The organism is Sphingobacterium sp. HSC-15S19 (genome assembly GCF_050433745.1).
GTDB lineage: Bacteria > Bacteroidota > Bacteroidia > Sphingobacteriales > Sphingobacteriaceae > Sphingobacterium > Sphingobacterium siyangense.
Window position 1 is genome coordinate 1 of the sequence record NZ_JBNPWQ010000031.1, and the last position, 57671, is coordinate 57671.

Annotated in this window: 48 protein-coding genes (1 of these 48 running past the window's edge); 22 read left to right on the plus strand and 26 right to left on the minus strand. The window is 39.9% G+C overall.

The features are described 5' to 3' along the window. The first annotated feature begins 257 nt into the window (after positions 1 to 257). Both L1283_RS21315 and L1283_RS21320 read left to right on the plus strand, forming a co-directional pair. The gene (locus tag L1283_RS21315) at positions 258 to 1640 is read left to right on the plus strand and encodes a TonB-dependent receptor (RefSeq protein ID WP_429626448.1); all 1383 of its coding nucleotides are present in this window, start codon (positions 258 to 260) and stop codon (positions 1638 to 1640) included. 1 nt (position 1641) lies between these two features. Then, a complete protein-coding gene (locus L1283_RS21320) occupies positions 1642 to 2823 on the plus strand; it encodes a PepSY-associated TM helix domain-containing protein (RefSeq protein WP_286852137.1) in 1182 nt (393 codons plus the stop codon). Positions 2824 to 3163: 340 nt separating this feature from the next. Here the strand turns inward: L1283_RS21320 and L1283_RS21325 are convergent, their stop codons facing one another. The 7 genes from L1283_RS21325 to L1283_RS21355 form a co-directional block, all read right to left on the minus strand. Further along, a complete protein-coding gene (locus L1283_RS21325) occupies positions 3164 to 4648 on the minus strand; it encodes a RagB/SusD family nutrient uptake outer membrane protein (RefSeq protein ID WP_286852139.1) in 1485 nt (494 codons plus the stop codon). 36 nt (positions 4649 to 4684) lie between these two features. Further along, positions 4685 to 7795: a SusC/RagA family TonB-linked outer membrane protein gene (locus L1283_RS21330; protein WP_286852141.1), complete on the minus strand. Its 3111-nt coding sequence runs from the start codon at positions 7793 to 7795 to the stop codon at positions 4685 to 4687. A 230-nt stretch (positions 7796 to 8025) separates the two neighbouring features. Then, the gene (locus tag L1283_RS21335; protein WP_312352594.1) at positions 8026 to 8751 is read right to left on the minus strand and encodes a LytR/AlgR family response regulator transcription factor; all 726 of its coding nucleotides are present in this window, start codon (positions 8749 to 8751) and stop codon (positions 8026 to 8028) included. 73 nt (positions 8752 to 8824) lie between these two features. After that, on the minus strand, positions 8825 to 10144 hold the full coding sequence (locus tag L1283_RS21340; protein WP_429626438.1) for a RagB/SusD family nutrient uptake outer membrane protein: 1320 nt from the start codon (positions 10142 to 10144) through the stop codon (positions 8825 to 8827). A 20-nt stretch (positions 10145 to 10164) separates the two neighbouring features. Next, positions 10165 to 13503, minus strand: coding sequence for a SusC/RagA family TonB-linked outer membrane protein (locus L1283_RS21345; protein ID WP_429626439.1), 3339 nt, complete (start codon positions 13501 to 13503; stop codon positions 10165 to 10167). Positions 13504 to 13522: 19 nt separating this feature from the next. Beyond that, positions 13523 to 16126: a zinc-dependent metalloprotease gene (locus tag L1283_RS21350; RefSeq protein ID WP_429626440.1), complete on the minus strand. Its 2604-nt coding sequence runs from the start codon at positions 16124 to 16126 to the stop codon at positions 13523 to 13525. A 382-nt stretch (positions 16127 to 16508) separates the two neighbouring features. Continuing rightward, positions 16509 to 17870: a sensor histidine kinase gene (locus tag L1283_RS21355; protein WP_429626450.1), complete on the minus strand. Its 1362-nt coding sequence runs from the start codon at positions 17868 to 17870 to the stop codon at positions 16509 to 16511. Positions 17871 to 17969: 99 nt separating this feature from the next. Here L1283_RS21355 and L1283_RS21360 point away from each other — a divergent pair, with 99 nt between their 5' ends. After that, positions 17970 to 21206, plus strand: coding sequence for an AsmA-like C-terminal region-containing protein (locus L1283_RS21360; protein WP_429626441.1), 3237 nt, complete (start codon positions 17970 to 17972; stop codon positions 21204 to 21206). A 112-nt stretch (positions 21207 to 21318) separates the two neighbouring features. Further along, positions 21319 to 21846: a hypothetical protein gene (locus L1283_RS21365; RefSeq protein ID WP_075991233.1), complete on the plus strand. Its 528-nt coding sequence runs from the start codon at positions 21319 to 21321 to the stop codon at positions 21844 to 21846. Positions 21847 to 21860: 14 nt separating this feature from the next. On the opposite strand, the gene L1283_RS21370 is transcribed toward L1283_RS21365, so the two are convergent. Together L1283_RS21370 and L1283_RS21375 are read right to left on the minus strand one after the other, a co-directional pair. Next, positions 21861 to 22274, minus strand: coding sequence for an NUDIX hydrolase (locus tag L1283_RS21370; protein ID WP_088160369.1), 414 nt, complete (start codon positions 22272 to 22274; stop codon positions 21861 to 21863). Between the two features lie 135 nt (positions 22275 to 22409). After that, positions 22410 to 23567: an aspartate aminotransferase family protein gene (locus L1283_RS21375; RefSeq protein ID WP_088160368.1), complete on the minus strand. Its 1158-nt coding sequence runs from the start codon at positions 23565 to 23567 to the stop codon at positions 22410 to 22412. A gap of 219 nt (positions 23568 to 23786) precedes the next feature. Between L1283_RS21375 and L1283_RS21380 the strand changes: the two genes are divergently transcribed. Then, the gene (locus L1283_RS21380) at positions 23787 to 25220 is read left to right on the plus strand and encodes a PLP-dependent aminotransferase family protein (RefSeq protein ID WP_088160367.1); all 1434 of its coding nucleotides are present in this window, start codon (positions 23787 to 23789) and stop codon (positions 25218 to 25220) included. 306 nt (positions 25221 to 25526) lie between these two features. Then, complete coding sequence (locus L1283_RS21385; protein ID WP_046673918.1) at positions 25527 to 26525, plus strand: beta-ketoacyl-ACP synthase III; 999 nt, start codon at positions 25527 to 25529, stop codon at positions 26523 to 26525. Positions 26526 to 26904: 379 nt separating this feature from the next. Here the strand turns inward: L1283_RS21385 and L1283_RS21390 are convergent, their stop codons facing one another. The 7 genes from L1283_RS21390 to L1283_RS21420 form a co-directional block, all read right to left on the minus strand. After that, positions 26905 to 29181: a multicopper oxidase family protein gene (locus tag L1283_RS21390; RefSeq protein ID WP_088163453.1), complete on the minus strand. Its 2277-nt coding sequence runs from the start codon at positions 29179 to 29181 to the stop codon at positions 26905 to 26907. A 10-nt stretch (positions 29182 to 29191) separates the two neighbouring features. Continuing rightward, positions 29192 to 29656, minus strand: coding sequence for a DUF2231 domain-containing protein (locus tag L1283_RS21395; RefSeq protein WP_075991226.1), 465 nt, complete (start codon positions 29654 to 29656; stop codon positions 29192 to 29194). Between the two features lie 4 nt (positions 29657 to 29660). Beyond that, positions 29661 to 30326, minus strand: a complete 666-nt coding sequence (locus L1283_RS21400; protein WP_088160366.1) for a DUF3347 domain-containing protein — start codon at positions 30324 to 30326, stop codon at positions 29661 to 29663. 12 nt (positions 30327 to 30338) lie between these two features. Further along, positions 30339 to 30770: a hypothetical protein gene (locus L1283_RS21405; RefSeq protein ID WP_429626442.1), complete on the minus strand. Its 432-nt coding sequence runs from the start codon at positions 30768 to 30770 to the stop codon at positions 30339 to 30341. 11 nt (positions 30771 to 30781) lie between these two features. Beyond that, positions 30782 to 31663: a DUF3347 domain-containing protein gene (locus L1283_RS21410; RefSeq protein WP_075991223.1), complete on the minus strand. Its 882-nt coding sequence runs from the start codon at positions 31661 to 31663 to the stop codon at positions 30782 to 30784. Between the two features lie 173 nt (positions 31664 to 31836). Beyond that, positions 31837 to 32241 carry a hypothetical protein gene (locus tag L1283_RS21415; RefSeq protein WP_112373693.1) on the minus strand — a complete coding sequence of 135 codons (405 nt, stop codon included), beginning with the start codon at positions 32239 to 32241 and terminating at the stop codon, positions 31837 to 31839. Between the two features lie 146 nt (positions 32242 to 32387). Further along, on the minus strand, positions 32388 to 33194 hold the full coding sequence (locus L1283_RS21420) for an alpha/beta hydrolase (RefSeq protein ID WP_088160362.1): 807 nt from the start codon (positions 33192 to 33194) through the stop codon (positions 32388 to 32390). 178 nt (positions 33195 to 33372) lie between these two features. Here L1283_RS21420 and L1283_RS21425 point away from each other — a divergent pair, with 178 nt between their 5' ends. The 3 genes from L1283_RS21425 (at position 33373) to L1283_RS21435 (ending at position 34937) form a co-directional block, all read left to right on the plus strand. After that, positions 33373 to 33804, plus strand: coding sequence for an SRPBCC domain-containing protein (locus L1283_RS21425; RefSeq protein ID WP_075991220.1), 432 nt, complete (start codon positions 33373 to 33375; stop codon positions 33802 to 33804). Between the two features lie 169 nt (positions 33805 to 33973). Next, positions 33974 to 34432, plus strand: a complete 459-nt coding sequence (locus L1283_RS21430; protein WP_046673910.1) for a MaoC family dehydratase — start codon at positions 33974 to 33976, stop codon at positions 34430 to 34432. Positions 34433 to 34472: 40 nt separating this feature from the next. Then, complete coding sequence (locus tag L1283_RS21435) at positions 34473 to 34937, plus strand: GNAT family N-acetyltransferase (RefSeq protein WP_088160361.1); 465 nt, start codon at positions 34473 to 34475, stop codon at positions 34935 to 34937. On the opposite strand, the gene L1283_RS21440 is transcribed toward L1283_RS21435, so the two are convergent. After that, positions 34934 to 35908, minus strand: a complete 975-nt coding sequence (locus L1283_RS21440; protein WP_313239449.1) for a YeiH family protein — start codon at positions 35906 to 35908, stop codon at positions 34934 to 34936. The two genes, L1283_RS21435 and L1283_RS21440, sit on opposite strands and share 4 nt — an antisense overlap. 245 nt (positions 35909 to 36153) lie before the next feature. Here L1283_RS21440 and L1283_RS21445 point away from each other — a divergent pair, with 245 nt between their 5' ends. Continuing rightward, on the plus strand, positions 36154 to 36513 hold the full coding sequence (locus tag L1283_RS21445; protein ID WP_088160359.1) for a bleomycin resistance protein: 360 nt from the start codon (positions 36154 to 36156) through the stop codon (positions 36511 to 36513). A 76-nt stretch (positions 36514 to 36589) separates the two neighbouring features. On the opposite strand, the gene cysM is transcribed toward L1283_RS21445, so the two are convergent. The 4 genes from cysM to L1283_RS21465 all read right to left on the minus strand — a co-directional run bounded on the left by cysM (position 36590) and on the right by L1283_RS21465 (position 39557). Then, positions 36590 to 37462 (minus strand): cysteine synthase CysM, encoded by an 873-nt coding sequence (gene cysM / locus L1283_RS21450; protein WP_088160358.1) that lies wholly within the window; start codon positions 37460 to 37462, stop codon positions 36590 to 36592. Positions 37463 to 37467: 5 nt separating this feature from the next. After that, positions 37468 to 38277: a serine O-acetyltransferase gene (locus L1283_RS21455; RefSeq protein WP_075991214.1), complete on the minus strand. Its 810-nt coding sequence runs from the start codon at positions 38275 to 38277 to the stop codon at positions 37468 to 37470. Between the two features lie 121 nt (positions 38278 to 38398). Continuing rightward, on the minus strand, positions 38399 to 38782 hold the full coding sequence (locus tag L1283_RS21460; protein ID WP_075991213.1) for a DUF3037 domain-containing protein: 384 nt from the start codon (positions 38780 to 38782) through the stop codon (positions 38399 to 38401). Continuing rightward, the gene (locus L1283_RS21465; protein ID WP_075991212.1) at positions 38760 to 39557 is read right to left on the minus strand and encodes a HipA family kinase; all 798 of its coding nucleotides are present in this window, start codon (positions 39555 to 39557) and stop codon (positions 38760 to 38762) included. The genes L1283_RS21460 and L1283_RS21465 overlap by 23 nt, the downstream gene beginning before the upstream one ends. 305 nt (positions 39558 to 39862) lie before the next feature. On the opposite strand from L1283_RS21465, the gene L1283_RS21470 reads away from it, so the two are divergent. From L1283_RS21470 to L1283_RS21485, 4 genes are read left to right on the plus strand one after another with little or no spacing between them, the layout of a single operon-like run. After that, positions 39863 to 40405 (plus strand): DUF1599 domain-containing protein, encoded by a 543-nt coding sequence (locus tag L1283_RS21470; protein ID WP_088163452.1) that lies wholly within the window; start codon positions 39863 to 39865, stop codon positions 40403 to 40405. A 7-nt stretch (positions 40406 to 40412) separates the two neighbouring features. Further along, positions 40413 to 41597 (plus strand): BT_3928 family protein, encoded by a 1185-nt coding sequence (locus L1283_RS21475; protein ID WP_075991211.1) that lies wholly within the window; start codon positions 40413 to 40415, stop codon positions 41595 to 41597. A 5-nt stretch (positions 41598 to 41602) separates the two neighbouring features. Then, positions 41603 to 42118 (plus strand): shikimate kinase, encoded by a 516-nt coding sequence (locus tag L1283_RS21480; protein ID WP_075991210.1) that lies wholly within the window; start codon positions 41603 to 41605, stop codon positions 42116 to 42118. 3 nt (positions 42119 to 42121) lie between these two features. Then, positions 42122 to 43060 (plus strand): glycerophosphodiester phosphodiesterase family protein, encoded by a 939-nt coding sequence (locus tag L1283_RS21485; protein ID WP_075991209.1) that lies wholly within the window; start codon positions 42122 to 42124, stop codon positions 43058 to 43060. A 61-nt stretch (positions 43061 to 43121) separates the two neighbouring features. On the opposite strand, the gene L1283_RS21490 is transcribed toward L1283_RS21485, so the two are convergent. Continuing rightward, positions 43122 to 45635 carry a cation-translocating P-type ATPase gene (locus tag L1283_RS21490; protein ID WP_145328169.1) on the minus strand — a complete coding sequence of 838 codons (2514 nt, stop codon included), beginning with the start codon at positions 45633 to 45635 and terminating at the stop codon, positions 43122 to 43124. Between the two features lie 485 nt (positions 45636 to 46120). Between L1283_RS21490 and L1283_RS21495 the strand changes: the two genes are divergently transcribed. After that, positions 46121 to 46486, plus strand: a complete 366-nt coding sequence (locus L1283_RS21495) for a response regulator transcription factor (RefSeq protein WP_145328168.1) — start codon at positions 46121 to 46123, stop codon at positions 46484 to 46486. Between the two features lie 36 nt (positions 46487 to 46522). On the opposite strand, the gene L1283_RS21500 is transcribed toward L1283_RS21495, so the two are convergent. Continuing rightward, the gene (locus tag L1283_RS21500; protein WP_145328167.1) at positions 46523 to 46819 is read right to left on the minus strand and encodes a hypothetical protein; all 297 of its coding nucleotides are present in this window, start codon (positions 46817 to 46819) and stop codon (positions 46523 to 46525) included. Further along, complete coding sequence (locus L1283_RS21505) at positions 46797 to 47036, minus strand: hypothetical protein (protein WP_070564711.1); 240 nt, start codon at positions 47034 to 47036, stop codon at positions 46797 to 46799. The genes L1283_RS21500 and L1283_RS21505 overlap by 23 nt, the downstream gene beginning before the upstream one ends. A 324-nt stretch (positions 47037 to 47360) precedes the next feature. Here L1283_RS21505 and L1283_RS21510 point away from each other — a divergent pair, with 324 nt between their 5' ends. Continuing rightward, entirely contained in the window at positions 47361 to 47885 is a 525-nt protein-coding gene (locus L1283_RS21510; protein ID WP_070564708.1) for a hypothetical protein, read from the plus strand. A 67-nt stretch (positions 47886 to 47952) separates the two neighbouring features. On the opposite strand, the gene L1283_RS21515 is transcribed toward L1283_RS21510, so the two are convergent. Continuing rightward, positions 47953 to 50268, minus strand: coding sequence for a TonB-dependent receptor (locus L1283_RS21515; protein WP_429626443.1), 2316 nt, complete (start codon positions 50266 to 50268; stop codon positions 47953 to 47955). Positions 50269 to 50384: 116 nt separating this feature from the next. Between L1283_RS21515 and L1283_RS21520 the strand changes: the two genes are divergently transcribed. Further along, positions 50385 to 51044 (plus strand): metal-dependent transcriptional regulator, encoded by a 660-nt coding sequence (locus L1283_RS21520; protein WP_075991207.1) that lies wholly within the window; start codon positions 50385 to 50387, stop codon positions 51042 to 51044. Between the two features lie 196 nt (positions 51045 to 51240). Here the strand turns inward: L1283_RS21520 and L1283_RS21525 are convergent, their stop codons facing one another. Further along, positions 51241 to 51816 carry a 2,3-bisphosphoglycerate-dependent phosphoglycerate mutase gene (locus tag L1283_RS21525; RefSeq protein ID WP_070564703.1) on the minus strand — a complete coding sequence of 192 codons (576 nt, stop codon included), beginning with the start codon at positions 51814 to 51816 and terminating at the stop codon, positions 51241 to 51243. A 370-nt stretch (positions 51817 to 52186) separates the two neighbouring features. Between L1283_RS21525 and L1283_RS21530 the strand changes: the two genes are divergently transcribed. The 5 genes from L1283_RS21530 to L1283_RS21550 form a co-directional block, all read left to right on the plus strand. After that, positions 52187 to 52561 carry a BlaI/MecI/CopY family transcriptional regulator gene (locus tag L1283_RS21530; protein WP_070564700.1) on the plus strand — a complete coding sequence of 125 codons (375 nt, stop codon included), beginning with the start codon at positions 52187 to 52189 and terminating at the stop codon, positions 52559 to 52561. Continuing rightward, positions 52558 to 53961: a M56 family metallopeptidase gene (locus L1283_RS21535; RefSeq protein ID WP_429626444.1), complete on the plus strand. Its 1404-nt coding sequence runs from the start codon at positions 52558 to 52560 to the stop codon at positions 53959 to 53961. Before L1283_RS21530 ends, L1283_RS21535 begins: the two co-directional genes overlap by 4 nt. A gap of 462 nt (positions 53962 to 54423) precedes the next feature. Then, positions 54424 to 55026: an RNA polymerase sigma factor gene (locus L1283_RS21540; RefSeq protein WP_075991205.1), complete on the plus strand. Its 603-nt coding sequence runs from the start codon at positions 54424 to 54426 to the stop codon at positions 55024 to 55026. A 147-nt stretch (positions 55027 to 55173) separates the two neighbouring features. Next, complete coding sequence (locus L1283_RS21545) at positions 55174 to 56319, plus strand: FecR family protein (protein ID WP_070564691.1); 1146 nt, start codon at positions 55174 to 55176, stop codon at positions 56317 to 56319. Positions 56320 to 56536: 217 nt separating this feature from the next. Further along, positions 56537 to 57671, plus strand: the 5' end (the start) of a protein-coding gene (locus L1283_RS21550) for a TonB-dependent receptor (RefSeq protein WP_429626445.1). 2240 nt of this gene lie beyond the right edge of the window; only the first 1135 of its 3375 coding nucleotides appear in the window; its start codon is at positions 56537 to 56539; the stop codon falls past the right edge of the window.

A 57671-nucleotide genomic window follows, 5' to 3' on the forward strand; every position in this document is an offset into this window, starting at 1 on the left:
TAGTAATTTACGTTCGGCGTCTTGCAAGGGATATCTGTATTAAGCAAACTAAACTAGGAAATTTTTTGTATTCCCCCAAGAATTCTGCTTGATCCGGACAAACCTTATACGGACAAAAAAATAAATGGAATTATACCGTCAGTGGATCCGCCGATTATGTTGGCCTGCAACGCGATGGCGACGGAGTTCCCCTTGGTCAGACAGACGGTCTTTCGAACACCTATCAATACAATGCGTTTCTAAAAGCAGGGTACCGTATCGATAGTAGCTCCAATATCACAGCAGTGTACAACTTCTATCGAAGTAACCAACACAATAGATACATCAGCCAAACAGGTGTATATGGTCAAACGCCAACGATAGGCGTGAAAGGCGAAGATCCAGGTAAACCTGCTGGAACTCCGTATAACCACAATGCCATGTTGACCTATACTAAAAGTAATCTATTCGCGTCGACATCTTTAACTGCTTCTGCATACTACAATACATTTCGATCCATGAACCGTTATGTCGAGAAAGCTTCTGCATGGTATGGTCCAGGACAAACACAAATCAATTCGGAGAAAAAAGGCTTACGCGTTAACTTAAACACACCTTTTCAGGTATTGGGTTCAAATGCAGATATCACCTATGGTGTAGATTTACTAAATGATGTAACAGATCAAAATCTGACCGACGGCAGGGTCTATATTCCCTATATGAACATGTTAAACGTTGCTCCATACGCCCAGGTAAAAATTGATTTCCTAGAAAACTTAATCTTTAAAGGCGGTGTACGTTATGAAAATGCAACAGTCAAAATAAAGGATTTCAATACCATTGCTACAGGGCCCAACAACGAAGGAAGTATTGCCGTAAAAGGAGGTAATATCCCCTACAAAGGAGCGACCTTCAATGCAGGTTTGCGTTACAACAAATTCGCGATCTTTAATCCCTTCGTAAGTTTCTCACAAGGTTTCGCAATCAATGAACTCGGTCGTATTGTACGTCGGGCAACAGATAATGATTTAGATAGCCTAAAAACCGACCCTATTATCACCAATAATTACGAAATCGGTTTCTCAAGCAATTACAGCATTTTCCAGCTATCAGCATCTTATTACTACAGTACTTCCAAAATGGGCGTTGAACTAGTGGATATTGGTGGTTACCTGATGCCACAACGCCTTCCAGAAGATGTGTATGGGTACGAAATTGCATTGAGCGCTAATATTTCGCCTCAATTGACCATCGGTGGAACCTATGCCTATGTGGAAGGAAAGTCAAAAAAAGACGATGGATCAAAATCCTACCTCAATGGCTCACGTATCTCGCCAGACAAAGCAACGGGATACATCTACTATACTCCGATAAAACCCTTAACCTTTCAGCTTTTTTGGGTGCATACCGGGTCCCGGGATCGCTTTCTTCCAAACGATAAAGGCGTATACAAAAACAGCGAAGGCCCCGTTAAGACCGTTGACCTATTTAACTTAAACGGAAATTACCAAGTAAACAAACAATGGTCTATCGGCATGGGGGTAGAGAACTTATTCAATAAAAACTATTACCCTGTTGTCAGTCAATACCGTGCCTTAAATGAAGAATACGTCAAAGGACAAGGTATGCTGGCCTCATTTAACATCAACTACAAATTCTAATATGTTTAAAACTGTCATTCTTTGGTTGCATAAATGGCTCGGAATCATCACCGGAGTTGTGGAATTCATCCTAAGCCTGACGGGCAGCATATACACTTTTCAGGATGAGCTCAAGCTCTGGGCTTATCCTGAAAAATATTTTATCTCCGACACAACCAACCACTCAAAAACTCCACTACCTTTAAGCACACTTCTTTACAGCGCACAGAAAAGCCTCGAAAAAAATCAAAAAATCACGCGGGTTGATCTCTATCCTTCGAAGAATCGTACCTGGGTATTTCGTGCCATAAAAACGGACGAAAAAGCATTTGGCCATTGGAATTATTACCGCTATTACAAACGCGTTTTCATCAATCCATATACTGGTCAAGTACAGCAAGTAGAAAATTCAAAAACAGAATTCTTTCAACTGGTGCTTCAGCTTCACCTAAACCTCCTCTTGGGCAAGCAATATGGCCATCCTATCGTCGCCTGGTCAACGGCCATTTTTGTCCTTATCTTACTTAGTGGCATTGTTCTTTGGTGGCCAAAAAAATGGAAGGGCAAGAATCTTAAGCGCAGTTTTTGGTTAGATACCAAAGTAAAATGGAAGCGACTGAACCACGACATCCACAATGTCATCGGATTTTACAGTTTATTTATCGGATTGATTTTTGCCATTACGGGCCTCGCATTTGCTTTTCCGGATTTCAAAAAGACCTATATCGCAACATTCAATTTATTGCAGCCGCCAACAGCTTCTTCCACACGCAGCTCCCCTATACCCTTGCCCGTTGTGGAAAAGAAATTTCAGGACAATGCGCTGCGGTATGCCTTGACAAATTATCCAGATGCTGAAATGATGTCGATCCGACTAAAAAAAGAAACCGAAACAGCAATGGATATACAGGTGAGACATCATGAAAAACGAAGCGGTGTATTTGATTGGCTTTATTATAATAAAGAAGAAAACAGTCTTACAGCAGTCAAATCCAGCAACAAATTGCAGTATGGGGATAAGCTCGGTGCACTTAACTATGATATTCATACCGGTGGCATCGGTGGACTCACAACAAAAATTATCGCTTGCCTAGCTAGTCTCTTTTGTGCTTCCTTACCCATCACAGGATATATCATCTGGATGAACAAAAGCAAAAAGAAGAAAAAGAAAGGTTATCAACATAATGTTAATAAGTACTGTTAATAACTGCATTTTTCTTTTAAACAGGTTTTCAACAGCGTTATTAACATAATGTGGAAAACTAACCCTTACCCTATTTACCGACACCATCTCTTGTGCAATTTATAGGAATGCGATACACCATCTGAAAAAACAACATACAAAACAAAAAGACGACAGTCTTTAAACCGAGAAGATCCCAACGCTAAGCCGCGCAAACAGGGCAACACTAAAAAAAGGAAGCATTCTTCAACAAAAGGAAGCAAAGCACACAGCCAAAAAAGAAAGTCGCGTGAGAAAAAAAGAAAATCCGATACACAGAAGTGCACCGGATCTCTTCAATAACAAACCAACAACTAACATACTAAAGATTCGGATTTCGCACCGTCTCTTCGTATGGTATAGCAAACAAATAATAAGGACTGTTTTCTACAAAATTAGAACCATCAGGAAATTTAATAACCCGGTGCCCTTGACCATTAACCAGCTTAGGCTTACCGTCTGCACCCACAATTTCTACTTGAATAGGTTTTCCCTCAGCATCAAGATAGGATTTACGCACAACCTTTCCCTGAGTCCGAAGAATATCCGACAAAGCAAATCCTTCACCCCAAAGTTCCTTGCGTCTTTCAACAAGAATGGCAGCAATTAATTGTCCATTATCATTTCCTGAAAACAGCTTAGCGTTTCTAGCCGTCCGTAATTTATTCAGCGCTGCTACCGCTTTATCGTTTTCACCAGCTCTTGCATAACCTTCAGCCGCAATCAAAACCATTTCAGAAGCACGCATGTATACAATATCTCCAATTAAATTGGACTTAAACTTAAACTTCTTATACCGTAGGAAACCTTCCCGACCAGGTAAATTATCCCATTCAAATAAAGCGTAACGCACATCACTGGTATCGAATAAATCTTTAAAATAAGGATCGGCCATAAAACTATAGTAATAAGATCCAGCTGACGACACATCCAAATAATGAAATGTATAACTTGCCACATTTTGCTCGTTAGTCTGCTGATGTCCCCAAATCCACTCGCTATTTCCAAGATCATTAAAACCTGCCTGATAATCTGACGGAGTCATTAAATTATACTTCTGAGCTGCTTTTTCAGCATATTCAGCGGCTAGCTTCCATTCGCCTACCTGCAAATAGGTTCTCGCAAGCAGACCATACACGACATCCGCATTGATTTCGTATTTATCCGCTCTACTAGCAGAAGCCAACAAGCTTTCACTGTCTTTGAGATCTTTCAAGATAAGTTCATACACTTCTTCCTGTGTTGACCTTGATTTTCCTTCAGTCGACAATGTACTGGGTTCGGTATAGATCGGAACAGACTTGGCATTTTTATCTTTCAGATAACTGAACTGATAAAAAGTCGCCAGGTTTAGATAAGAAAACGCGCGCAATGCTTTCGCTCTTCCTTTCAATACATTTTTGGTTTCGACAGATCCCTCAGCTCCATCCACTTTCGCGATCACATTATTCATATTATCGATCACTTTATACAGCATTATCCAAAAAGAATTAACGCGATTAGAACGATTGTTTGTTAATTCGGTAAATGCGTATGCATCGCGATAACCGTATTTGGTCGTCACCGCAACATCACTTCCCATTGCATCACTTGTACGCATTACCGCCGTATAACCTGGATTGGCATAAGTAAAATAAGTATCATTTAAATACTTCCAGGTACCGTTGATCACCGTAGCAACATTGTCGGTATTTTTAAACACTTCACCTTCCGGCACAGAAGTGGTTGGATCCAGCTCAAGCGCATCCTTACATGATGCATTCACTAGGGAGAGCGCCAATATGATATATACAATTTTTAGTTTCATGATTTTCATTTAAATTCTCAGATTAACAATAAGGCATTAAAAAACAAGCTGAATACCACCAGAGATTGTTCGCATTGCCGGATAGCGAAAATAGGTCGCCCCATTCACCGTCTGTTCTGGATCCATTCCTTGATGACCATAAAATGTCAATAGATTTTCGGCCGTTGCAAAGACACGAAGTTTTTCTACACCTATCCGCTTCAATAAATCCGAAGGTAATCTATAGCCCAAACTCACATTTTTAAGGCGTGCATAAGTGCCACTGTAAAGAAAACGTGTGGACGAAGAGGTCCAATTCAAGTTATCGGTAGTCAATTTAGGCACATCGGTCTGCGTATGCTCAGGCGTCCAGCGCTCGAGGATCTCCTTGGACCAGGCACGTCCTGGATTATTACCGCTATGCATAAGCTGAATATAATCGTTATCTAATATCTGTCCACCCAAACTAAAACTCAGCAAAGCAGACAAATCAAAATTTTTGTAAGTGAAACTGTTTTGAATCCCACCGACAAGATCTGGCAATGAAGTCCCGGCAATAAAATTACCGGCCTTACTGTATTCCGAAGTTTTTTCACCTGTTTTATTACCGTCCTTATCAGCGGTATACCATTGAGGCAGACCGTTATCTGGATTTACTCCAGCCCATTCCGGCAGATAAAAATCATAGATACTTCCGCCTACACGCAAAAGCTTATTCCCCGTAATGATCGGTTTGTTATCTTTTGGCAAAGCTGTAATCTTGTTTTTGTAATGCGAAAGATTGACGTCTAAATTCCATTTAAAATTTTCATTTCGAACCGGGACAGTACGAATATCCACGTCGATACCGGTATTTTTCAGCGCTCCAATATTTGCATCATAGCCCGTATAGCCTGTTGAATAAGCCATCGGCATGGTGAACAGCAAATCCTTACTCCGACGGTTAAAGTACTCCACACTCAATGAAACCCGGTTTTCAAATGCAGATACATCGACACCTACGTTCAAATTGAGGTTCGACTCCCATTTTAGATCTGGTGTAGCCAACCTACCGGTATACGTTCCGCCTTTACCCAAACTATTTGCAATGGTATAAAGTCCTTTATAAGCATAATAGGTACCTAAATTATCGTTTCCTTGTCCACCATAACTTGCTCTTACCGTCAGCTGATCAATCGTTGTGTTATCCTTCAAAAATTCTTCCTGTTTCAGCTTCCAAGATCCACCCACAGACCAGAATGTTCCCCAACGTTTTGCTGGCGAAAAGCGCGACGAACCATCAGTACGTAACGAAGTCGATAAATAATATTTGTTATCATAATTATACTCCGCTCTTCCCAAGAAACTCAATAGCCTATACCCAGCACTTGATCCCGTGAAGTTATTGAGTTGTGATGCCGCAGCAGGTTCATCAAAGTAAGGGAGCACAAATTGCTGTCTGCTACCGTTGATATTACTATTGTTAAAATCATAGTATTCCTGGCCGGCCAATACATTGAGGTAATGTAAGCCAAACTGCTTCTCATAAGTCAATAAATTGTTCCAGGTCTGCGCTACGGTACGTACATTTGAACGATAAACATAGCCGCCCGTATTCACACCGTCTCCCAGTAAAGGATTGGTATAGTCGTGTGTATTCCCGTTGATGTAATCAACATTATATGTCGACTTAAATTTTAAATTTTTAGAAAACAACACTTCCAGATAAGTCCGGGCAGATAGATTTTCCCGACGGATATCATTTCTGTCCAAAGGAAGAGAAGCAGCTAAATTATTACGTGGTGTTGCACCACTTGGACGATATTCTCCAAAATCGTAAATCTTATTTCCGGCTCCATCAAGCACAAATGAACCATCCGCATTGCGCTCATAGTATGGATAAAAAGATGGCACCAGTCTCGTAAAATTTATAATGTTTGCCGTATTGCTGTCCTCAGACTGCGGATATTTTTGTTGTGTACTGCTACCACCTATATTGAGACCGACATTTAACCAGGATTTCACTTTGCTGTCAAGATTTGCGCGCAGGTTGTACCTTTTAAATCCAGATTCAATCGCTATCCCCTGATCGTTCAGATAACCACCCGAAATATAATAGGTGCTTTTGGCACTACCACCACTAAACCCTAGATCTGCTTGTGTACGCACTCCCGTACGTTGCAATACGTCGGTCCATGGATCATCCCATAGTGTCTTAGCTCCGGCAACCAACTTACCATCTACTCCGACCGGCTGCGGGTATTGACTGCCATACGGATTGATATTTAAATCTGTCAATACGGTCTTACTTGCGTTGGACGCCGCTTGCTCTGCTGTAAGGCCATTTGACAGGTTTTTGTTTCTCAAAGCTTCCCAATAGAGCTGAAAATATTCATCGGTCGATACCTGGTCATAGTCACGAACTGCACGGGTTGAATAGCCCTGTGTAAAATTGAGATTAATCTTGGTGTTGTCGGAAGACACACCAGACTTAGTAGTAATAATAATCACACCATTCGCCCCTCTGGATCCGTAAAGTGCACTTGATGCTGCATCTTTTAAAACAGAGATAGACTGAATGTCATTCGGATTGATGGAGTTAATATCCCCGGCATAAGGACTACCATCCAACACGATCAGAGGTGAACTGGAGGCATTAATGGAGCCGATACCCCTAATACGGATGGCTGCTTCAGTACCTGGCTGTCCCGAGGACGCTACGGACTGTAAGCCCGGTACCTGTCCCTCCAGGGCCTTCGTAATATTTGATACCTGTCTATTTTCAATAGCTTTGCTGCTCACCGTACTGACCGACCCCGTTATGTTTGTACGTTTGGCAGTACCGTAAGCCACCACCACCACTTCTTCCAGATCTGTACTGGAGGGTTTCAAGGACAATGTTAAGTTTGTACTTGTTGCTTTTAGCTGCTGAGATTCATAACCTACAAAGGAAAATTCCAATACAGGTAATACGTCACCTGTGACATTGATTGTAAACTCTCCTTTTGAATTCGTTAAGGTTCCTTGATTTTGCCCCGAAATGCGAACATTTACTCCAGGAAGTAGGTGACCGGTTTTGGCATCAACAACTTTTCCTTGTATAGCCCGCTGCTGAGCATACAACCTGTTCATATTGACACCTGATAATGCTATCGCAGCAATAGGAATGTATTTAAGTTTTGCGTACATCGTAAGAATGCTTTACTAAATAAGTTAAGTGTGATTAAATACAAAAAACACAGTGGCTCCTTGCATTCCAATAAAATCTACTGAATAAGTAGTTTTTGCTGGAACGCAAATATATAACAAAATCTATTGAATTAATAGATTTTGTTTCGCTAAAACACAAAACACTATAAATAAAGTACTTAAAATTAAAAACTAAGCTTATAAAAGTCATTTAGTAAGCTAACTTACTATTATTGATCAAGCCATTTTTGAAACTTCGGAGATCGTTCCTCACTAACAATGACTACAATTCCCGATGGAGTTGAGGGCATTAACGCTAATTTGATTCTATTTCGACTAATTTTTAACATGGATTGAATCGCATCTATTCGAACAAGAAATTTACGATTGATCTGGAAAAAAACTGTTGGATCTACCTGTGTAACGAGATGAGTGATGGTATCTTCAATAATATATGCAATTCCAGATCCTTTTTCTACAGCATACAACTCTTTGTCTTCTGCCATAAAATAAGCAATATCAGCAATGGCCAGCGACTTTAAAAAATTACCATATTTCACTAAAAAACGCTGTTTGAGCCGAGGTTCTACTTTAGGTAGTAGCGGTTCGATACGTTTCATGACCTCAGTCAACTCGTCGCTGTCGAAAGGTTTTAACAAATAGGCATACCCTCTATTTTGGAAGGCCTCCAAGGCATATTGTTCGTAAGCCGTCGTAAAAATAAGCGGCACATCGATAGATACCTGCTTAAAAATTTCAAAGCTCAGCCCATCCATCAGGTGGATATCCATAAAAATCAGATCGAATTGATTTCTATTGATTGTCACCACCGCTTCCTGAACCTCTTTTGCATTGGTAAAGGTCAGTTCACTTTCTCCATAGCGCGCAGTCAACATCTCCTTTAAGCCTACAAAAGCCCAGTCTTCGTCTTCGACAATCAGTATTTTCCATCCCATGGGTTGAATGTAATAAAAAATCCATTTCCTAAAAAGAAAATGGATTAATATATATAGGATTTAAAAAAATAGATTATTTCAACAGATCGGGATTATTATTGATTGCTTCCTGTGGATAACGTATCACATAACGAGGATCGTTCTGCTGCAGTGTTACCGTTCTGCCGAAACTACTGTGTGTGATCGCCGGTCTGGTCGTCCGTTTTAGATCATACCACCGTAATCCCTCTAGCGCCAGTTCACGCTTGCGTTCCAGCAGAACCGCATCTAGCAATTGCTCCTTTGACAAACCTGCGTCAGCCTTAGTTTCTTTGGCATAGGCATCTGCGGTAAATCTGTTTTTCTTTAAAGCAGACAGATATTTTAATGCTTCTGCTGTATTTCCCAGACGAACATAACATTCGGCCAACGTCAAATAAAGATCAGCATTTCTAAAACTCACATTAAAACGGTTGTCCCCACCTTTGAGGGATACATAATCGCCCCCACTTTTTTGGAAGTAACGACCTTTTCTCAAATCGCCTGCAGAATAACTGTCTAACAAGGCCGGTGAAATAAAGGAACTTGTACGTACTCCAGGAACAGATACTTTTTCCAAAGCCATAATCATCTCCGCTGATTCAAAATCATTCGGAAGTAGGCTTCCAGCAGCATTGAGATCAACCAATTTGTCATTTATAACCAAAGCTTTTTTAGCGGCATCAATTGCTTCTTGCCACTCACCGCGATATAAATGAACGCGTGAGGCCATGGCAAAAGCAGCGCGTTTGCTAAAGCGATAATTAACACCTTTTGCCTGATCATCCACAGTCAGTAAAGCTGTCCCTTTTTCCATGTCAGTTAGGATCTGTACATAGGATTCTCCAATGGTCGCGGGAACAAAACGTTGTTCCAGGTCAATCTTTGTCGATAAAGGAACACCCCGAAGCCCTGCATTACTTCCTGAATAGACCTCGCTGTAAAGATTTAACAACTCAAAATGAGCATAGGCACGCATTAGGTAAGCTTCACCTTTAATCTGATCTACCGTGGCACTACTTCCTAATTTTTCATCAATGGTACTGATGACCTGGTTGGTATAAAAAATACTGTTGTAAAATGCCAAATAGGGATAAGCGATTGTTGTCGGATCAGGATTTTGATCGTTCCAAAGGTAGATATCTTTGGTTCTAGCAGCATCGGTCGAACTTTCATCCAACAATAGTTCATCTGTACGCAAGGACAAATAGGACTTATGTGCTGGAAACCCTAGATAACTGCTTGTAATCAGTCCTCTAAAATCACTTTCCGAGCTGGGGATAACGGTCCCTACGGGTTGTATATCTAAATATTTATTGCAGGAAGCCAATGCACTAGCGGCCATGATCATTCCAAAATAAATTATCTTTTTCATTTATGAATCAATTAAAAGAATTAAAAACTTGCAGAAAGACCAAAAGCAAAAGATTTGCTAATTGGCTGCGCATAATAATCACCATAAGTTTCAGGATCAAAATACCCATCGTAATTTGTTCCGAAAACAAATAAATTACGCCCTTCAACATTTACTCTTAGATTACTTGTGCCAATTTTTTTGCTTATTGCAGCCGGTAAAGTGTAGCCTAAACGAATGCTATTGATGCGGACATAGCTCATTTTTTTCGCCCAGATATCATACTGTTTAAACGAATTAATCGGATCGTTACTTTCCATCCAAGCATAAGCCATCCAACGCTCATTCAATTCGGAACTTATACTGCCCAAGGCTGGCAAGGCTGTTTTACCCTGTAAAGCCATCAAAAGATCCTTGGTGTAATTTTGTCCACGATCAACTTTAGCAGGATTGTAAGTTGGCGTACGGCTCACCCAACGTTCTAAATTGAATACCGCGGAGATGGCCAAATCGAATTGTCCATAACGGAAACGGTTAGTCATCCCTCCAATGAATTTAGGATCTTTACTGCCAGCATATTTAAACTTGGAGCGATACGTTGCCGCTGTCATGTCAGTTTGGGAGGTGTATCCTGGTAAGAAATCTGCCCAAGGATCGTAAAGGCCATAAAACTCTTCCATACTCGCAACAGAACCATCCTGATTTCTAAACTGCATCACACCATCTTTGTCCAAACCTGCAGTCTCCAATACATAAAGACCGTTAATTGGTCGACCAGCCTGGGTTTCTGGGGCGTAAGCCGTTGGATTATTGATTACTTTTAGTAATTTATTATTGTTGTGTGCAATATTGAAATCCGTTGACCAAGAAAACTTATCTGTCTGAATCTGACGGCTTGAGATAGTCAATTCTACACCTTGATTACGTGCTGACGCCCAATTAACCTGAACATTCTGAAAACCATTTTCCAAAGGCAACGCACTATATGCGATAAGATCCGTGCTTTTTCTGTTATAATAGTCGACTGTAATGTTTAATCGATTTTTCCATAAACCCAAATCAATTCCAGCGTTATAGGTTTTTGTACGTTCCCAACGTAATTTATCATTTGCAGGCATGTCAACAACCACAGACCCTTCCGTGTTACCCGGAAGAAGCGTTGTATTACCATATTTACCTACGATAAAAGGATAGGTATTGCGATCCACATTCCCCTGGATACCGTAAGAAGCACGTACACGAAGATCAGACAAGGCCGTTTTTCCTTTGATAAACTCTTCTTCTAGCACATTCCATGATCCAGAAATTGACCAAATCGGTAAGAAACGATATTGTGGATCTACCCCAAACATATTCGATCCATCATAGCGGATACTCCCATACACATTATATTTACGATCCAATGTATAGGTTGCATTACCATAGAAAGATGCATATGAATTCTCAATAAATGCCTTCTTATACTGGACAAACCTAGAGTCATTTTGATAAGTGCTATTTGGAAAAATAATTGTCTGGGTCGTCAATGTTGCTGGGTTATAACCAAATCCCTTCGTAGTGACCATTGTATTTTTGGTCCTTCTCAACTCGGTTCCACCCATTACTTCCAGTTCGTGACGGTCATTCCATGTTTTATTGTACTTTAAGTATGTTTTCCAATTATATTGAAAAATACTATTATGGGTATTTTCGATCGTTCCACCTATGGGTAAGAAATACTTATTTGTCTTACTAGCGGCATCGTAATAACGTGTAGCAGCGCGCAATTTACGCGTGTTATAACTTTCTTGATCCGCAAATTTTTCCGAACCGTTTTCGTCAAATTGTAACCCAAATTCTGTCCGTAATGATAACTGTGGCAAGATCGTATATTCTAGATAGCTAATTGCCTTCAGCCCTTTATTCGTGAATTTATATTTGGTATTTTCGCGCTCTTCAACAGCATTAAAAGGAATATAGGTATCGCCCTCAAACCCCTCAATATCTGGGTCATAATTATAATTACCAGACTGATCATAAACCGACAAGTAAGGATTAACTGAACGCACATAATAACTTGGGTTCGTAAAAGCATCCCGATCCTGAATTGGATTTTGTCGGTTTGAAACCGTCCCCATTAAATTAATACCTGCTTTAAATCTATCATTAATATTAAAATCGTTATTTAATGTCAATGTATAGCGGCGTAGATCTACACCTTTCGTCGCTCCTTTTTCATCGTACAAACCACTGGATAAATAATAACGATGTCCATCATTACCACCCGAAATAGATGCAGAATACTGCTGATTCAGCGCCTGACGATAAAGTTCTTTCCCCCAGTCTGTTTGCTGTGAACGCAATTGATTGATTGACTGTTGCACTTCCGGCGACAAAGCCGCCAAACCACCGGAACGGTAAGCATCCAATGCGTCTGCTTTGTTTAGTATCCGCATAATCGCACCTTTGTTAGTACGATAATTTAGATCCGTGCGGTTTGCCATCAATAACTCAAAGTCAACCTTTTCGTTAGCATTCATCAGATTGAGGTTGCTGTAATCCGGGCGTTCGGTCACAAAAGTATTTGCTGACACCTGCAGTTTTGCAGGTCCTGATTTCCCTCTTTTTGTGGTAATCACAATTACACCATTTGCCGCCCGCGCGCCATAGATTGAAGTCGCTGCAGCATCTTTTAAAACGGTAATATCTGCGATATCGTCAGGATTGATTCCCGCAATTGGCAGATTTGTCAAGCTATTGAGATTATCCTTGTCAATTCGATTGGGCATTTCAGTACCTTCGATAGGCAGTCCATCAATGACCCATAAAGGATCCTGTGTACCATTCAGTGATACTGTACCACGGATACGGATCTGTGGTGCACTATTGGGGCCGCCACTAAAATTACTCAACTGCAAACCCGCCACCTGACCAGCAAGCATTTCATCGATCGATGCAACCCCCGTCTGTTTGATGTCCGCTACATTGATTTTATTGTAAGCCGTCGTATTCTTACGTTTTTTGATATCCGTATAACCTGTTACGATCACCTCATCCAAGGATTCACCACTTGGCTGCAGCAAGATTGTTTTATGATCCTGAAATACCGGCACTTGAATACGCTGGTACCCGACATAGCTAATCGTTACATATTTTAAATTACTAGGCACTTTTAAGCGAAATTCACCAGTGGCATCGGTCAATGAACCTAATGCCGACTGCTGCACCTGATTAGGTACACCGATATCTTCTGCTACTGCCGAACTTTCAACGACAACCGTCGCCCCTACGACCGGTTTTAACGTGACCGCATCCAAAACCTTTCCTTTCAGTTCCCTGGATTCCTGCGCATGCGCAACGTGCACACACATGAAGGTCAACGGTATTAAAAACTTATTCATTTTGGTAGATGTTAATATATTAGTTTAATTCTAAGGTATTTGCAATACGTAGTAAAAGATCCATGTAATGCGATTTTGTAGTCGCGTCACCTGTCCGCTGCTTTTGCTTCAACAACTGGTAGATCTCATATAGTTCAGCACGTTTATAGGTCAACATATCGGAAGTGCGTATCATACCAGTGACATGTACATTCCGAAGTCCCGTTTGTGAAGAGGATGCATGTTGTGGATGTAAACATAGATCAGGTTGTGTCGCTTCAACTAGCTGCTCAATGCCTGCCAGCTTCTTCGCATTTAATTTCTCCATGGATTTATTGGTAGATACCATCAGAACATCCACATAGTTTTGTTGTAGCATCCGTGTTTTAAGGTCCAACGATTGTCCACTGATGGTTTTAGCAAAGATCGTCTGGCGTACAGAAGTTAGAAACTCCGGTGCACTCCATGCTTTTCTACTTCCAAAAAGATTTTCCATCTCAACCATACGCAGTAGGCGCTCATCGTTCACGAGTTTATACAACATAGCATACTGAAATTCACGTTGTAAGTTATAAGGAGCATACTCAAATGGTCCTATTGGAGAATCTTTCAATGGAAAAGTTTTTGCCATCAGCTCTGGGACGAACAACCACTCGGGCATGTAAAAGACATTCTTCTTGAGGTATTCCAAAGCACGTACTTGTTTGTCTTTTGGTACTGGACTATAGGCATCTTTTTGATCGCCCAAAACAGCATTTTCCAGGTATATTCCCCCAATATTATTTAAGACATGGTCAGCATACGCATACCATTGTCCGATTACACCCATATATAATTTACCGGCACGGTAGTAATCATCACCTACATTAGTGGTCCAGTTGATAATATTAGGCATCATACGACGCAAATTCAGCATGCCATATTCACCAGCTTTCATCGCGTCGTCACCAAGATCTTCCGATTGAGCCCGCGGATCAACGATATTTTTAGAATCTTGCTGTTCACCGTAATGGTAAATAGGATCATGTACATGGCTGTCAATTTCCTTTCTCAGCAAAGGAATTTCATCCCAAGGTTGCGTTTTGCCATACCAACGGTACGCCCAGCCAATGGCATACTTGTCGTAAGCACCGATCACGGGAGTGATCTGTTCCACACCATCTTCGGGTTGTGCCACATAATTGAAACGAGCGTAATCCATAATTGAAGGAGCAGTCCCCCCCATTTTGGCGGTGAAGCTTTTACTACGCAATGAATCAACAGGAAAACTTGCCGAGGAGCCCATGTTATGCATAAGACCCAAGGTATGCCCAATTTCATGGGAAGAAACAAAGCGAATGGCATGTGCCATTTTTTCATCCGAAAACACATTGGATCGTACCGATGTATCTACTATACCTGTTTGTATACGCATCCAGCTATTTAAAATCGTCATGACGTTGTGCCACCAGATCACATCGGCTTCGAGAATCTCTCCCGAGCGCGGATCGACCACAGAAGGTCCCATGGCATTAGCCTGAGCAGATGCTGCGTAAACGATCGAGGATACATTGGCATCATCGGGATCAAATTTGACACTATCCGGCTGTTGTTTGGCCAGAATTGCATTTTTGAAACCAGCAGCTTCAAAGGCAACCTGCCAATCATGAACTCCATCGATGATGGCTTGTCGCCACTGTTTTGGTGTCGCCGGATCTAAATAAAAGACAATCGGTTTCTTTGGTTCGACCAACTCCCCTTTCAGATACCGCGCTTTATCTTCGTCACGCGGTTCTAAACGCCAGCGATTGACCAGATTTTTCTTATCCAGTTCCTGTTGTTTATCATTAAAATACCAACGTGGTGAAGTAAAGAAACCTACTCTTGGATCTGCAAACCGCGCAACCATAGGATTTTCAGGCAGTTCGTAAAGGTTACTTGTAATTTCTAAAGAAACCGGTACAGATTCATTACCTTCAGTCACCTTGGTAGAGAATACAGACTTCACAACGATATTATTCGCATAGGATTTAATGTCTTCAACGGTAGATATACTCGTTTTAGGTGAAGTTCCCAAACCCAAAGACGTAAACACATCCGTAAAGCTTTTTTCTGAACCGTCAAATACTTTATTGACTTTGATCACCACGGCACTTGAATCTTTTGAATAGCTTTCAATCTTAAAAGATTCAATATAAGAAGGGCGATAATTATCATATACCGAAGCGGCTATTGCGTCACCCTTAGGTACTTCGACCTGCGGTTTAATCTCCGAAACCCACACTTCTTTTTTCTCTTTACGATGGGTAAAACGAATGACCTTATTTTCATAATTCATCCCTTTGTTTACCCCAGCCTCATTCAAGGCCAACGGTACAGAAGATAGCTTTTGGATCAACAATATATCTTGCCCCATCTTTTTCAATGGAATTTCAAAGTAGTAGTTGTTTTCTTTACGGATCACAGTAAACATTCCGCTATCCACACGCGCATCTTTCAACAATTTGTCGTATGCAGCTGTAGAATCTTTCTTGGCCGTAGAATCTTTGGCAGAAGTAACCGTCTCTTTTTTTCTTAAACCTACTGTTTGCAATATAGAACAAGATTGCATTAGACCCGCCGAAAATAAAAGACCAATGGCTAGCTTAGTATAAGTGTTTTTCATCAAATAATTATTTTTGAGCTCGCTTTCAAAGGCATAAATGAACTCGTGGCATTCTATTTGTTTTTCACTGGTGACGACGTAACATCAACCGAAAATCCATTGTTGATCCTAAGCCTATTTTAGCTTCGGATTTTGAATCAGAAAGTAATTGCATCTATTCCATGGAGATCAATCATAAGTTGCACTTTATAAAGACCTTGACATTTTATGGGATAAGATTAGGCTAATCACAAACTAAAACCGCTGGATTAAGAGCCAAATTTGTTAAAAATATTGTACAGAATAATACATAAAGGGATGAACACGTAGTTCAGAGTGATGAACACGCACTATAAAAACATGAATACGCAGACACCTCCAATTTCATTATTCATATACAGCATTATGCGAGTGGTAATCGCACAATAAATTGCCCCGACTCTAACCCGAAATGAAAACCTGCCATGGCATAGTAATTATAGATGGATGACAAATATTTGAGCCCGTACCCCTCACCTTCAAGCTCTGCCCCCTGTCTGGGCTGCCAGTTGTTGCTAACCTCCAGCAGGTTGGTTTCGGGTATATAGATTAAACGAATAGTAAGCGGATTCTCTTTCGAAATGCGTGTATGCTTTATCGCATTCTCGATCAGCATTTGCAAACCCAAACGTGGAATTTTCTGTTCTAATAATTCTCTTGGAATATTTATATCCATATCCTGCAATGCCGCGCCGAACCGCACCTGCTGCAAAAAGAAATAGGCTTTGGCCAATTCCAGTTCCTCCCTTAGCGTAGACCATTCTGCCTCATCTGTACGCAACATTTTACGATAAACCTTGGTCATCTTTCCAATAAAAGACTTGGCCAGTTCATCGTCTTTTCCGATCAGGTACTGAAGCGACCCAAATGTATTGAATAGAAAATGTGGATTGATCTGTTGTCGCAATTGTACTAGACGCATCTGCGTATATTCATTTTCCTGCTTCAGGGCCAGCAATTTCAATTGCTGAATCTTGCGTCGCTCCACAACATTAAAATAGATCAATACCATCGCCACCAACATCAACCCTACACCGAGCAAGATACTATAGGTCAACAATTCCTGGATTTCCTCTTCGATACTCAACAAGAGAACATACACCTTGATTTCGCCTCCAACAAACAGAATGTTACAGGGATAGGAATTAACCATCACGTCCAGCTGCAGAAAATCTGACTGAACAATTTGCCCCTGTTTTGACACAGCGGCAGTATTTCTCTTTCCCCACTTTCGATTATCAGGAGAATACACACAGATGCCGCGGTCATCATAGATCTCAAAATAAGCCCGCCTTCCGAAATTGAGCTTGGCAAAATAAGCATTCAGCCTTTCGATATCCATATAGATATGATATAGCCGATGATTTATTGTTCGTGTCCGTAACAATGTTAGCATCCTATGGCTCATATAATCAGGTTGACCAACCGGGATAATGACCAATAAGGAATCACCACTTTCCTTTGGATCAAACGTGGATTGTTCAAATATTTTTTTTTCAGAAAGGTACAGATCCTGCTGTAGCAATTCCAATTGCTTTTTGACAAGAAACATATTCTCATCCGCAAAATCGATCAATATTCTTTTCTTAAGACGATCAACTTTATGATGGATAACACCGAGCAATCCCCCTCCTACCAGCAGCAGCAACAACAAACAGACAATCAGGATAATACTATTTTTCTGTTCGGCATTTTTAAATCGAAATTTCACGGCGCAAAAATACATCAAAATTTTCAAAGCTTTAGCAAACAAGTTCATAAGAAAGGCTCTAACCCAGCCTTTTGTCAATGAAAAACGACATAATCCAAGCTCTTTTCAAAATAAATGCATCATATAACTGAGATTAATAATAATTTTCTGACTTTTGTAACCACAAATAATTACAAAGTGTCAAAAGCTACATTTATAAAGGTTGTGAAACGTATCGCTATCGTTTTTGCAAGCATCATAGTCTTACTCGTTATCAGCATATTATCCATCCCTTATATATTCGAAAATGAAGTCAATAGCAAGGTCAAATCACTGGTAAACGAACATATCAAGGGCGAGTTAAACTACGCTAAAGTGAGATTAACCTTCTTTGACCAGTTTCCACTGCTGACAGCGTCGATGGATGATGTCTTATTAAAAGGTGCCGAACCTTTTAAGAACGATACACTACTTGCCGCAAAGAAAGTAAGTTTTGGTGTGGATTTGATGAGCCTGCTCAAATCCAAAATTGTCATCGATAAATTTATCGTGAACAGCGGAAAGATCAACATTCTGGTTGACTCCCTGGGTAATGCCAATTACAATATTTATAAATCTAGCCCCGCTGATTCCACAAAAACACAAGACAATTCCGAAAGCAGTGCTTTAGCCTTCCAACTGATTAAACTGGAAAAAACCAATCTACATTACGAAGACCGCTCTATTCCGCTTAAGATAGAAGCAAAGGATTTGGAATATGAAGGCAAGGGGGATCTCATGTCAAATATATTTGACTTAAATACACGGGCAAAAATTGCATCTTTCTCCTTCTCTTTTGACAACGAACTATATGTGGACCGAAAATCAATTGATGCCAATTTGCTAACACGGATCAATACCAATACGTTATCCTTCGTATTCGAACGAAATGATATTAAAATAAATCAATTACCAGTTCGTTTCCGTGGATTGTTGTCTTTTATTTCCCATGGTTATCACCTAGATTTTAAATTAAAATCACAGGAAAGTACCTTGGCCGAATTACTTTCATTAGTCCCAAATAACTACGCTTCTTGGATCAAGGACCTCTCCGTGAAAGGTACATCTGAGGTTTTTGTTAATCTAGAAGGTGATTATATTGTCGACAACAACAAAATGCCTAATCTTTCACTTGGGCTCATGGTCAACAATGGCTTTCTCGCGTATAAACAATCCACCAATCCGCTAACAGACTGGAATGCAAAATTACGGATAGACTTGCCGGCACTGAATCCAGACTCACTACAAATTGATCTTAAACAATTTGACTTTAAAGTTGCTTCAGGCTATTTCAATGCACAGGGCAACATTGCAGGTTTACACCCTGTAACCGTGCATGCCAACATAAAAAGTGATCTTAATCTCGATAAACTCCATGCCTCGCTACAGTTTCCCGATTTTTCTTTCGGTGGAAAGTGGAATCTTGACGCGAAAATCGACGGCACATACGCCAAAGCTATTCGTCAGGTAGGGCTCCAAAAACGCGAACAGGAATACGTCGCATCCATTCCTACTTTTGATATCAAAAATACACTCGTAGATGGTAAATTCAAATTGGCTAAGCTCCCACAGGGATTGGACAAAATTGCCTATCGTCTGGAAGCAAAGGATCCCGATGGCCAGTTAAAAAGTGCATCAATAGCAATACATGATATTTCTTTTCAAGCACTTAACAATTATATAAAAGGATTTATTTCAATAACGGATTTTAATAAAATTGCAGTCAATTCCGATTTAAAGGCATCATTTAATTTAGCAGATATCAAAAAATTCTATCCAATTAAACAAGTCGAATTGGCCGGATTGGTGGATGTCAACCTCATAGCAAAAGGTTATGTAGATCTCAAACGAAACATTTTTCCCGAAACCAATACGTCCATCGTGATGAAGAATGGATTGATCAAGTCAAATGATTATCCTATCCCGATGGAAAATATTCAGGTCGAAGCTTTTGTCAATAGCGAAAAAGGTTCACTTCGAGATCTGAATGTCAAAATCCTACCGGTATCGTTTACATTTGCGGGTGAACCTTTTTTCTTGAATGCAGACCTCAAGAACTTCAATAACATCAAATACAACATACAGTCCAAGGGTAAGCTCAATCTCGGCCCTATTTATAAACTCTTTGCATTGGATGGTACCAATGTCGATGGCTTTATCTATACAGATTTCAGTTTAAAAGGCTTACAGAGCGATGCCACCAATGGTCATTATAACCGACTTCAAAATAGCGGTCGGTTAAGTATTGGAAATATCCAGGTTCAGTCCGACATGCTTCCACAGCCTATTGCAATTCGAAGTGGGAACTTCAGTTTTAATCAGGAGAAAATGAATTTCGATAAATTCCTGGTTGCCTATGCTAAGAATGATATTTCCATCAAAGGATATCTCAACAATATTATTAATTATGCAACAAGTAGTCAAGCACCGTTAAAAGGTCAATTTACACTCAGCAGCAAGAAAATCAATGTGGATGATTTCATGGTTTTCGGATCACCATCTTCCTCGACAGCTACAGGCACGTCCGAAAGCGGTGTGGTTCTTCTCCCCAAAAATTTGGACGTTCAGGTCTTAGGGCTTGTCAACGCCATATCATATAACAAAATGAATATCAAAGATTTCAAAGGAGACCTACAGGTAAAAGAAGGTAAGATGACACTTAATAAGACAAACTTTGAACTTGCGGGACTGAAAGTAGATATGAACGGAAGTTATCGTCCCATAAATCCACGTAGAGCAAGTTTTGATTATGCGGTGAAAGCCGACAGCTTTGATATTCAACGCGCTTACAAAGAGATACCGATGTTCAGGGAAATGGTTAGCTCTGCCAAAAATGCTTATGGTCTTGTTTCATTGGATTACAAATTGGGTGGCCTATTGAATGGCAATATGCAACCAGTAATGCCTTCTATCGTCGGCGAGGGATCCTTAACGCTAAATCAGATTAAGTTCAGAGGCTTCAAACTACTCAATGGAATTAGTCAATCTACTTCCAAAGAAAAATTGAAGGATGGCGAAGTAAAAAAAGTTGTTATTAAATCCCATATCAAAAATAATGTGATGACCATCGAACGCACGAAAATGAAAATGATGGGATTCAGGCCTCGCTTTGAAGGCCAAGTAACCTTAGACGGACGGATGAACCTGGGTTTTAGACTGGGCTTACCTCCTTTTGGAATCTTTGGGATACCTATGCGAATTACGGGCACTCCAGATAACTTTCATTTAAAAATGGGAAAATACAAAGAAGAGGATCTCGACATGGACATGGATGACGAGGACAGTAAAGTATATAAAGAATCTCAAAAAGTGCAAGAAACACAGGCTAAGTAAACGCGTAATTAGTTTTAGTAAATTCAGTCGACACAATAGTGCTGAATTAAAAACGTTATTAAGTTAACAGAAAGATTTGTTAACTTAATAACGTTTTTAATTGTTGAAAACTATGAGATATATACTAATTATACCGATTGCGGTTCTATCCATCTGCAGTTGGTCCAGTTTCAATACCGTTAACGATCAGAAAAACCCCTTATATGGGAAAGTATTCCGTGAGATCAATGAAATTGCTGAATTAAAATCTTATACCTACGCAACTGGCGCGCTTATTGAAACCGACAAGAATACACAGGGGGACTATCGCTTTGCTGCCGGCTATTTTACAAATGCCAAAAATGGTGTTTGTATTTTAGAGGAATTGTTACCCGATGATAGCAAAGGTAAAGTCAAATACAAGATTTTGGATACCATCAATATCCAAAAACTGAAGTCCAACGAGCAGCTTAGCTTATGCAACTGCAAGCAAGGAGACAAACCAAACAGTGAAATTATAGCCATTAGCCGGGTCGATGAAAGCAAAGAATATTTCGACAAAATCGTCAAGGCATGGCGTATGGATACCAAAAGCCAGAAAATTATACCTTTAAAAGACACAAAAGGTATAAGCTGTCTCAATGAAGGCTATGGCATCTAGTAGCGACAGGGTTTTTAAATCAATCCGTCAGCCTTCAACTTGTCAAACACATGCAAAACGCCAATGACCTGGATCGGTTCTTCCTGGTACTCTTGGTGTGAAAAATAACGAACGGCACCAATCTCATTACTGGGTTCGATCTGCTCTGTTAATGGATACAGAAAACAATCTTGTTCCATGATAACCTCTGGCACAAGCCCGTATGCCGGGGCTGTAACATGGCAATAATAGGAGATTTTATCCGGATCCAGATTGATATTTAGCTCCTCCAAAATTTCACGACGAAGGGACTGCAGAGCTTCCTCCCCCGCATCAATCTTTCCACCCGGCAGATACCATGCCTTTCTATTGTTGCTATACGCTAATAATAATTTATCCTCCTTAATACTCACTAAACCCGCTGTAGGCAAACATTTTGTTGTTGTCATGAAATGTATTATAAGCTATTACTGATTAAATACGCTAGATGTGAAATTACTTCTTTTACGACATTTATCAAAGCGCGACAGCTAATTTGGAGAATCCTGCATTAAAACTTAGCACAAAATCAATAGAGAGGCTAATCAATATCCCGAAACATCATGGGCTAGTTTCTCTTTGAGCACAAGCTTCCGTAGACTCTTCAAAAAAGTCTCCGCATGATTCATGGTAAAACACAGCGGCGGTAATAGACGGAGCGTATAGCGTCCTGCATATCCTGTAAAAATCTTTTCAGAAAACAGAAGTTCTTTCCGCAGTTGTCGAATATCGTTTTCAAACTCTACGCCGATCATCAAACCTTGCCCTCTAACTTCACTCACGCCATGAATTTTTCTTAATTCTGTCAACAAAAATTCACCTACAACTGCGGCATTATCAATCAATTGCTCCTTTTGAATTACATCAAGTACAGCCAGAGCCGCCGCGCAGACCGCATGACTTCCGCCAAAAGTAGTCCCCAATTGTCCTATGACCGGCTTTATTTTAGGCGAAATAATTGTCGCCCCCATCGGCAGCCCATTTGCAATCCCTTTGGCCACAGTAATTAGATCGGCTTCTATCCCAGCATGCTGATGTGCAAAGAAAAGTCCCGTGCGCCCATAACCGCATTGAATTTCATCCAAAATAAGCATGGTCCCAGTTTTCGTGCAGATTGCTCTTACTTCCTGTAAGAAACTAGGACTTGCCCAATGAATTCCCCCGACACCTTGAATAGGTTCAATAATGACCGCACAATATTCTTCCGTTTCCAATTGTTTTTTCAAACTGGAGATCTCGTTGAAAGGTGTAAAGACAAATTGTTCACTTTCATTTAATGGTGCACGAATTGACTGGATATCCGTTGCCGCAACCGCAGCTGAGGTTCTCCCATGAAACGCATTGGACATCGCCAATACTTTCCTCCTTCCCGTATGGAACGAAGCTAACTTCAGTGCATTTTCATTTGCTTCAGCTCCCGAATTACTGTAAAAAATAGCATACGTCGGATAACCACAGGCACTGCCTAAGCGTTCGGCCAAACGATCCTGAAGATCGTTTGTAACTGCATTTGAATAAAATCCGATCTTGTTCATCTGTTTTATAGTTTGCTCAACAACATGCGGATGGCTATGCCCAACAGAAATAACGGCATGACCACCATAGAGATCTAGATAGGCCTGCTGCTGTTTATCATAGACAAAGCAACCAAGAGCTCGTTCGATCGCAATATCAACTTTCTCAAAAACGGGAAATGGTTTCATGAATGACTTAGAATTAGTAAAACTCAAAAATCCACTTAAATCCCCTTTCATTCCTAGTCCAAGATGGTTATTTATTCCTAGTCCAGCCGAAACAGGCAATAAACAAAATAACTCATCTTAAATAGAATAGCGCAGCACTGCTCATGCGCCATCTATCGAATGTATTTTAATCCTGCAGAACAATTGTATATTTGAACAATTACCCGATACAACAGCCTCATGCTTAGACCTTGGAATTTAACGATAGATATTGACAGATCCTCTTCAAAAGCGATTTACATCCAAATAGCGGATAACATTGCTGCTGATATTCAATCAGGTAGATTGCCGAAAGGAACGGCCTTACCGAGTAGCAGATCTCTTGCAGCCCAACTAAAATTAAACCGAAACACGGTAATTGATGCCATACAGTTGCTGTTGAGTGAAGGCTGGCTGGTTAGTCAAGCACGTAGAGGTATATTTGTAGCGGCCCAATTACCTTATGGCTCGAACCTATATGTTGCACAAAAGATCGAATTATCTGATCTTCAGCCTCCAACACGTATTATATTCGATGACGGTAATCCAGACAGTAAGATTGCCCCGGTAGAACAGCTCGGACGGGCTTATCGCCAAATTTTTAAACGCAGCGCACGTTGGAAAATGATGGGATATGCCGATCCCCGAGGTCATCTAGATTTTCGTGAAGAAATCGCCAATATGCTCAACATCGAACGCAACATGCACATCGATAAAAATAAGCTATGCATCAGTCGTGGAAGCCAAATGGCCATGTACCTGGTCGCCCAATGCCTATTGCAGCGCGATGATTATATCTTTGTAGAGTCCCCTGGATACCATTCAGCCTGGAAGATCTTTGAAAAAGCCGGCGCGAAATTGATTCCTATTCCCGTAGATACCGATGGTCTTATCGTTGAAAAATTGCTACCTCATTTATTGAAAAAGAGCAACATTAAGGCGCTATACCTTACACCACATCGACAATATCCAACCACTGTCACTTTAAGCAAAGAACGGAGATCACAATTAATAGCATTATCCAACCAATATAACTTCACGATCATTGAGGATGATTACGACTACGAATTTCATTTTGAACAAGTTCCCTATTATCCGCTCGCTTCACAACAGGAGCTGATCAATACAGTATACATTGGTACGCTGAGCAAAGTTGTCGCACCAGCACTCCGTATCGGTTATCTTGCGACGAGAAACGAGCTTTTGCTCCAGCAGATTACCGAACTTCGCTACATCATCGATATCCAAGGTGACAATATTATGGAGCAAGCTGTACTGGAACTCATTCAGGATGGAACAATTCGTAGACATATCCGAAAAGCAACACAGTTTTACAAAAGGAAACGTGATTTTATGATTGCCCAATTGGACAAACATCTGCAGGATCATGTGAACTACACCTCTCCACAAGGGGGATTGGCGGTTTGGCTATCTTTTAAACATCAAATCGACTGGGCATTTTTATTCCAAAAATTAAAGGAAAGATCAGTAGATATACCGCATCCCGAAAACTACAGCAGAGAAAATGTTTTTGGCGGAATACGGCTTGGCTACGGATCCTTATCAGAGGAATTGATCGAAGAAGGAATAGTCATTTTGGCTGAACTTTTGGAACAGGCAAAACTCTCCACGTAATGGTTTGAAACACAAAAAGCAACTAGACTATTTTCCAATTCGGACGGACTTCATTAGATTAAAATTCTGAAAAAACAAGCACATTCAATATTTAATTCCGCCCCATAAAGACCGATTAAAAGATTAGTATAGGTAATACGTAAAAAACAGTTAAAAATGCTGATAAAACGTAATTATTTTGTCAAAAATCAATTTTTTCACTTATTAATCGCATAAATTAACCGTAGTTTTACGGCGCAAAAGACACACGAGTAATTCCTAATAGGATAGCTATATAATAAGAGAGAGAATAGAGTACATTAATTTATGACTGAGAGAATACCCAGCAGGCCATATGCAGCAATAACTGGTATTGGCGGATATATTCCACCGAATAAAAGATCGAATACAGATTTGGAGCAGTTTTGCGATACATCCGATGAGTGGATTATCAAACGCACAGGTATTAAGGAGCGGAGAATTTTAGAAGAAAATCTTGCCACATCAGACATGGCTGTAAAAGCTATACAAGATTTGGCAACACAATATCATAAAAATCTGAACGATGTAGATGCCCTAATTGTGGCGACTTCTACACCTGATATGCCTATGCCGGCAACAGCAAATATCATTTTAGAAAAATTAGGTCTTACCAATGTTTGGGCTTTTGATGTCAATGCTGCGTGCTCTGGATTTTTATATGCCTTAGATATGGCTTCTGCTCTCGTTGAGACTGGACGTTATAAAAATGTACTCGTAGTCGGAGCCGACAACATCAGTACTTATGTCGATTTAAAAGACCGTTCAACCAATATTCTTTTCGGTGATGGCGCTGGTGTGATATGGCTTGAGCCATCTTTAGAAGGTGGAATTATGGATGCCTATCTATGTAGCAATGGAGCGGGAAAAGAATTTTTAAAAATTGAAGCCGGCGGTTCTTTGTATCCAATCGACAGCAATCTTCCTGTTAACGACAACAGATTCCTGAAACAAGATGGTAAAACTGTATTTAGACATGCTGTGCAGTCTATGAGCGATGCCTGTAATACGGTTTTGCAACGCAACAACCTACAGATTGAAGATATCAATTGGTTAATCCCACATCAGGCTAATCAGCGCATCATTGATGCCGTTGGGCGTAGTCTTAATATACCAGAAGATAGAGCGTTAAGTAATATCGAATACCTAGGAAATACCATTGCTGCCACGATCCCACTATGTATCTGGCAAAATATTAAAAAATTAAATACCGGTGATTTAGTCATGTTAACCGCCTTTGGTGCCGGTTTCTCTTGGGGAGCCAGCATATTTAAATGGATGATTTAAGCGATCAAAAACTTTAGTCGTCATAAATTCACACTAAAATAAAACCCCAGGAATCAATGATTTCTGGGGTTTTTCTTTATTTCCCGCCACCAAAAACAGGATCGCCATTGCGCAAGAAGAATCGAACCTATCCTCTTTTTACAGGCAGCACCGTGAAGAAGAAAGGAATAAATACTGGGGAGTTTATAGGGAGCTTATACGGACCTTATAGGGACCTCATTCGGATGAAAGCGTCTAAAGTCCGATTTAATTTCCAATGAAGTCTCAATAAAGTTTGTATCATTTCAGAAGATGTCCTCCATTTATTCTCTCTTTTAATGGCAAAAGAAAAGGGGGCTTTGCACTGCAAAGCCCCCTAACTCAAATAAGATCTACGCTTTTAATAATTTAATGACAGGCCCACACCAAACCCCATATCACTATCATAATGCGTTCTAAACGCCATATTTTTGGTGATGACATAATTTAGTCCGGCCATATATTCAAGGTCCGAGTTGACCATAAAATCACCACGGATTCTTCTAGCGATCGGAATATCTTCGCGCATCAGCTGCAATCTGACAATACCATCGTGATATACCTCCGCCTGAAAGTTGACCAACATAGGTAAAGTATACATAAAACCTAGACTCAAAGCTTTGCGACTATCTTTTTTATTGGCCTGTCCAAAGATATTTTTCTCATGTTCATCCTCCCCCATACGGCGATAACGATAATCAAAACCTACAAATGGCATAAACCATTGCATCTTCCCAAAGTATCTACCCAGGTGGGTTTCCACCTCATAGCCATGCATATCGTTATACCCTAATCGCCATTCGGAACCGAGCTGCCAACGCGCATTCTGAAACATGGCCTGACCGTCATTTCCATTGGTCGCAAAATCATTTTGCGCCATAAAATGGGTCATATTACTTTCCATTTGCAATTCCTTGTAGGCTTTGGCTTTGTCTGGAAGATTGGGATTTTTATAATCATCCACAGCAAACACACGATTCATCCCAGCCATCATATGATACAGGATGTGGCAATGAAAAAACCAGTCCCCTTCTTCATTTGCTAAGAATTCGATCGTATCCGTCTCCATTGGCATGATATCTACCACATTTTTCAATGGCGCTTTTGATCCTTTTCCATTCAACAGTCTAAAGTCAAAGCCATGCAGATGTATTGGATGACGCATCATCGAATTATTATAGATGGTAATGCGCAATACCTCGCCCTTTTTTACCGGTATCTTATCCGTTTCCGAGAGAATTTTATTGTCCATGCTCCATACATAACGGCTCATATTTCCCGTAAGCGTAAATTTAAGATCTCGTATCGGCGCTTTTTTAGGCAATTCAGTCGCTTGAGGAGACTCCAGCATCGCATAGTTTAGCGTTACAATATCGCCCAATGCATTGGCATTATAACGATTGGGATCTTCTTCCATCTTCATTTGTCCATGATCCATACCGCTATGTTTACTGTGATCTTCTTTTTTCTTTCCATCACCTGTAATTTCGGGATACATCACCACATTCATATCCATCTGATTCAGACTCATCTTCATACCCATATCATTGAGATCCCCATTCATCTTCATCATATCGTTCATCATCTTCATGCCTTCAAAATATTTAAGGCGGGGAAGTGGAGAAATCAACTGTTTAATACCATTTCCGACAAAATAACTTGCAGATTGTGTTCGATCTTCTGTTGTTGCCATAAATTCGTAAGCTGTGCCTTCATTTGGAATTGTTACAACGACATCATAAGTCTCCGATACGGCAATCATCAATCGATCGACCTCCACCGGTACCACATCATTCCCATCATTGGCAACAACGGTAATTTTGCCACCTGCATAGCGCAGCCAAAAATAAGACGAAGCACCACCATTGGAAATTCGCAAACGCACTTTATCTCCTGCTTTCAAAGCTTTACCGTTCACCGATTTTAAATCCGTGGAATGAGCCCCGTTCATCAAGACCTTATCATAATACACATCACTGACATCCATTGCCAGCTGACGTTTCCATTCATTCGTAACTTTAGTTTTAAACTTTCCTTCTTTAATAGCTTCAACGTACGATTGTGTAGCGCCTTTTTTTATCGCGGCCCAATCGTTGGCCGTGTGTAGCATCCGCTGAATGTTATCGGGGTTATAATTTGTCCATTCGCTCAATATGACCGGAATCGTGGGTAAATCATCAATTCCTTTGCGGAAAGTCTTATCATCTACACGCTTGTTGAGAATAAGACTACCATACATACCGATCTGTTCCTGCAAGCCGGAATGCGAATGATACCAGTGTGTACCGTGCTGGATTATCGGAAAGCGATAAGTATAAGTCGAATTCGGCTGTATAGGTTCCTGCGTCAGGTGTGGCACTCCGTCTTCTTTGTTCGGCAGAAAAATACCATGCCAATGTAGCGACGTGCTCTCCTTTAACTCATTGTGAACAACAATTTCCGCCGTATCTCCTTCAGTAAAAGTCAGGGTAGGCATCGGAATCTGTCCGTTTACAGCGATTGCCCGTTTTGATTTACCGGCATAATTGACAATGGTATCCCGTACATAAAGGTCATGACGAACCACTTTCTGGGCCAGCACTGTCAGTTGTGTCATCAATAATAAAACAACCGTTAATATATTACTCTTTTTACGCATGTTCATTCATTTAATTGATTAGTATTCCATTTCCCATCGGCCCTACGCCATATTGGTAGACCAGTCTAGCCCCGTGATGTCCTGTGACAAATAGTGTCACCGATAAACTTATCAACAAAATCAATATCAAATAGTTTATCCAGGCACCTGTATCTTTCCGCAATCCAACAAAATGCAGGACCGTTGTGCCACTTGCAAGCCAAAAGCTAATCCAGGCAAAACGTTGATGGATCTCAAAAACCGCAAAGGCTCCTTCATCGGCATCGCCTGAAATATGGTTTGCGGTCTGAATTGCAGCAAAAGCTCCAAGTGTTCCCAATAACAACAATCCAAAAGTCAGCACAGTGAAAGGACGTCGATGTTTTTTAAACAATAAGGCACCTATATGACTGATCAACGCCGTCAACAAGAGTACAATCGGAAAATGCACCAATAGCGGATGTAGACTAGGCAGTCCTTCGAATAAGCTTTTCATTGTTTTATTGTATAGTTTCTACGATAGATCCACAGGTGGGCATTGACTGACCTAGATAAGGATTTTCAATTTTCTTTTGTGTGCTCAACCAATTGGCTCCTTTTCCATCACGATACATGGGGCAGTGCTGATAATATACCGTAACTTCAGGTTTGACAGATTTCATCAACACATACATATTTTTGGAAAGGGTCACAAAGTGCTCACGCTGATGTTCATTTTCTTTAATTCCAGCAATATGCTCTGTATCGAAAGCCAATTTCCGTTGGTATTCCTTCCAAAGTTTTCCTTGAACAGCATTTAATTGTCTGCTATCAAGTTTTTCAATGGCAGCCTGGGTTCCTTTCGCAGCTGTCTGTGCTGCCGCTCCATTATCCTTAACCAATGCATCTTTCAGTTCGAAATAGGCACTGTATAAGCCTGCAAAAGGATTGCTAACTGTTTTTAGATCAACTTTCTCAGTGGATGATTCTATTTTTGCTGCCGTATTACTTACGCCAGCGGTCTCTTCTTTATTCAAAGCGGTATCGCCTTTGCTTTTGTCGACAGCTATCGTTGCGGTATCCGCAGCAACAGTGACCATATGATCTGCATGTGTATTTTTCGATGTTGAATTCTTGCATGCAACGAATATCAGAGCGACTGCCACAATTGGCATAACCTTTTTCATAATTAAGTGTATTTATAGGTTTAGATTTTTAATGTAATTTCGATAGTTTGTTTCGTTTTCAAAATAGGAAACTTCCCCCTGATCGCCGGTAATTGCGATGGAAGCCGTTGCCTTATCCACTTCTTTTTTTGAAAAAGGATCAATAGCCACACGTATCGCAGCTTCTTGGGGTATGCGCTTTTTACACATTTCACAGCAGCCATAATAATCCTTACCCTCGTGTCTGATCAGCAATTGTTTTTTCCCCATAAAAGCATCATTCACCATGCAAACTTGTGCTGTAGGCACAAGATCGCCCACCTTGTATTGAACGGACTGTACAGGCAAACCGATAGCAGGATCAGTAGAAGCTATTCGATCTTCAGCTTTGGTATTCGTTTGTGAACTACCACAGGCCGTTAAAGACAACACAACAACCGATAGGATAGCTAGGAAATAATTCATAACGCAGCCGATTAGTTTAACGTTTCTACTGTACTTCCACAACTGATCATTTGTACGCCAAAGAATGGGTTTTTCACGGCATTCTCCTTACTTAACCAATGCGCTCCCTTGCCTTCATTAAACATGGGGCAGTGCTGATAATAAATAGGTCCATCCACTTTACTCACCTTCAGAAGCTCATACAACGTAGTTGAAAGAGATGCAAAAGCCACACGTTGCTTAGCCACATCTTTATTTTTAGTTATACCTGCCGCATCGGTTGCCAGCTTATCCATAACCTTCATCCATACGGTATGTTCATCGTGGCTAAGTTTATTCATATCGACAGCTTTGATTGCTGCTTGAAATGCCTCTGCCTGAGCTGCAGCTACCACCGCATCCGTCTTCACCAAAGCATCCTTTAGCGCAAAATAAGGATTTGTCAACTGCGCAAATGCGGTCTTTTCATCGGCTGATTTTGTGCTCGCCGAAGGTTGAATTATCGTTTGTAAGCCCTGGCTATGATTCGTATGATCGACCTGATGTTCAGTGCCATTTTTTAATGCTGGTTTTAGGATTCGTTCATATTGTTCAGCTTTTGCCAATTGAATATAAGCATCATCTGGAGCCAGAAATTTTTCATTGTCGAACCCCGCCAATGCAATACGCTTAAGGACCTCATCCGCGCTTGTTTTTGAAGAGTCGTAGGTAACAACTGCTAGCTTGGTTGTCTGATTCCAGTCAACTTTAGCAAATTGTCTGTCCTTGCCTTCTTTTTCAATGATCGTTTTAACAGCCGGAGTGTTTCCAAAAATCTTTACAGTCGCTGTCTTTGCATTTTTAATTTGTGCATGTGTATGTTGGGTGGATAGTAATACAGGGATTACCAAACCAAGTAATGAAATTAATCTCATGATTATGATATGTAGTATATAAAAGAATACTGACGAAAAACCTTTCTACAGCGATTTACTGTATTTGCGTATTGAATCCGATAGATTCAAAGGGATTTTCATAAATTAAATAAACGAGATTTTGGATAGAGAAACCGATCCAAAAAGACATAGCATGGGCTAACAGTCTAACTTTAAGCGATCTGAGGAGGTTGCCAAATGGAAAAATAGGCATCTGCGCAATAAGGTTGTTTATAACGCGCATAAGCGTTTAATGCATCAGCATGCAAGGGTAAAATAAGCTGAGCTTCGATTACTGAAACAATAGGATTACATTGCAGCGAGGTGCGGCATGATTTTTCGCCACAATGTTTACCACAGTCATCCCCATGGTGATCAGATTTTGGCGATTCAGCTCTTTCATCTTTACAACAATCTTCTGTTCCGACATCTTTTATATGTTGTCTTTCATCAAGACAACAGGATTTTTCTTCCTGTTTTGGCTTTTCGGACGGTTCGTGGCAGGCAAATAACCTATGGGGTGCTAAAAAAAGCCCCAGCATACAGATTATAAATACGATATTGCGTTTTGCCCACATAACGGATTAAATTTGATAAGTAGAGATGTGCTACTTTGGAGGTAAATTTCGGTAGAATTTACGAATGTACAATTGTAATATTTCCTATTTTGTTTATAATATTTTGATTTGCTGTATTTCCGATTCTCGGCCTGACCACATAAAAACTATTTTTCGAGTCCTTTGATCCAGTTAAGCATCAACAGACAGCCGGGTGCATACACTCCTCCATGATCAAAACCCTGCAGTTGGTACAACGAGGTTTTGGGATGCCCAACCTGTTTTAAGATCGCTGCCAAATGTGCGTTTTCCTCAAACCGTGCGGCCATTTCCAATTGTTGATCGCCAGTGATCAGGAGAATTGGCGGTGCATCCTTCCGTGCAAAAGAAAGTGGTGCAAACTGATCAATCTGGGGGATCACCATAGATTGACCACGTTCCTTTTTAATTGTATAATGCGTATTTGTTTGCCCACTAATCGGCGCCAGCCCTTTTATATTATTTGCATCAACACCAAATTTTTGAAGGTAATGCTTATCCAAACCAACCATTAAAGCCAGGTATCCGCCTGCAGAATGCCCCGACACATAAATTTTTGAGGGATCTCCACCATAGCTGGCAATATGTGAAAATGTCCATGCAACAGCCTCAGCAGCATCTTCAATATAGCTCGGCGATTTCGCTTTGGGGCTTAGCCGATAATTTACCGCTACAACCGCTACACCTTTCTCTTTAAGTTCAAGTGGAATAAATTTATTTCCCTCCTCTAGTCCACCTCCATGAAACCATACGATGGTAGCAAAATTTTTACGATCAGTCGGGATATAGATATCCAATTTACAACGTTCTTTCTTATAAGAATCTGGTTCATCAGGTTTACAATAGGCAACGTCGGTTGTCGTTTTATATTGCTGCGCAAAAATCAAACTCGGTGAAAACAGAAAAAAGAAGATAACAAGCAATTTGGAGGACATATAAATCGTATTTAAGTGTTAAATAGCTTAAAGTTAACAAAACTCAATCAAAACCTTTTGGTTGCACCAAAATAAGTTTCAACTTTACACTTTTTATTATATATTGATAATTATCTGGCGATAGATATAACAAAACCCAAATTTTCCTGTTATTAACTTAGAAAACATCAAACATTTTATGGAACAGATAAAGATTGAAACCCATATCAACGTACGCGTAGAAACGATCTGGAATGCATATAACTCAGCCGAGGATATCATGCAATGGAACCATGCTTCAGACGATTGGCACTGTACAAGTTCAATCAATGATTTACGCATTGGCGGAAAGTTCAAAAACCGCATGGAGGCAAAAGACGGATCTATGGGCTTTGATTTTGAAGGCAGCTATACCGCACTTGAACCCTTTAAAAAAATAGCCTATGTTATGCCTGATGGCCGTCATGTTGAAGTCAACTTCAATGCAAAAAAGTCTGCTACGGATATCACGATAATTTTTGATGCAGAAACGGAAAATCCAATTGATATGCAGCGTAATGGATGGCAGGCCATACTCGAAAATTTCAGATCCTACGTTGAAAACACTTATGCAACGACACAACTCGGGTAACCGTATTAATGACGAACGAACTTAGCTTGTCTTTTCATGCGATCATCTTTTAAATAAAGGATATGCTTAGGATTCTTAAAAGTATAGTTATATTTAGCCACTAATTCATCTTCCCTTCTCCATTAAAAGCGGGGAACGATACCAACAAAACGCGATAAAAAGATTACATATGACAATAATTAACAATTATGAAGAGTACAAAGCCTTTGAAGGAAAATCATTAGGCGAATCCCAATGGCATGTTATTGATCAAAAACAAATTAATCAATTTGCGGATGCAACACTAGACCACCAATGGATTCATTTAGATAGCGAAAAGGCCAAAACGGATAGTCCTTTCAAATCAACTATTGCCCACGGCTATCTGACCTTGTCCCTTATTCCTTATTTATGGAAACAAATTGCTGAAGTAAGAAATGTCAAAATGGAAATCAATTATGGGATTGAAAACCTACGTTTTGCACAACCCGTTTTGGTTGACAATGCTGTACAGCTACATACACAAGTAAAATCGGTGGTCAATTTGAGAGGGGTTGTTAAAGTTACCATTGAAGCTACATTGAAAATCAAAGACAGTGCAAAACCGGCTTACGTGGGTGATGTTATCTTTTTATATCATTTCAATTAATTCCAACATTAGACTATAGGCCATTGGCGAATTCTTATACATGCGCAATAGCTTTCAAATAAAACTTATTACAAATCATAAGGATTATCCTTATGATTTGTTGCTTTTAGCAGACGAAACCATTCATGCAATCGACAAATACCTCTATGAATCGATGGTTTATGTTGTCTATGAAATGGTAAAACCTATCGCTGTTTTCTGTTTATATCCGGTCAATACGGAAACATTAGAGATTAAAAACATCGCCGTATCACCAGAGTTTCAAGGCATGGGCCTCGGAAGTCAACTACTTGATTTTATCAAGGAGAACTACCAGCAATACCCGAACCTGATTGTGGGTACCGCAGATTGTGGTCTGGCTCAAATTCGTTTTTATGAACGAAATGGCTTTGTTAAATACGCTATCCGTAAAGATTTTTTCATCGAAAATTATGAGCTGCCTATTTATGAAAATGGTCAACTGTTGAAAGATATGATTATGCTGAAGTATACGTTAAATGCCTAAAGGCAAAAATAAATATAGACAAGTACCGGTATTGATAATCCCAACCACAGCACTACTCCTTGTAGTATTGCTTTAAAACCTACTGCCAACAAAACCTCCCTAGACAAACTTGCTCCAATTAAAAACAAAGTTAAGGTAAGCCCCATCTTTGAAATATAGACGACATAGCCTCCTATATGCTGAAAAAAAGGGATATAACTTGTTAAGATAACCGCCAATACAAATAGACCAATAAAATATGGTATTTTAATGCTCGTCCCTTTGGTCTTGAATGCTACAGCACTTAAACAGGCGATCGGAATAATCCATAAAGCTCTAGTTAATTTTACGGTTGTCGCGACCTGTAGTGCTTCATTACCATACTTACTCGCTGCACCAACGACAGAACTGGTATCCTGTATAGCAACCGCGCACCATAAACCAAATTGCGTCTGGCTGAGATCAAGCAAATGACCGACAACAGGAAATACAAATAAAGCAATGGCATTCAGTACAAATATGGTCCCTAGCGCCACGCTTACTTGCTTCTCATTGGCTTTTATAGTTGGTGAAACCGCCGCAATAGCACTTCCACCACAAATGGCCGTGCCGACAGAAATCAAATAAGCGGTTACCTTTTCCAACTTGAGTAACCTACCCAATAGATAGCCCAATGATAATGTTCCGAGAATAGAAATAACGGTTAACACAAACCCTTGCTTACCCGTTTGGATAGCCGTATCGATATTCATTCCAAAGCCAAGTCCAACGACAGAAATCTGTAACAAAATCTGTGTTGCCCTGTGATTGACTGCCAGAAAGGGATGACCGATCCATTGTGCCACAATAATACCCAAAAGTAAGGCAAGCGGAGCTGAAACAAATGGGGTAAGACACAATACAAATAAGAGTATAAAAATGATTTCCCGAACGGAGATCTTTCGATTGAGTAGCTGCTTATAACGAATTGTCGTATTTATTTTTTTGTCCATGACAATGATACATTGATTTGGCACAAAATTGAATAACTCTCAATTATTTTAAAAGACACAATTATAAATGAGTCATAACAATTGGTTATAACAAACAACTACATTTTAGCCAAAATAGCTAAAGAATACGTTATAAAAATGAAATAATCCTTATTGTTAGAACATTAAAATATTACGATAAATGATTATATTTCAAATAGGTTACTAAACAGATGGATTAAACTCGACTTAATAATTATATACCGATGAAACTGACAGCCATTCACCCCAAACTGCCCATGCGCAACAAAACCCTTACAAAGGATTTTTATCTACATAAACTTGGATTTTCATTATGTGGCACTGCCGACTATGAAGGGTATCTGATGTTGAAGAAAGATGATATTGAAATTCATTTTTTTGAATTCCAAGAACTTCCACCCGAAGATAATTATGGTATGGTTTATATACGTACAGACGATATTGATTGTCTGTATGAATCTTTTCAAGAAAATAACGTTGAGATTCATCCCAATGGTAAACTTGAGATGAAGCCTTGGGGTCAGCGTGAGTTTTCGATTTTAGATCCCGACAGCAATCTACTAACCTTTGGCGCCGATGCTTAGACATTGAAAAGCCCACTAAAGATTGCTAAAAATAAGCGAAGATCCGTAGTGGGCTTGGTATTGTTCGTATGGGTTCTTAGCCAAAAAGGTCTGAACTCAAATAACGATCACCTCGGTCACAGGCAATAAAGACAATAAGGCCTGCTTCGATTTCATTTGCAATTTTAAGTGCTCCGGCAAAAGCTCCGCCGGTACTCATTCCGGCAAAAACACCTTCGCGCTTGACAAGCTCCCGCGCAAACTCGGTTGCTTCCTGTTGGGATATATCGATGACACGATCTACCCTGCTCGGATCAAAAATCTTGGGCAGATATGCTTCGGGCCAACGCCGTATACCTGGTATCGAGGATTCCGGAGTAGGCTGGCAACCTACAATCTGAATAGCTGCATTTTTCTCCTTCAGATAGATGGAGTTTCCCATAATTGTACCTGTAGTACCCATAGCGCTTACAAAATGTGTAATCTTTCCGTCTGTATCACGCCAGATTTCAGGTCCCGTTGTCTTGATATGTGCTTCGTAATTATCCGGATTTGCAAATTGATTCAATATAAAATAACCTTCTTTTTCGGCCTTTTCTTCTGCATAATCGCGGCATATTTCCATGGATTCCAATAAGGTGACTTTAGCGCCATAAGCCTCCATCGTAAGTGTTCGCTCCCGTGTTGAAGAAGCCGGCATCACAAGCTCAAGGTTAAGTCCATATATACCTGCAATCATAGCCAGTGCGATTCCGGTATTTCCACTCGTTGCCTCAATCAATTTGCTATCTTTTGTAATGTCACCGCGCTCCATCGCCGAGCGGATCATATTTAGTGCCGCACGATCTTTCACCGAACCAGCAGGATTATTCCCCTCCATTTTCGCAAATATCCGCACCTTGGGATTTGTATGAAATTGTGTTATCTCGACTAAAGGCGTATTTCCTATGGTATCTATGATATTTCCCATGGTATCTATATTATTGGTTTCGAATCTATAAATTTTGATGTGGCCTGATGATATACGGTGGTATAAGGCTCTACAGAACTTGTCAACCAAACATTCCCGCCAATGACCGAATGATGGCCGATGTGTGTTTCACCGCCGAGGATGGTGGCCCCTGAATAGATAATGACATGATCACCGATTGTCGGGTGGCGTTTTACATTGGAAAACACCTTATCAACACTCAGCGCGCCCAAGGTTACACCCTGATAAAGCTTCACGTAATTACCAATGGTGCAGGTTTCACCGATGACTAATCCGGTGCCATGATCAATATGCAGATGATGGCCTATCGTTGCTCCGGGATGGATATCAATACCTGTTTTAGAATGGGCATGTTCCGTCAATATGCGCGGTATCAAAGGAACACCCAAGCGATGCAGTTCATTGGCCATTCGGAAGATACAGATGGCAAAGAAACCGGGATAAGTACGTACGACTTCTCTTTTATTCTGTGCTGCTGGATCCCCATCCATCAATGCGTCTGCATCCCAGCACATCAATTCATAAAGCTGTGGAATCCGTTCAAAAAACTTGTGCGCTACTTCTGAGTGATTGCAGCTTTGACAAGCTTTGGATTTGCTCAGGAGTTGCTCCAGTTCTAATTCAAATTGTTCAAAAGCGAGCTTCACATCATCGACCGATTTCATCTCGCTAGAATTTCGTTCGGGGAAGAGCACATCCACAATTCGGATAGCCCAGCCACAGATCTTCTTGTTAGAAGGCATTTCTAGAACAGCAAGTTGCTGTTCATAGATATGTTGATAAAAATCATGCATCTTCACTAGTTTATTAAAACAAATATACTATACAATATTGATAGATTAAGCCTTATTATCAAAACTTAGCCCCTTTGACCATCACGTATTGTCCCATGATCAAGGGTGCACATCTTTTAATTTACAGAACCAGACGCTCAAACAGCTCCTTCAATGTTGCTTCGGGGTCCTCACATAATCCGGGATGTGATGCCGAACATTGAATCAGGGTACTCCGCTTTGCGGTCAGCCATCGAAAGCGTTCGGTGATATCCAGTGCAGCAAGTTTGCCGGCATCTTTTTCGCCGTGGCAGATTCGTTGGAAAGATGAAAGATGATTTTCGATCAATTCCAATTCAATATCCGGACAAAGCGACCGTACCTTCTGTTCATTAACAAGATAAACCATCTTCGCAAAACGATACTTACGACAATAAAGAGCTACGCCTACATTGATAAATTCCTCTCGCTCCACCCGTGGTATCAAACGTACCACAGCATACTCATATACGGTCTTTTCTGGCATCTTCTATTTGTTTTACAAAAATGGATGAATTGGCTACACGCCGTTTCAGGAAAGAAACATACACTTCGCGCGCATCGGCTGCAGAGAGCTCACGTTCGGCATCTTCCAGCCATTCATCGGGTACCACCGCCAATATTCCGCGAAATACCGCCTCCGTAAAAACGGAACGGTATTCCTGATCTATTTTCTCCACCATACTTGCATTTTTGAGCAGTACGTGATCTTTAATCTGAACAAATGGTTTTAGGGATTGTTCTTCCCAATTATCCCAACTGTGATGAAAATATAAGGAAGCGCCGTGATCTATCAACCAAAGTTCTTTATGCCATATCAGCATATTTGTATTCCGCACAGTACGGTCTACATTCATCAAGAGTGAATCTAACCAAACAATTTTCGATGCTTCCTCCGCGCCGATAGCATCGACATTCGCGTCAAATGTGATTGCTCCACTCAGAAAATGAAGTCCCAGATTTTTGCCCACACTAAATTTGAGCAGATCCTGAATTTCTTCATCGGGTTCTGTACGGCCAAAGGATTCGTTCAACTCCGCAAATACAATTTCGGGAACTCTTAATTTGAGCAATCTCGCCAGCTCTCCACCGATCAATTCCGCAATCAATGCTTTTCGTCCCTGACCTGCCCCTCTAAATTTTATAACATAACTAAAGCCATCATCGGCATCGACTAATGCGGGTAAAGACCCCCCTTCCCGAAATGGCTGAACATATCGGATGATCTCTACTTCTCTAATAACAGGTTGTTGAAAATCCATGAATTTATATTTTTACTATCTTCAAAGTTGGCAAGACACCTTGCAAACTGATCAAACTTATCTAAAGTTACCCATATTTAAACGTTTGAGGATATAGGAAACGAGAAATTCACGTCATGCACTTGCACGATGCTGTTGCCCCTAGCCCCTGCGAACTTTTAATTGTGGTAATATCCAAAATTATTGTTTATATTTTAGCAATAAAGCACAAATTGTACATTCATTTGACCGTTGGAAGTATTATTTTCTAATTATATTTGTAGTGTAATCACAACTTGTCTCATCAAGTTTCTTCAATCAACGATATGGATACCATTCAGGAATATAACAGTGTTATCAAACATTGTCAGGATTTATTTATTAAAAAAACAAAGGATTATGGAACGGCATGGCGGATTATGCGCCTATCTTCCATTACGGATCAGATTTACATTAAAGCACAACGTATACGTACGCTAGAAATCAAAAAGGTTTCCAAAGTGGGCGAAGGAATTGTCGACGAATATATCGGTATTATCAATTACTGTGTCATGGCCATGATTCAGATTGATTTGGGTGAAGATGGCGAAGAAAATTTGGATCCAACCTTTGTGAATCAAAAATATACAGAAAAGGTTACCGAGACCAGAGATCTCATGCTTGCCAAAAACCACGATTACGGTGAGGCATGGCGCGATATGCGTGTTTCTTCCATGACAGATCTGATCTTGATGAAAATACATCGCGTCAAACAAATTGAAGATAACGATGGACAAACCCTGGTCTCTGAAGGCATCCATGCCAACTATCAGGATATGCTCAATTACGCAGTTTTTGCATTAATTAAATTAGGAATCGCACAACAATAATCGGATTATGACAGCTACACAGCAGCGTACCAAAACAAATTATCTTTTAGGATTTTGCCGGATTTTTACGGGACTTCTTTTCATATTCTCAGGTTTTATTAAAGCAAATGACCCGACAGGGTTTGGCTATAAGCTTCAGGAATACTTTGAGGTCTTTCATCTCACAGCTTTTAATGAATACGCTACTGCCATCGCTGTAGTAATCTGTGGTTTTGAAATTTTGTTAGGAGCACTGTTATTATTGGGGGTCTATGCGAATACCGTTGCCTGGGGCCTGCTACTACTGATTCTATTTTTCACTTTTCTAACCTTCTATTCGGCATTTTTTGAGGTTGTGACCTCTTGTGGCTGTTTTGGGGATGCCATCCCACTTACTCCTTGGCAATCATTTTCTAAAGATCTGGTGCTCTTGGCGTTGATCCTTATTATATTTTTTAACCGAAAGCAATTACGATCAATTATCAAAGGATCAGGCAATCAATTCGTTGCTACTGTGATTACAGCGATTATCTCTTTAGGTATTGGTATCTATACCGTAAACTACCTCCCGTTTATTGATTTCTTACCCTACAAAGTTGGCAACAACTTACCTTCATTAATGGTGCTCCCTGAAGGCAAACAAGGCGATTTGTTTGAGCAAATCTATACCATGAAAAACAAAAAGACGGGTGAAACAAAAAAGGTCAATGACAAGGTCTATATGGCTGACAAGCTATGGGAAGATGAATCGTGGGAAATTATAGGTGAACCTGAGAGTAAATTGGTCAAAAAGGGATATGATATTCCTATTCCTGATCTCTTGATTACGGATGCTGACGGAGCGGACCATACGCAAGAAATCATTGCTAATCCGTATTACAATCTTGTTATCGTTGCAAAGGATCTTTCTTCGACCAATATTGATGCTATCCAAAAGATCAATCAGGCCGCCATCCAATTAACAAAAGATTATAATGGGCTTCGTGTTGTGCTATTGACTGCTTCGGCATCCAAAGACGCCCAATATCTGAGTGATAAAATGCAATTAATTGCGGAGATATTCTATGCCGATCTCATTCCTCTAAAAAGCATGGTCAGGGCAAATCCTGGTGTACTGCTCCTAAAAGGAGGCAACGTCGTCGGAAAATGGCACTATAATAACTTTCCGGATGCCAAAACCATTGAAGATAAATTTCTAAGTAAAGACAAATAGTACCTATGCCTAAACCTATATTTTTGATTGGTTATATGGGAAGTGGAAAAACTACCCTGGGTAAGAAACTTGCCACTAAACTCGAACTCCCTTTTATCGACACAGATGAGGAGATCGTAAAACAAATTGGCATGAGCATTACCGAATATTTTAGTCAACATGGTGAAGACGCATTCCGGGCATTAGAACGCGAGCAATTGCGTAAATTTTCTGAGAATGCTGCCGTCATATCTACCGGTGGTGGTGCCCCCTGTTTCTTTGACAACATGGAATGGATCAGGGCGAATGGATATGCCGTCTATTTACAGATGTCACCCAAAGCACTTTTTGACCGTCTTTCTCAATCTAAACTACACAAAAGGCCCATTCTAATCGGAAAATCACCTGAGGAACTACGGCTATTTATCGAAGAGAAGTTGAGCGAAAGAGAACCTTATTATACGCAGGCGCATCTGACAATCGACCAATTAAATACCAGTGTCGAGGCACTAGCCGATCTGATTAATCAGCACAATAGATAGACAATGAATATACGTATACGCCACTACTTCCTTTTATTGATCTGCTTTATCGTAAGCAGTTGCTTTCGTAACGGAGCCAATACGGATGGCTTGCCAGTGGGTAAACGTATACAGCTCCAAAATGTGGAGGAATTATATCAGTTTTTGACCTATGATGATAATCGTTATCCATTGGTCAGTTTGCATCGTGGTGGCCCCGCATCTGGATACCCCGAAAATGCAATCGAAACATTTTCCTATAATGCGAGCTTGCAGCCAGTCCTTGTTGAATGTGATGTTCGCATCAGTAAAGACTCAGCGCTGATATTAATGCATGACAATACGTTAAACCGAACAACCACCGGCAGAGGGCCTGTGAACGCCAGCAGTTTAACTGAGCTCAAAAAGCTTCGTCTATTGGACAATAACAAAAAGATAACGCCATATAGGATCCCCACGCTCGAAGAAGCACTTTCTTGGGGAAAAGGAAAGGTAATCTTCACCTTAGACATTAAAAATGATGTCCCTTATGAAGCCGTTATCAATGCTATTCGCAAACAAAGGGCAGAATCTAGCGTAGTCATCATCACGTATAGTGCCAACCAGGCGGCCAAAGTGCACAGTCTGGCTAGCGACATCATGATTTCGGCCTCGGTCAATAACCTGGATGACCTTGCTCGTCTAAATGAAAAAGATATCCCCGACAATCGCTTGTTAGCCTTCGTCGGAACACGTGAAGCAGACCCAGCATTAACCAAAGTACTACATGACCATGGAATCATGTGCATATTGGGTACACTGGGAAACTTAGACAGACAGGCCGACAAAAAAGGCTTTCAAGTTTATGCCGGATTTATTGATCGCGGTGCAGATATATTAAGTACAGATCGACCTACAGAGGCAGGGCGAGCGCTGAATTTCTACATCAAGAAAAGAGGAATTACTTCGAAATTTATTCAGTAAGATTCCTGGACTTGCGCCTAATTCTATTCGTTTAATACTTGGATTATCTCGATATATCCCTTCAATCTTTTTTAGCACGTACAATTCTCCCGATCAATTTATAGACCTCAAACCATAACACGGATGCTGCAGCCACGGAGAGCGCTATCCCCAATTCATATCCGCTCAGGGCTGCTACAGTAAAAAATTGGGCGACCGGAGCGACATATAATATCACGGCTAAAAATAGAAGCACAGCGATCGAAATACCCACGAGCAGCAAGTTTCGGTTTTTAAAACTTTCAAGGATACTATAGTGGAAAGATCGGTTAGCATAACTCAGCAAAACATTGGCAAAGATTAAAGTGGCGAAAACCATAGCCCTCGTTTTTTCCTCAGTCCCCCCCTGCTGAACAGTAAACTGATAAACAAATAGAATTCCTATAGTGATTATCAGGCCTTGAACAATGCTTATTCCGAGCTCATTTATACTCAAAAAAGTGTCGCCCATAGCTCTAGGAGGTCGTTTCATCGTATCCTTTTCAATAGGTTCATTTTCATATACAATCGAGCAGGTGGGCCCCATGACCAATTCGAGGAAGATCACATGCACAGGGCTAAAAATCTGCGGAAATACCCAGCCTAAAAACAAAGGTAGTGATACGGTCAAAATAATGGGGATATGAATAGAAATGATGTATTGAACCGCCTTCTTGATGTTTGCGTAAATCCTTCTTCCGGCTGCTATACCAATGATTAACTTTTGTAGATCATCATTTGTGATAATTAACGCCGCGGCTGATTTTGCTATTTCAGTACCTTTATTGCCCATAGCAACGCCGATATGGGCCGCTTTTAATGCTGGGCCATCGTTTACTCCATCACCAAGCATCGCCACAACCTCCCCTTTCTTTTTCAGGGCATTTACAATAGCCAATTTAGCATCCGGAAACATTCTGGTAAATAAAGTTGTTTGCTCCGCTATCGACATAATTTCATCCCCGGACCTATTGACTATTTCACTGCCATTGATCGGTGGAGACAAAATACGAATTCCGGCCTGAGCCGCTATTGCTTTAGTCGTATCGGCATTGTCGCCAGTAATTACTTTGACTTTAATCCCGGCATCATAAATATCTTGGAACACTTCCTGGATACCTTTTTTGGGGGGATCATAAAATACGGTCAACCCTAAAAATTGGAACTCAAAATCCTGTTGCTTCGCGGGGAAATTATTGCCTTCGAATTTCGCTTTCCCCACACCCAATAGACGAAAGCCCTGCTCTCCATAGGATTTAACAATAGCCCTAATTTTATCTTTCTCACTATCGGGCAGCTTGGATACGCTAAGTATAGCCTCCGGTGCCCCTTTGGCAGCAATAATCCGATCTTTTCCTGTATTTTCGAAAAGATGGGTCATCATCGGCGGTTTACCATCTAATGGATATTCATGAAATAATGCATATTCCTTTCTGAGGTCCTGTTTTTGCGTTTTTTCATATATTTTATGCAACGTAATTTCCATGGGGTCAAAAGGCACAGGCTCACTGCTCCACATCGCATAATCGATAAGCTCTCTTAAATCGGATTCATCAAACCTTTCCTGATCATAAGATGAATCCGTAGCATAACTATAGAGGTATTTCAATTGCATGGAATTCTCTGTAATAGTCCCGGTCTTATCTGTGCAAATCACTGTTGTACTGCCCAAAGTTTCAACAATACTGCTTCTTTTGATTATAATCCCCTCCCGCATGAGTTTCCATGCGCCAAGCGCCATAAAAGTTGTAAACGCAACAGGAATCTCTTCCGGCAATACAGACATGGCCAAAGTAAGTCCATTGAGCAAGCTTGCCACTAAATTACCGCTGTCAATAAAACTGTATAGACATACGATCAAAAAAATTAGGATACCGACAATGGCCATTGCCTTTACAAATTTTTGGATTTGCACCTGCAATGGTGAAATTTCTTCCTTGATATTTTTTATCGATTCACCTATTTTTCCAACACGGGTCTCTTTACCGATTTTAGTAACTTCAAACACAGCCAGCCCTGAGACCGTAACCGTCCCGCCGTAGACCAGATTATCTTCAGATTTATTGTCCTTAAAGACGGAAAAACTCTCCCCCGTCAACGAAGATTCATTAACAGAAAAATCGTTACTATGTAAAATACGACCATCAGCGTTTATAATTCGACCTTCCTCTGTAATACAGAGATCCCCCACAACAATCTCATGTGTTGGAATTTCACTGACCTTCCCATTTCGAATCACGGTGCTTAATGGTTCGTTCAGCTTTTCCAACTCCTCCAGCGCTTTTTTGCTACGATTATCCTGATAAAAAGAAATTGCCGTAACAGCAACAATAGCGACAAACATAAATACAGCCTCTCCGTAATTCCCCACAAAAACATAAATCATCGAGATGATAATCAACAGAATCAGCATAGGCTCCTTCAAAATATCCACAAGCAGTTCAAACCAGGTACTCTTGTGATTATCGCTCAATTGATTCCAACCATATTTAGCGCGAGAGGCATTAACCTCGGTTGTGGAAAGACCCTTCAGATTATCGGGAATATTATATGACATATCGAATGAACTAGGTTACCTAAATATAATGAATAATTCTTGTATCCAGGAGTTAAATCATCTGTCGACGATCATCTCCTTCACATGTAACATCATGTTACAATCTTTTATTTACAGCTTTTACTTTTTGTAAAAAAGAAGCTACATGACTTATCAGCAACATATTAGCATAAAATTTACCTTCTAATACTTTTCTTTTATTGCATATTTCTATTACAATGATATATTTGCGCAGAAATTCATTTGGGGACTTTGAATTTCATATTAGCCAAAAGCAATTTTACGATCATTTTTCCAGTAATGCCAAGACAGCTTCTTGCGATTGAAGTCCTTCTTTGCTACCTATGTTTTCAGATCATGTATAACACAAATAGAAGCTGGAAACTAAACATATTGTTAAAATATTTCTGTACCTATCGTTAGATATGGAATAGCATCTAAACTTGCTGTGGCCTCCATAATAGTATATTAATAATAAAAACAAGATGGTCATCTTAATTGCAGAAGATAATGAATTGATATTACGGACAGTTCAATACAAACTGATCAAGGCAGGTCACGAGGTTATCACTACCAACAATGGAAAAGATGCAATTGAAAAGATTAGTACAATCGATCCGGATCTAATCATTACTGACATTATGATGCCATTTGCTTCGGGGATAGAAGTCCTTTCTTCCATAAAAAAGCTCGAGAAAAAAATCCCGGTTATTGTACTTTCCAACATGGGACAAGAGGAAGTCGTCATTGAAGCTTTTGACCTTGGCGCTTCAGATTTTATGGTGAAACCGTTTAGCCCAGAAGAACTCCTGTTGCGGGTCAAACGACTGACGATTAACAATCGTAATTAATCTGTATGGGGAGACTTTTAATATAACTACGGAATATTACCAGACATCACGATTCGATGCCCGAAGACTTTCCCGAGCATAATTCGCTACTTCATCATTTTCGTCCCCAGTTTTTAAACGTACCTGTAAATTTTCTAGCCAGTCGGCTAAAGCATCTAAAGCCGTTTCACCGTTTCCGAAAACGCCTTGATGCGGATCGGGCCCCAGTAAACACCAATACGACGTTTCTTCTCTAAATACAACGGGACGTAGCTCACGAATTTCAAAAGGTAATTCTTCTGAATCAAAATCCAATGGTACAATTTTATCTTCAGCTATTTTCATCTGTTCCATAACCCATTTCTACTTTTTTTAAATCTTCCTCTGGCCAGGTAAGCAGCTCCTTCAACAGATATGTTTTTGGTCCTCCATCTGCTGTATCATCAGCAAACTGTTTTAGAAATTCCTGCAGATCACCTTCGACTTTTATTAATTTTCCATCTTGAAGAACATCATATCCCGCTGCAATCCATTCTTCGATCCTTTCCGTATTAATTTGTAGTTTCTCCATCTGCTGTATTTTGTAGTATTTTAAATGCTGCTTTTTATAACATTTAATAACACCTCACCGATTAAAATTATAATAGCCATCAATAAAAAATAGCCTGAGCACTATTAAACCTTAAAAAAGCAGCTCTCTATTATAAGAACAATACTTTAATATATATGGTTGATTTTTTTTTTAGATTATCCATAAAAAAATCAACTAAAAAAGAGGTAGTTACATATCATTTATTGTTTATCAAAATATTAAAAAAATCTTTGGCAAACTATTTGTTTGAACAGCGAAAGCTTTCTAATCGGAAGCACACAACTTATATTTTTTTAAATTATCATGAAAAAAGTAATTCTACCTTTTCTAACACTTTTTACGCTACTATTTGTTGCTCATCAGCAAGCAAACGCACAAACTCCCTATCGGACAGCCATTGGTCTTGGAATAGACGTCGGCGATGGTCAAACATTATTCGGTCCACAGATAAAACACAATTTTGGTGGAAATGACGCTGGAAATGCACAAGTATTATTTGGAGACAATATTACTGTTATCGGCGTAGATTATTCATACAACAAACGTATTCCTGGATCTCGAGGTCTTTCATGGTACATTGGTGTTGGTCCACAAGTATCATTTATTGATTATGGTAAATGGCACGACGACTGGTATGACGACTACCATTGGAAAGATGGAAAAACACATACTGATTTTGCGATCCGTCCAGCTTTGGGTCTAGAGTTCAAAATACCTTCTGCACCATTGGCCATGCATTTCGACTGGAAACCTTGGTGGAATCTTTCTCATGGTTCTAATTTCGAGCCATCGCGTTTTTCTTTAGGATTTAAATTCGTTTTGAAATAGCATAACGCGAATACAAATAACAAAAATCCTGCTCATCATCGGTGTGCAGGATTTTTTGTTTTCACCATTAAGGTGTTTTTATCTTTACACCGACAAAGTATGTCCTTGGCATGTTGGGCCCATAAATGTAATTGCTATCGCGATTTTTCCCGGTATCAAAATCAGTTTGATACGCGTTAAAAATATTTTTTACCCCTGCATAAAGCTCAATGATATTTTTGTATTTCGGTAAGTTAAATGCATAAGCTACTTTACTATTGAGCTCCGAAAAGGCTCCTGTCCGTACCATTTGATCGTCAGGAAAATTATCTGCTCCCCCGACATGGGCAATACGCATATTTCCCGTGTAAACATAGTTTAAATTGACTGTCCAGGGTTTACTTGCTGTAATATTGAGGTTGGCAAAACCATATTCGTTGGGTGTCCGCAAAAATGATCGAATTGGAGCTACTCCTTCCAAATACGACACCGGACTATCATACTTGCTTTGCTGCACTGTCAATCCAGTTTCCAACTGAATCTTCTTAGCATAATTTGCACGTAATTCCAATGTTCCTCCGGCTACAGTTGCGTTGTTTCCATTTCGCTTTTCAAAAATCTTCCCAAAATTATCTGCACCGATTTCCTCAAGTACAAATGCATTATTCAGGTGCGTATAAAATCCTTCCAAGGTGAAGCCTGCTATCCACGTTTCAGTTGCTTTGTCGTAGTTTATCGAACCACTCAGGCTTTTTGAACGCTCCTCCCTTAAATCAGGGGATAACTGTACACGCGATACGCCGCCACCAGCAAACGCAATATGCAGGTCGGCGTCAAATGCCTGTGGCGCTCTAAAGCCGGTTCCATAGCTTAATCGAAATTGTGTTGTAGGGGCATATTTATAAAGGAGTGCTATTCGCGGACTGACAACAACTTTATGCAATAAATTATGTTTGTCAACCCGAACACCCGACAATACATTAAACTTAGCCGCCAAATCCCAATCACTTTGAAAGAAGCTTCCCCAATCTTTGGTATGCTGATCCACGAGATAATTATAACTCGGAATTTCGTCATAAACTTTATCAGAAACGTACTCCGACCCAATGGTCAATACATTACGACCATTAAAGAAATTGCGGATCTCATGATTCAATTGAAAACCTCCCTGAAGTGTTGTTGTTTTAGAATCCCCATAAGGTGGATGCTTGAGATGGTTTTCAATCGCCTCAGGATCATCTGGAAATACGCCGGTATAATGTTTTCTATTGGTATTTTGAAAAGCTGTATAGACGATGAATGCCGATTTATCTTGATTGAAGTTAATCTGATAATCCGTGCTTCCCATCCAAATTTTATGATGTCGCTCTTCTGACTGCTGTGTTAAATACGCAGGTTTATCGGTCATTTCACCACCGAACCGATATTCATTCAGGTTGCTTAAGGAGACTTCTAATTTTTGATTATCTGAAAACTGATAGAATGAATTAATTCCTAAAGAGGTATTTTCAATTTTGGGCATTTCAGAAAAATTATCACCATTTGCATCGTAGAAACCACGATCCCGCTTGTTAAAGAAGAATGAAGTTCCGGCATTCCCTTTCTCGTTGACCAATGTTGCGTTACCCCCGAGGTTAAAATCATTTGTCCCCCCACCTATACGCTGATAGAAAGAATTGATTTCATAGCTGTTTGCCCGTGGGAGCTTTGTAATCACATTCACCGTTCCGCCAATTGCGCTTGAACCATACAATGAGGAGCCCCCTCCGCGAACAACTTCAATTTTTTCAATCATATTGACCGGTAGTTGCTCCACACCATAGAGTCCCATCAACGGACTGAAAATTGGCCGACCGTTAATCAGAATCTGTGAATAACCACCCTGAAGTCCATTCATCCGCAATTGCGTATAGTTACAGGTCTGACAGTCTGTTTCTACGCGCAATCCGGGTTGAAACTTCAAACCCTCCGAAAGATTACACACTTGTAGATTGTCCAAAGTCTTGCTATCCAAAATATTTACCATTACAGAACTCTCTGTTTTGCGTTTAAATGTTTTGGTACCCGTTACCACAATTTCATCCAGTAAAAGTTCAGCCCAATCTAACTGAATATCTTTGGTCAATACCCCTGGACCGACTTTTACTGAATCACGGAATTCCTTAAATCCAATGTGTTTTACTTCCACTTCCCAGGTACCATGGGGGATACTTTCAACGATATATCTTCCTGAGTTGTTCGATTTGGCACCTATCTGTAATTTTGGAATAACAACGGATGCTGCTCCTAACGGCATACCATTCTTATCGTAAACCTTACCATTAATCTTACCTGTCTGTCCAAAGGAAATAAATCCTGTAAGCACCATGGCAATTGTCAAATGAGCACTGTACACTTTCATCATGTTTTGCTTTTTTATATTTATAAATTTAGATAAGCAAATCTAACAAGTTAGATTAGACTAACAAAATAATTATAACATAATTATTAGACACGGCTAATATTTAATAAATTTGTCTTATGATTTCACAGACCGAAGAGAATTACTTAAAAGCATTGTATAACCTCACTTACCTAAAGGGTGATGCGAATGTCAATGAAATAAGTAAAAGGCTCGACATCAAGATGCCCACAGTAAATAGTATGATGAAAAAACTAGCCGACAAAGGTTTCGTTCATTATGAAAGCTATAAACCATTGCGGCTAACTGAAGAAGGAAAGAAAGAAGCCGCCCTTATTATCCGGAAACATCGACTTACTGAAATGTATCTGGTTGAGAAAATGGGGTTTGCCTGGGATGAAGTCCATCAGATTGCTGAACAGATTGAGCATATACATTCGCCCGAATTTTTCAGTAAAATGGATGAGTTATTGGGTTATCCGACGGTAGATCCCCACGGGTCGCCAATTCCCGATTCTAATGGGGTTATGCCTTTGGAAAACTATGTGTTTCTAAATAGTTGTAAAGTAGGTGATATAGTTACATTAATGGCGGTTCAGCCATCTTCTAAGGAGCTTTTACAATATTTGACAGCGAAAAATCTCGAGCTCGGTACGACTTTAACAATCAAATCAATAGAACCGTTCGATGCTAGCATCACAGTGGAATACAAAGACAGGCCAATAGAAGTCCTAAGCAGCAAAGTCACCGCAACACTACTTGTACGCCTTATCGCCTAAACTAGGAGAGAATGAGATCAAAATGTTATTTTTTGAAATGAAATCTACTGTTATTTCTCTTTGTTAAGAAAACAATTGTTAGATACAACTAACAAAAACAAGTAAATCTTTAAAATGCTAAACCCGGAGAATCTATAGAAATACGATAAATTATCAGTCTCTACAGTTCAACTATCAATTTGTAAAAATTGAGCGTTTATTCTTCAATTTGATACTTGATCGGTTGCCCGGTAGCAATCTCCCGTTCCAATATCTGTTCCGGAGAAAGATGTTCCAAAAACATAATCAGCGCCCTTAGGCTATTGCCGTGCGCAACAATGAGTACATTTTTACCTTCTTTCAGTTTGGGTGCTATAAAACGTTCATAATATGGAATAACACGTTCGTATGTATCTTTAAGGCTCTCACCTCCAGGCGGAGGCACATCAAAAGATCTGCGCCAGATATGCACCTGTTCAGCACCATATTTTTCGGCTGTTTCGGCCTTATTCAAGCCCTCAAGCTTTCCATAACCTCGTTCATTCAAAGCAGCGTCTATAACAATGGGGATGTGAGGATCGCCCATTTCATGCAAAATAATCTTTAACGTATGCTGCGCTCTTATAAGTGTCGAGGTATATGCTATATCAATTGGTTCGTTTGCCAGAGCCAGTCCCGCCTCCCGAGCTTCCTGTTGTCCCAATTCAGTAATATCAACATCTTGCCATCCCGTAAAGCGATTTTCTAAATTCCATTGCGACTGTCCATGCCGGACTAAAAAAAGTTTTGCCATTATTTATCCAAAGTTTTTCTAAACGGTATCTCACTACGCACCCAACATCATATATAATAGCGATACATTCCATTTTGTTTTATTTATACCACTTAGTCCTTGTCTAATCATCTAAACCTGGGACCGAAGTACTTCAATATCCAACGACAGATCCCTTAGTTAAAACAATATACGGACATATTCAGCTCCCCTATTATTTGTATAAGCTTATCGGTTATATCTGGGAACAGCAACTAATTTTACGGTGAAAATTATCTCCATCCTCAAAAAAAAAAAAATAAACACTTATAAATCAACAAAATAAAAAAATAATAAATTATTTAACATACTTTAATTCTACACAATGTAGAATACATTCTGTATTTGTAGTATGAATAAATTATCAGCTACGGAAGAACAATTGATGGGCTACATCTGGGACATGAAAAAAGCTTTTATGAAAGATCTTATGGAAGCGTATTCTGAACCTAAACCGGCGCCAACAACTGTTGCTACATTATTGAAGAGAATGACTGAAAAGGGAGCGATATCTTATGTGCTTTATGGAAATTCGAGAGAGTATTATCCACTAATTGATAAAGACAGCTATTATTTAGCACATGTAAATGATATCGTAGAAAGCTACTTCGACAATTCAGCATTAAAATTTGCTTCTTTTTTCACTAAACAATCTCAGCTGAGCAAAGAGCAATTGGAGGAACTGAAAAATATAATTGATTCCGAAATTAAAAACAAAGAGACATGATGCTATATATTGGAAAACTGATAGCCTGTTCGGGTTTACTCTATCTTATTTATTGGTCAATACTACGCAACCAAAAACTACTGCTATTCAACCGTTGTTATTTACTCGGGATTATCCCCCTATCTGTCATCATTCCATTGTTACAGATCGCTGTCCCATTTGATGTTTTCAACTTACTGAACGACAGAAACAGTGATGTTACCCCTGCGGGGCCGATCATTAAACAGCCCGAAACAGATTCAGCGCTCTTCAATAATTATCACGTCGATTGGTACGATGTCGCTCTGCTGATGTATGTAATTGTCACCATTGCATTACTTCTGAGACAAGTATGGTTATACCGCAAATTCCTATATTATATCCGAAGTGCCACACCAACCCATGAACAGTCCATTTATTGTATACATGGTTTAAAAACACCCTTTTCCTTTTTTCAAAAAATTTATGTTCCCAAAGATGCCTATCAACAGGGCGGTATTGATCAGTCAATTATAACTCACGAACGGGCCCATGCCAATCAACGCCATTCGATGGATGTACTTTTCATACAGATTTTGGGTATATTTTTGTGGTTCAATCCCTTCATTTATCTCATTCAGAAATCGATCCGACAAACTCATGAATACCTTGCAGATAATGCCGTAGTCAAGATTCATGAAAAGTTAAGATACCAACATTTGATTATCGAGTGGAGCATGTCCACCCCTGATATAAACACATTACCGGCCAGTAATTTTAATTTCTTAACAACAAAAAAACGATTAATTATGTTACAAAAAAGAACAACCCGAAGTAAACTCTTGCTAATGCCCGGGCTTACTTTATTACTGACAGTAGCGATATCTACATTGTTTTCAACACATGTGGAAGCACAGAAAACAACGCCGACCACGACAAAAAAAGCAGCGGCTACCAACACCGCAATAAGGCCCGCTGCATCAAAGCAACCAGCCGCTCCTAAAACTAGTGGAAGATCTCCTAAATCACCGACAAAAGAAATGGTTCCGCCAATGATATCCCAGCGCAGGTCTTCTTCCCAACAAGAAGGTAATGTACGTTCCCCGGAACCTCGGAAAAGACCTGCTCCACCTCAAAATTCCCCAAAAATAATCGATGAGGTACATGTTGAGCGAATCAAATTTGCGGAGCCTCAAAAAGAGTCTACTCCATCAAAAAGAGTTTCACCGATAGTCGAAGAAGTGCAAGTAGCACCTAAAATTGAGGAAGTCAAGGTCGAGAATATTCAACCGCGTCAACCAAAACGTATCAATCTTTCTGCGAATGCGACTGTCAGTTCAAATCAAGATCAAAAAGATATTCAAGTTAAGGAGGAAACGCCCGTAAAGATCGTCCTTAAAATGAAACCCGAAGTAGAAGTAAAATCTGTAAACAAAAAATAGATAGCAGAATTCTTAGGAATACAATAAGAGGAATACAATTCCTCTTATTGCGATATGTCTACCCCTCACAATTACTCACCTATAAACCAGAATGTTGTTTAGATCATTCAAAATTTAATGTACCAACTCTTCTTATAGATAGTGATATAATCTAAAATCAAGTTAAAAACAAACATCAGTATTTTCCAAAATATAATTAAGGATTGGATTCGGGTTTAAAAAACGATAAATTCTACTGTAGTTTATTTTTAAAGCAATCGTTTGCGTAAAAAAATTGTATAAAAACCAAATAACAAATCGGTAACATTGTAGAAGAGTACCAGTAGTATACCAACAATATACTTCTAATATACTTGTTGTATTCATCTGCTATCATTAAGATAATACTGCTACTATACGGTATGATACCCAATTATTAAATTCTGATCAGGAGGAATTTGGTTTTAAATACAAGTTTAAATTATGGAGGCATGTAAAAATGATGAGTTGGCCTTACTGCGCGCTCTTAAGTCAAGCAATCATAAGGCATTTGAGGTGCTCTACTACCGCTATAGCCCTAGACTTTACCGTCATATACTTAACCTAGTCAAAATACCTGCCTGTGCAGAAGAAATCCTTCAGGATGTATTTCAGAAATTATGGGAGAGGCGCGGTGAAATAGACCCCGACAAGTCCTTTCAGTCTTATCTCTTCACTATTGCTAAACACCTCGTGTATGATTTCTTTCATAAAGAGATCAAAAATCGAAATCTAAAAGAATTGATTATTTCCATTTCAACATCAGACTATTCCCACATTGAGGAGGAATATGCGTACAAAGAGTCTAAAAAAATTGTCAATCAAGCCATTGAAAACTTATCTCCAAAACGCAAACTCATTTATACCTTATGCAAAATAGAGGGGAAAACCTATGAGGAGGTCAGTAGTTCCTTAGGTATCTCCACTTCTACGATCAGTGACCATATCGTGAAAGCTACAAAACAGATTCAGAGCTTCTGTTTGAGCAAGGAAATTACACCGTCCCTGTTAATTGCTCTTATCAGTGCCGTATTAAATCAAAAATAAGACACTCGCTGTTTCTATCGACAAACAGGTCACTTCCATAGGTATTCAAACAGCCCTTTTTAAATCCTTTTCTTTTTTTTACTTTTTTTTAAAATCAGAGCAGAGGACAGGCTCTAATTTTCCGTATTATATATAAATAGCTACTCAGTGAAAGATTCAAAACATATAAAACTATTATTTGAAAGATATCTCAATAACCACGCTTCAAGAGAAGAGACGGCGGAGCTATTTCAATATTTTCAGGATACGAATAACAAGGAGGCGCTTGAACAGATGATCGAGAACCAACTTGAATCTCGGGATAAGGAAGAACTTATAGACAAGATGATTTTAGACCGTGTTTTTGGTAAAATTGATCTTGACACGGAACCACAAAATTTCAAAAGTCCTACATGGTATAAAACTACAGGCGTTGCAGCTGCCATCATACTGATTATCTCTATCTCGTATTTATTTCTTAACCGCAGCACATATAATGATCATACAGCAACCATTATCGAACCTGGTCGCGATAAAGCAACACTTGTGCTTTCTTCTGGTAAAACGATCGTACTGGAGGATGTTGCGAATGGAAAATTAACGGAAGAGCTCGGCACAACAATTGAAAAAACAGAAAAAGGCGGAATTAATTATAAAATTGAGGGAAATACCGATGTACGCATCGCTATGAATCTTTTGAATGTACCAAAGGGCGGGCAATTCCAGATAACCCTTTCTGATGGCACAAAAGTTTGGCTAAATTCCAATTCCAGCCTTAAATATCCAAGTGCATTTTCAACCTCTGAACGCCGTGTAGAACTGACGGGTGAAGCCTACTTTGAAGTGTCAAAAAATAAACAAAAACCATTTATTGTCGAAACTTCGCTTCAAAAGGTCGAAGTCTTAGGGACTAAATTCAATATCAATGCCTACGATGATGAATCTTCCACACAGACATCACTTGCAGAAGGATCTGTAAGAGTAAGTTGCAAAAATAATACAACCTTACTAAAACCGGGTCAACAATCTACGTTAACGGATCAAAATATCGCAGTAAGATCAATAAACCTGGATCAAGTATTAGATTGGAAAAATGGTGATTTCAACTTTTCCAATAACAACTTAAAGGAAATCATGCGTAAAATTTCGCGCTGGTATAACATTGAAGTAATTTTTGAAGGTCCCATTTCACAGGAAACCTATGTAGCTCAAATTTCTAGAAAAAAACGATTAAACGATGTATTAAGAGCACTTCAGCTTTCCGGTTCCATCAAGTATAACATACGAAACAATAAACTGTACATATCGCAATAAACTATAACACACATTAATAACCACTGATTATGAAAGAAACCAGTCCAGCCTAAACATTTCTTCCAAAAAAATAGCCGAAAATGCCTGCCAGCACTCTCGACTAATTTTTTACTTGGAAAACAAGAATTCATTTCAACATCAAACCAGTTAACCAATTTATAAATATATGCATTATTATTTATGTAGTAAGTATTGCATTGTCTTTTTTATTAAAGCTATGCGATACATCGGATCATTATGCAACAGATCTACAAAAGTTGCGGTCCTCTTAACAGCATTTATCTTTTTAACACATGTCTCCTCTGCTCAAAATGTTACCCTTAAACACAAGCAGATTACATTGTCCGAAGCATTTCAAGAAATCAGAAAACAGACTAACGTCGATTTTATCATTAAGACAAGCCAACTCGACAAAGTAAGGCCTATTCAAAATATAGATATCCAGAATAAGCCACTAAAACAGGCCCTTGAAAAATTATTGGAACATCAGCCTTTGGTCTTTACAATTGACAATGGCATCATTGTGATTTCGGATAGAGAAAAAAAAACACCCCTCGCCCCCACCGTTCAAAAAAACGGTAAGGTTGAGATTGTAGGTACAGTGAAAAATGATGGAAACAATCTTTATGGTGTTAGTGTCAAGGTTAAAGACAGCCCGTCAATCGGTACAACAACAGATGGCAATGGAAGATACATTCTTGTGGTTCCCACAAATTCGACACTAATATTCTCCTATGTCGGCTACGCCAATCAGGAAATTGCCATTGCCGACAAACGTCGCATTGATGTGCAGCTAAGTCCCGATCAGAGCTTAAGTGAAGTGGTTGTTGTCGGTTACGGAACACAGAAAAAAACCAGTGTCGTGGGAGCATTGGAATCAGTAAAACCAGAAACCTTACGTATCCCAACGGCCAACCTCTCCAATGCATTGGGAGGAAGACTTTCGGGGGTAATCGCAGTACAACGTTCGGGCGAACCCGGTGCAGATGGGGCTAGCTTTTTCATTCGTGGTGTATCGACATTTAGCGGAGCCACCAATCCCCTGATCTTATTGGATGGTGTAGCAATCTCCAAAGGCGACCTGGACGCATTGGCACCGGAAGTTATCGAAAGCTTCTCAGTCCTTAAAGATGCTACTGCCACTGCCGTATTTGGTACTAGGGGAGCAAACGGCGTCCTAATTATCACCACAAAAACAGGTAAAGACCTCAATAAACCGCGTATTTCAGCACGTGCACAATCACAGATCTCAAGACCTACTTCCATACCAAAATTTGTTGATGGTGTAAGTTATATGGAGATGTTCAATGAAGCGGTTACAGGTCGCGGTACTGGTGAAATTTTATATTCCC

Excerpts from the sequence above, each read along its gene's own strand:
- L1283_RS21320 (WP_286852137.1), top strand. The coding sequence starts at position 1,642 with ATGTTTAAAACTGTCATTCTTTGGTTGCATAAATGGCTCGGAATCATC.
- L1283_RS21325 (WP_286852139.1), bottom strand. The coding sequence starts at position 4,648 with ATGAAACTAAAAATTGTATATATCATATTGGCGCTCTCCCTAGTGAAT.
- L1283_RS21330 (WP_286852141.1), bottom strand. The coding sequence starts at position 7,795 with ATGTACGCAAAACTTAAATACATTCCTATTGCTGCGATAGCATTATCA.
- L1283_RS21335 (WP_312352594.1), bottom strand. The coding sequence starts at position 8,751 with ATGGGATGGAAAATACTGATTGTCGAAGACGAAGACTGGGCTTTTGTA.
- L1283_RS21340 (WP_429626438.1), bottom strand. The coding sequence starts at position 10,144 with ATGAAAAAGATAATTTATTTTGGAATGATCATGGCCGCTAGTGCATTG.
- L1283_RS21345 (WP_429626439.1), bottom strand. The coding sequence starts at position 13,503 with ATGAATAAGTTTTTAATACCGTTGACCTTCATGTGTGTGCACGTTGCG.
- L1283_RS21350 (WP_429626440.1), bottom strand. The coding sequence starts at position 16,126 with ATGAAAAACACTTATACTAAGCTAGCCATTGGTCTTTTATTTTCGGCG.
- L1283_RS21355 (WP_429626450.1), bottom strand. The coding sequence starts at position 17,870 with ATGTATTTTTGCGCCGTGAAATTTCGATTTAAAAATGCCGAACAGAAA.
- L1283_RS21360 (WP_429626441.1), top strand. The coding sequence starts at position 17,970 with ATGCATCATATAACTGAGATTAATAATAATTTTCTGACTTTTGTAACC.
- L1283_RS21365 (WP_075991233.1), top strand. The coding sequence starts at position 21,319 with ATGAGATATATACTAATTATACCGATTGCGGTTCTATCCATCTGCAGT.
- L1283_RS21370 (WP_088160369.1), bottom strand. The coding sequence starts at position 22,274 with ATGACAACAACAAAATGTTTGCCTACAGCGGGTTTAGTGAGTATTAAG.
- L1283_RS21375 (WP_088160368.1), bottom strand. The coding sequence starts at position 23,567 with ATGAAACCATTTCCCGTTTTTGAGAAAGTTGATATTGCGATCGAACGA.
- L1283_RS21380 (WP_088160367.1), top strand. The coding sequence starts at position 23,787 with ATGCTTAGACCTTGGAATTTAACGATAGATATTGACAGATCCTCTTCA.
- L1283_RS21385 (WP_046673918.1), top strand. The coding sequence starts at position 25,527 with ATGACTGAGAGAATACCCAGCAGGCCATATGCAGCAATAACTGGTATT.
- L1283_RS21390 (WP_088163453.1), bottom strand. The coding sequence starts at position 29,181 with ATGCGTAAAAAGAGTAATATATTAACGGTTGTTTTATTATTGATGACA.
- L1283_RS21395 (WP_075991226.1), bottom strand. The coding sequence starts at position 29,656 with ATGAAAAGCTTATTCGAAGGACTGCCTAGTCTACATCCGCTATTGGTG.
- L1283_RS21400 (WP_088160366.1), bottom strand. The coding sequence starts at position 30,326 with ATGAAAAAGGTTATGCCAATTGTGGCAGTCGCTCTGATATTCGTTGCA.
- L1283_RS21405 (WP_429626442.1), bottom strand. The coding sequence starts at position 30,770 with ATGAATTATTTCCTAGCTATCCTATCGGTTGTTGTGTTGTCTTTAACG.
- L1283_RS21410 (WP_075991223.1), bottom strand. The coding sequence starts at position 31,663 with ATGAGATTAATTTCATTACTTGGTTTGGTAATCCCTGTATTACTATCC.
- L1283_RS21415 (WP_112373693.1), bottom strand. The coding sequence starts at position 32,241 with ATGTGGGCAAAACGCAATATCGTATTTATAATCTGTATGCTGGGGCTT.
- L1283_RS21420 (WP_088160362.1), bottom strand. The coding sequence starts at position 33,194 with ATGTCCTCCAAATTGCTTGTTATCTTCTTTTTTCTGTTTTCACCGAGT.
- L1283_RS21425 (WP_075991220.1), top strand. The coding sequence starts at position 33,373 with ATGGAACAGATAAAGATTGAAACCCATATCAACGTACGCGTAGAAACG.
- L1283_RS21430 (WP_046673910.1), top strand. The coding sequence starts at position 33,974 with ATGACAATAATTAACAATTATGAAGAGTACAAAGCCTTTGAAGGAAAA.
- L1283_RS21435 (WP_088160361.1), top strand. The coding sequence starts at position 34,473 with ATGCGCAATAGCTTTCAAATAAAACTTATTACAAATCATAAGGATTAT.
- L1283_RS21440 (WP_313239449.1), bottom strand. The coding sequence starts at position 35,908 with ATGGACAAAAAAATAAATACGACAATTCGTTATAAGCAGCTACTCAAT.
- L1283_RS21445 (WP_088160359.1), top strand. The coding sequence starts at position 36,154 with ATGAAACTGACAGCCATTCACCCCAAACTGCCCATGCGCAACAAAACC.
- cysM (WP_088160358.1), bottom strand. The coding sequence starts at position 37,462 with ATGGGAAATATCATAGATACCATAGGAAATACGCCTTTAGTCGAGATA.
- L1283_RS21455 (WP_075991214.1), bottom strand. The coding sequence starts at position 38,277 with ATGCATGATTTTTATCAACATATCTATGAACAGCAACTTGCTGTTCTA.
- L1283_RS21460 (WP_075991213.1), bottom strand. The coding sequence starts at position 38,782 with ATGCCAGAAAAGACCGTATATGAGTATGCTGTGGTACGTTTGATACCA.
- L1283_RS21465 (WP_075991212.1), bottom strand. The coding sequence starts at position 39,557 with ATGGATTTTCAACAACCTGTTATTAGAGAAGTAGAGATCATCCGATAT.
- L1283_RS21470 (WP_088163452.1), top strand. The coding sequence starts at position 39,863 with ATGGATACCATTCAGGAATATAACAGTGTTATCAAACATTGTCAGGAT.
- L1283_RS21475 (WP_075991211.1), top strand. The coding sequence starts at position 40,413 with ATGACAGCTACACAGCAGCGTACCAAAACAAATTATCTTTTAGGATTT.
- L1283_RS21480 (WP_075991210.1), top strand. The coding sequence starts at position 41,603 with ATGCCTAAACCTATATTTTTGATTGGTTATATGGGAAGTGGAAAAACT.
- L1283_RS21485 (WP_075991209.1), top strand. The coding sequence starts at position 42,122 with ATGAATATACGTATACGCCACTACTTCCTTTTATTGATCTGCTTTATC.
- L1283_RS21490 (WP_145328169.1), bottom strand. The coding sequence starts at position 45,635 with ATGTCATATAATATTCCCGATAATCTGAAGGGTCTTTCCACAACCGAG.
- L1283_RS21495 (WP_145328168.1), top strand. The coding sequence starts at position 46,121 with ATGGTCATCTTAATTGCAGAAGATAATGAATTGATATTACGGACAGTT.
- L1283_RS21500 (WP_145328167.1), bottom strand. The coding sequence starts at position 46,819 with ATGGAACAGATGAAAATAGCTGAAGATAAAATTGTACCATTGGATTTT.
- L1283_RS21505 (WP_070564711.1), bottom strand. The coding sequence starts at position 47,036 with ATGGAGAAACTACAAATTAATACGGAAAGGATCGAAGAATGGATTGCA.
- L1283_RS21510 (WP_070564708.1), top strand. The coding sequence starts at position 47,361 with ATGAAAAAAGTAATTCTACCTTTTCTAACACTTTTTACGCTACTATTT.
- L1283_RS21515 (WP_429626443.1), bottom strand. The coding sequence starts at position 50,268 with ATGATGAAAGTGTACAGTGCTCATTTGACAATTGCCATGGTGCTTACA.
- L1283_RS21520 (WP_075991207.1), top strand. The coding sequence starts at position 50,385 with ATGATTTCACAGACCGAAGAGAATTACTTAAAAGCATTGTATAACCTC.
- L1283_RS21525 (WP_070564703.1), bottom strand. The coding sequence starts at position 51,816 with ATGGCAAAACTTTTTTTAGTCCGGCATGGACAGTCGCAATGGAATTTA.
- L1283_RS21530 (WP_070564700.1), top strand. The coding sequence starts at position 52,187 with ATGAATAAATTATCAGCTACGGAAGAACAATTGATGGGCTACATCTGG.
- L1283_RS21535 (WP_429626444.1), top strand. The coding sequence starts at position 52,558 with ATGATGCTATATATTGGAAAACTGATAGCCTGTTCGGGTTTACTCTAT.
- L1283_RS21540 (WP_075991205.1), top strand. The coding sequence starts at position 54,424 with ATGGAGGCATGTAAAAATGATGAGTTGGCCTTACTGCGCGCTCTTAAG.